Origin of the sequence: Lysinibacillus sp. LK3, assembly GCF_001043675.1 — a bacterium.
GTDB lineage: Bacteria > Bacillota > Bacilli > Bacillales_A > Planococcaceae > Lysinibacillus > Lysinibacillus capsici.
In genome coordinates, this window is the sequence record NZ_LDUJ01000018.1 from 57,672 (window position 1) to 115,342 (window position 57,671).

Annotated in this window: 58 protein-coding genes, 1 riboswitch and 1 other annotated feature (2 of these 60 cut by a window edge); of the genes, 48 read left to right on the forward strand and 10 right to left on the reverse strand. The window is 37.6% G+C overall.

The genetic code is table 11. From position 1 onward, the window contains the following. Positions 1–41, forward strand: the final stretch of a protein-coding gene (locus VK91_RS13665; RefSeq protein ID WP_048393527.1) for a sensor domain-containing diguanylate cyclase. It extends 1,843 nt beyond the left edge of the window; only the last 41 of its 1,884 coding nucleotides appear in the window; its start codon lies off the left edge, out of view; the stop codon is at positions 39–41. An 88-nt stretch (positions 42–129) separates the two neighbouring features. Here VK91_RS13665 and VK91_RS13670 read toward each other — a convergent pair whose 3' ends face one another. Together VK91_RS13670 and hisJ are read right to left on the reverse strand one after the other, a co-directional pair. After that, complete coding sequence (locus VK91_RS13670; RefSeq protein ID WP_048393529.1) at positions 130–609, reverse strand: GAF domain-containing protein; 480 nt, start codon at positions 607–609, stop codon at positions 130–132. Between the two features lie 25 nt (positions 610–634). Next, positions 635–1,429: a histidinol-phosphatase HisJ gene (gene hisJ, locus VK91_RS13675; protein WP_048393531.1), complete on the reverse strand. Its 795-nt coding sequence runs from the start codon at positions 1,427–1,429 to the stop codon at positions 635–637. Positions 1,430–1,592: 163 nt separating this feature from the next. On the opposite strand from hisJ, the gene ezrA reads away from it, so the two are divergent. The 5 genes from ezrA to VK91_RS13700 all read left to right on the forward strand — a co-directional run bounded on the left by ezrA (position 1,593) and on the right by VK91_RS13700 (position 6,681). Then, entirely contained in the window at positions 1,593–3,293 is a 1,701-nt protein-coding gene (gene ezrA / locus VK91_RS13680; RefSeq protein WP_048393532.1) for a septation ring formation regulator EzrA, read from the forward strand. A gap of 89 nt (positions 3,294–3,382) precedes the next feature. Next, complete coding sequence (locus tag VK91_RS13685) at positions 3,383–3,850, forward strand: GNAT family N-acetyltransferase (protein WP_048393534.1); 468 nt, start codon at positions 3,383–3,385, stop codon at positions 3,848–3,850. 106 nt (positions 3,851–3,956) lie between these two features. Next, on the forward strand, positions 3,957–5,108 hold the full coding sequence (locus tag VK91_RS13690; protein WP_048393536.1) for a cysteine desulfurase family protein: 1,152 nt from the start codon (positions 3,957–3,959) through the stop codon (positions 5,106–5,108). Then, complete coding sequence (gene thiI / locus VK91_RS13695; RefSeq protein ID WP_048393538.1) at positions 5,109–6,317, forward strand: tRNA uracil 4-sulfurtransferase ThiI; 1,209 nt, start codon at positions 5,109–5,111, stop codon at positions 6,315–6,317. It abuts the gene before it with no gap. 145 nt (positions 6,318–6,462) lie between these two features. Further along, the gene (locus VK91_RS13700; protein ID WP_004226165.1) at positions 6,463–6,681 is read left to right on the forward strand and encodes an alpha/beta-type small acid-soluble spore protein; all 219 of its coding nucleotides are present in this window, start codon (positions 6,463–6,465) and stop codon (positions 6,679–6,681) included. Between the two features lie 70 nt (positions 6,682–6,751). On the opposite strand, the gene thiE is transcribed toward VK91_RS13700, so the two are convergent. From thiE to thiM, 3 genes are read right to left on the reverse strand one after another with little or no spacing between them, the layout of a single operon-like run. Next, positions 6,752–7,396, reverse strand: a complete 645-nt coding sequence (gene thiE / locus VK91_RS13705; protein ID WP_048393540.1) for a thiamine phosphate synthase — start codon at positions 7,394–7,396, stop codon at positions 6,752–6,754. Continuing rightward, positions 7,386–8,210 (reverse strand): bifunctional hydroxymethylpyrimidine kinase/phosphomethylpyrimidine kinase, encoded by an 825-nt coding sequence (thiD, locus tag VK91_RS13710; RefSeq protein ID WP_048393542.1) that lies wholly within the window; start codon positions 8,208–8,210, stop codon positions 7,386–7,388. Before thiD ends, thiE begins: the two co-directional genes overlap by 11 nt. Then, on the reverse strand, positions 8,198–8,965 hold the full coding sequence (thiM, locus tag VK91_RS13715) for a hydroxyethylthiazole kinase (protein WP_048393544.1): 768 nt from the start codon (positions 8,963–8,965) through the stop codon (positions 8,198–8,200). The genes thiD and thiM overlap by 13 nt, the downstream gene beginning before the upstream one ends. A gap of 83 nt (positions 8,966–9,048) precedes the next feature. After that, positions 9,049–9,146, reverse strand: a riboswitch (TPP riboswitch). 190 nt (positions 9,147–9,336) lie between these two features. On the opposite strand from thiM, the gene mbcS reads away from it, so the two are divergent. From mbcS to VK91_RS13745, 5 genes are all read left to right on the forward strand, one after another. Beyond that, positions 9,337–10,920: an acyl-CoA synthetase MbcS gene (gene mbcS, locus VK91_RS13725; protein ID WP_048393547.1), complete on the forward strand. Its 1,584-nt coding sequence runs from the start codon at positions 9,337–9,339 to the stop codon at positions 10,918–10,920. A gap of 186 nt (positions 10,921–11,106) precedes the next feature. After that, a complete protein-coding gene (gene sppA, locus VK91_RS13730) occupies positions 11,107–12,120 on the forward strand; it encodes a signal peptide peptidase SppA (RefSeq protein ID WP_048393549.1) in 1,014 nt (337 codons plus the stop codon). Positions 12,121–12,132: 12 nt separating this feature from the next. After that, positions 12,133–12,759, forward strand: a complete 627-nt coding sequence (locus tag VK91_RS13735; RefSeq protein ID WP_048393550.1) for an RDD family protein — start codon at positions 12,133–12,135, stop codon at positions 12,757–12,759. A 124-nt stretch (positions 12,760–12,883) separates the two neighbouring features. Continuing rightward, positions 12,884–13,387: a thiol peroxidase gene (gene tpx / locus VK91_RS13740; protein ID WP_048393553.1), complete on the forward strand. Its 504-nt coding sequence runs from the start codon at positions 12,884–12,886 to the stop codon at positions 13,385–13,387. A gap of 89 nt (positions 13,388–13,476) precedes the next feature. Next, positions 13,477–14,406, forward strand: a complete 930-nt coding sequence (locus VK91_RS13745; protein ID WP_048393555.1) for a class I SAM-dependent methyltransferase — start codon at positions 13,477–13,479, stop codon at positions 14,404–14,406. A 61-nt stretch (positions 14,407–14,467) separates the two neighbouring features. Here VK91_RS13745 and VK91_RS13750 read toward each other — a convergent pair whose 3' ends face one another. After that, the gene (locus VK91_RS13750) at positions 14,468–14,917 is read right to left on the reverse strand and encodes a universal stress protein (protein WP_004226191.1); all 450 of its coding nucleotides are present in this window, start codon (positions 14,915–14,917) and stop codon (positions 14,468–14,470) included. A 421-nt stretch (positions 14,918–15,338) separates the two neighbouring features. Between VK91_RS13750 and ald the strand changes: the two genes are divergently transcribed. After that, positions 15,339–16,454 carry an alanine dehydrogenase gene (ald, locus tag VK91_RS13755; protein WP_004226195.1) on the forward strand — a complete coding sequence of 372 codons (1,116 nt, stop codon included), beginning with the start codon at positions 15,339–15,341 and terminating at the stop codon, positions 16,452–16,454. Between the two features lie 51 nt (positions 16,455–16,505). Here ald and VK91_RS13760 read toward each other — a convergent pair whose 3' ends face one another. Next, positions 16,506–17,594: a Xaa-Pro peptidase family protein gene (locus VK91_RS13760; protein WP_004226198.1), complete on the reverse strand. Its 1,089-nt coding sequence runs from the start codon at positions 17,592–17,594 to the stop codon at positions 16,506–16,508. A gap of 235 nt (positions 17,595–17,829) precedes the next feature. Here VK91_RS13760 and VK91_RS13765 point away from each other — a divergent pair, with 235 nt between their 5' ends. Both VK91_RS13765 and VK91_RS13770 read left to right on the forward strand, forming a co-directional pair. Continuing rightward, positions 17,830–18,513, forward strand: a complete 684-nt coding sequence (locus tag VK91_RS13765; protein ID WP_016994815.1) for a metal-dependent hydrolase — start codon at positions 17,830–17,832, stop codon at positions 18,511–18,513. Positions 18,514–18,665: 152 nt separating this feature from the next. Then, on the forward strand, positions 18,666–19,973 hold the full coding sequence (locus VK91_RS13770) for a DRTGG domain-containing protein (protein ID WP_004226205.1): 1,308 nt from the start codon (positions 18,666–18,668) through the stop codon (positions 19,971–19,973). A 55-nt stretch (positions 19,974–20,028) separates the two neighbouring features. Here VK91_RS13770 and VK91_RS13775 read toward each other — a convergent pair whose 3' ends face one another. Then, positions 20,029–20,334, reverse strand: coding sequence for a YtpI family protein (locus VK91_RS13775; protein WP_048393558.1), 306 nt, complete (start codon positions 20,332–20,334; stop codon positions 20,029–20,031). A gap of 90 nt (positions 20,335–20,424) precedes the next feature. On the opposite strand from VK91_RS13775, the gene VK91_RS13780 reads away from it, so the two are divergent. The 8 genes from VK91_RS13780 to VK91_RS13815 all read left to right on the forward strand — a co-directional run bounded on the left by VK91_RS13780 (position 20,425) and on the right by VK91_RS13815 (position 30,740). Then, positions 20,425–21,369 (forward strand): bifunctional oligoribonuclease/PAP phosphatase NrnA, encoded by a 945-nt coding sequence (locus tag VK91_RS13780; RefSeq protein ID WP_082148153.1) that lies wholly within the window; start codon positions 20,425–20,427, stop codon positions 21,367–21,369. 22 nt (positions 21,370–21,391) lie between these two features. Then, positions 21,392–24,475 (forward strand): DNA polymerase III subunit alpha, encoded by a 3,084-nt coding sequence (dnaE, locus tag VK91_RS13785; RefSeq protein WP_048393562.1) that lies wholly within the window; start codon positions 21,392–21,394, stop codon positions 24,473–24,475. 132 nt (positions 24,476–24,607) lie between these two features. Next, positions 24,608–25,249, forward strand: coding sequence for a FadR/GntR family transcriptional regulator (locus VK91_RS13790; RefSeq protein ID WP_048393566.1), 642 nt, complete (start codon positions 24,608–24,610; stop codon positions 25,247–25,249). A 24-nt stretch (positions 25,250–25,273) separates the two neighbouring features. Next, positions 25,274–26,131, forward strand: coding sequence for an acetyl-CoA carboxylase, carboxyltransferase subunit beta (gene accD / locus VK91_RS13795; protein WP_048393568.1), 858 nt, complete (start codon positions 25,274–25,276; stop codon positions 26,129–26,131). Continuing rightward, positions 26,124–27,080: an acetyl-CoA carboxylase carboxyltransferase subunit alpha gene (locus VK91_RS13800; RefSeq protein WP_048393571.1), complete on the forward strand. Its 957-nt coding sequence runs from the start codon at positions 26,124–26,126 to the stop codon at positions 27,078–27,080. Before accD ends, VK91_RS13800 begins: the two co-directional genes overlap by 8 nt. 321 nt (positions 27,081–27,401) lie before the next feature. Continuing rightward, positions 27,402–28,361 carry a 6-phosphofructokinase gene (pfkA, locus tag VK91_RS13805; RefSeq protein WP_048393573.1) on the forward strand — a complete coding sequence of 320 codons (960 nt, stop codon included), beginning with the start codon at positions 27,402–27,404 and terminating at the stop codon, positions 28,359–28,361. Positions 28,362–28,387: 26 nt separating this feature from the next. Beyond that, positions 28,388–30,148, forward strand: coding sequence for a pyruvate kinase (gene pyk, locus VK91_RS13810; RefSeq protein ID WP_048393575.1), 1,761 nt, complete (start codon positions 28,388–28,390; stop codon positions 30,146–30,148). 202 nt (positions 30,149–30,350) lie between these two features. Next, positions 30,351–30,740, forward strand: coding sequence for an FxsA family protein (locus tag VK91_RS13815; RefSeq protein WP_048393577.1), 390 nt, complete (start codon positions 30,351–30,353; stop codon positions 30,738–30,740). On the opposite strand, the gene VK91_RS13820 is transcribed toward VK91_RS13815, so the two are convergent. After that, the gene (locus VK91_RS13820) at positions 30,724–31,689 is read right to left on the reverse strand and encodes an AI-2E family transporter (protein WP_048393721.1); all 966 of its coding nucleotides are present in this window, start codon (positions 31,687–31,689) and stop codon (positions 30,724–30,726) included. The genes VK91_RS13815 and VK91_RS13820 overlap by 17 nt on opposite strands. A 250-nt stretch (positions 31,690–31,939) precedes the next feature. On the opposite strand from VK91_RS13820, the gene citZ reads away from it, so the two are divergent. From citZ to VK91_RS13940, 24 genes are all read left to right on the forward strand, one after another. After that, positions 31,940–33,055: a citrate synthase gene (citZ, locus tag VK91_RS13825; RefSeq protein WP_048393579.1), complete on the forward strand. Its 1,116-nt coding sequence runs from the start codon at positions 31,940–31,942 to the stop codon at positions 33,053–33,055. A gap of 79 nt (positions 33,056–33,134) precedes the next feature. Further along, positions 33,135–34,397, forward strand: a complete 1,263-nt coding sequence (gene icd / locus VK91_RS13830) for an NADP-dependent isocitrate dehydrogenase (RefSeq protein ID WP_048393581.1) — start codon at positions 33,135–33,137, stop codon at positions 34,395–34,397. A gap of 178 nt (positions 34,398–34,575) precedes the next feature. After that, entirely contained in the window at positions 34,576–35,514 is a 939-nt protein-coding gene (gene mdh / locus VK91_RS13835; protein ID WP_048393582.1) for a malate dehydrogenase, read from the forward strand. 158 nt (positions 35,515–35,672) lie between these two features. Beyond that, positions 35,673–36,113: a MaoC/PaaZ C-terminal domain-containing protein gene (locus VK91_RS13840; RefSeq protein ID WP_004226245.1), complete on the forward strand. Its 441-nt coding sequence runs from the start codon at positions 35,673–35,675 to the stop codon at positions 36,111–36,113. 52 nt (positions 36,114–36,165) lie between these two features. Beyond that, a complete protein-coding gene (locus VK91_RS13845; RefSeq protein ID WP_016993215.1) occupies positions 36,166–36,882 on the forward strand; it encodes a response regulator transcription factor in 717 nt (238 codons plus the stop codon). Next, positions 36,879–38,414 (forward strand): two-component system histidine kinase PnpS, encoded by a 1,536-nt coding sequence (pnpS, locus tag VK91_RS13850; protein ID WP_048393584.1) that lies wholly within the window; start codon positions 36,879–36,881, stop codon positions 38,412–38,414. The genes VK91_RS13845 and pnpS overlap by 4 nt, the downstream gene beginning before the upstream one ends. 351 nt (positions 38,415–38,765) lie before the next feature. After that, positions 38,766–39,134, forward strand: coding sequence for a CidA/LrgA family holin-like protein (locus VK91_RS13855; protein WP_048393586.1), 369 nt, complete (start codon positions 38,766–38,768; stop codon positions 39,132–39,134). Next, positions 39,131–39,844, forward strand: coding sequence for an LrgB family protein (locus VK91_RS13860; protein ID WP_048393589.1), 714 nt, complete (start codon positions 39,131–39,133; stop codon positions 39,842–39,844). The genes VK91_RS13855 and VK91_RS13860 overlap by 4 nt, the downstream gene beginning before the upstream one ends. Before the next feature lie 149 nt (positions 39,845–39,993). Next, positions 39,994–40,965 (forward strand): FtsH protease activity modulator HflK, encoded by a 972-nt coding sequence (gene hflK / locus VK91_RS13865; RefSeq protein WP_048393591.1) that lies wholly within the window; start codon positions 39,994–39,996, stop codon positions 40,963–40,965. Further along, positions 40,965–41,975: a protease modulator HflC gene (gene hflC / locus VK91_RS13870; RefSeq protein WP_048393593.1), complete on the forward strand. Its 1,011-nt coding sequence runs from the start codon at positions 40,965–40,967 to the stop codon at positions 41,973–41,975. Before hflK ends, hflC begins: the two co-directional genes overlap by 1 nt. Positions 41,976–42,158: 183 nt before the next feature. Further along, complete coding sequence (locus VK91_RS13875; RefSeq protein WP_048393595.1) at positions 42,159–42,575, forward strand: hypothetical protein; 417 nt, start codon at positions 42,159–42,161, stop codon at positions 42,573–42,575. Positions 42,576–42,855: 280 nt separating this feature from the next. Further along, a complete protein-coding gene (locus tag VK91_RS13880; RefSeq protein ID WP_048393597.1) occupies positions 42,856–43,215 on the forward strand; it encodes a hypothetical protein in 360 nt (119 codons plus the stop codon). A 209-nt stretch (positions 43,216–43,424) separates the two neighbouring features. Further along, positions 43,425–46,052, forward strand: coding sequence for a DNA polymerase I (gene polA, locus VK91_RS13885; RefSeq protein WP_048393600.1), 2,628 nt, complete (start codon positions 43,425–43,427; stop codon positions 46,050–46,052). 12 nt (positions 46,053–46,064) lie between these two features. Further along, positions 46,065–46,937 carry a bifunctional DNA-formamidopyrimidine glycosylase/DNA-(apurinic or apyrimidinic site) lyase gene (gene mutM, locus VK91_RS13890; protein ID WP_048393602.1) on the forward strand — a complete coding sequence of 291 codons (873 nt, stop codon included), beginning with the start codon at positions 46,065–46,067 and terminating at the stop codon, positions 46,935–46,937. Between the two features lie 13 nt (positions 46,938–46,950). Further along, positions 46,951–47,547: a dephospho-CoA kinase gene (gene coaE / locus VK91_RS13895; protein WP_048393604.1), complete on the forward strand. Its 597-nt coding sequence runs from the start codon at positions 46,951–46,953 to the stop codon at positions 47,545–47,547. Between the two features lie 203 nt (positions 47,548–47,750). Beyond that, a complete protein-coding gene (locus VK91_RS13900) occupies positions 47,751–48,773 on the forward strand; it encodes a glyceraldehyde-3-phosphate dehydrogenase (protein WP_004226274.1) in 1,023 nt (340 codons plus the stop codon). 187 nt (positions 48,774–48,960) lie between these two features. Further along, positions 48,961–49,431 carry a transcriptional regulator NrdR gene (gene nrdR / locus VK91_RS13905; protein ID WP_004226277.1) on the forward strand — a complete coding sequence of 157 codons (471 nt, stop codon included), beginning with the start codon at positions 48,961–48,963 and terminating at the stop codon, positions 49,429–49,431. A gap of 16 nt (positions 49,432–49,447) precedes the next feature. Beyond that, on the forward strand, positions 49,448–50,812 hold the full coding sequence (locus tag VK91_RS13910) for a replication initiation and membrane attachment family protein (protein WP_048393607.1): 1,365 nt from the start codon (positions 49,448–49,450) through the stop codon (positions 50,810–50,812). Between the two features lie 27 nt (positions 50,813–50,839). Then, positions 50,840–51,769, forward strand: coding sequence for a primosomal protein DnaI (dnaI, locus tag VK91_RS13915; RefSeq protein ID WP_255349866.1), 930 nt, complete (start codon positions 50,840–50,842; stop codon positions 51,767–51,769). Between the two features lie 554 nt (positions 51,770–52,323). Further along, a complete protein-coding gene (thrS, locus tag VK91_RS13920; RefSeq protein ID WP_048393612.1) occupies positions 52,324–54,255 on the forward strand; it encodes a threonine--tRNA ligase in 1,932 nt (643 codons plus the stop codon). A 171-nt stretch (positions 54,256–54,426) separates the two neighbouring features. Then, positions 54,427–54,575: a sequence feature (ribosomal protein L20 leader region), on the forward strand. Positions 54,576–54,670: 95 nt separating this feature from the next. Then, entirely contained in the window at positions 54,671–55,174 is a 504-nt protein-coding gene (gene infC, locus VK91_RS13925; RefSeq protein ID WP_016994853.1) for a translation initiation factor IF-3, read from the forward strand. A gap of 31 nt (positions 55,175–55,205) precedes the next feature. Continuing rightward, the gene (gene rpmI / locus VK91_RS13930) at positions 55,206–55,406 is read left to right on the forward strand and encodes a 50S ribosomal protein L35 (protein ID WP_004226312.1); all 201 of its coding nucleotides are present in this window, start codon (positions 55,206–55,208) and stop codon (positions 55,404–55,406) included. Positions 55,407–55,463: 57 nt separating this feature from the next. After that, the gene (gene rplT, locus VK91_RS13935; RefSeq protein ID WP_004226314.1) at positions 55,464–55,823 is read left to right on the forward strand and encodes a 50S ribosomal protein L20; all 360 of its coding nucleotides are present in this window, start codon (positions 55,464–55,466) and stop codon (positions 55,821–55,823) included. A gap of 146 nt (positions 55,824–55,969) precedes the next feature. After that, a complete protein-coding gene (locus VK91_RS13940; RefSeq protein WP_048393614.1) occupies positions 55,970–56,233 on the forward strand; it encodes a DUF1294 domain-containing protein in 264 nt (87 codons plus the stop codon). A 23-nt stretch (positions 56,234–56,256) separates the two neighbouring features. Here the strand turns inward: VK91_RS13940 and VK91_RS13945 are convergent, their stop codons facing one another. Further along, positions 56,257–56,652, reverse strand: a complete 396-nt coding sequence (locus VK91_RS13945) for a hypothetical protein (protein WP_016994855.1) — start codon at positions 56,650–56,652, stop codon at positions 56,257–56,259. Positions 56,653–56,757: 105 nt separating this feature from the next. Between VK91_RS13945 and VK91_RS13950 the strand changes: the two genes are divergently transcribed. After that, on the forward strand, positions 56,758–57,243 hold the full coding sequence (locus VK91_RS13950) for a dUTP diphosphatase (RefSeq protein WP_048393617.1): 486 nt from the start codon (positions 56,758–56,760) through the stop codon (positions 57,241–57,243). Between the two features lie 94 nt (positions 57,244–57,337). Then, a protein-coding gene (locus VK91_RS13955) for a M42 family metallopeptidase (RefSeq protein ID WP_016994857.1) crosses the window boundary here: on the forward strand, positions 57,338–57,671 show its 5' portion. The gene runs 755 nt beyond the window's last position; only the first 334 of its 1,089 coding nucleotides appear in the window; its start codon is at positions 57,338–57,340; its stop codon lies beyond the right edge, outside the window.

Genomic DNA, 57,671 nt, shown 5'->3' on the forward strand with positions numbered 1-57,671 from the left:
GCTTTTGTACTCACAATGGATCGTTCCAAACGAATTCATAGGATTATAAAGCAAAACGTAAATGGTTGTTTAAATAAATCGCCCTGAAATGACAATATAAAACATTTCAGGGCAATTTTTAATATTATATTATAAATGGTTAAGAAGTGTTTTAACAAATTCCTCTAGGCCATTACGATCTTCCTCTGAAAAGCGATTCACGATAGGACTATCGATATCTAACACACCAATAATTTCACCTTGCTTCATTAGCGGTATAACAATTTCAGACTGCGATGCAGCATCACAGGCAATATGCCCTGGAAAATCATGTACATCTTTTACAACAACTGTTTCTCTTGTTGCCACAGCTGTACCACAAACACCACGCCCAATAGGAATTCTAACACAGGCAGGAAGACCCTGGAATGGTCCTAACACAAGCTCATTATCCTGCAAGAGATAAAAACCAACCCAGTTAATGTTCGTTAAAAATTGATTTAACAGAGCAGAGGCATTACTTAAATTGGCGATTTGATTGGTTTCGCCAGTTAATAGTGCATCTAATTGTTTTGATAATGTCAGATACTGGTCAGCAATTGATCCTTCGTAATTAATTTGTGTAAACATACTAAGCACCTCGTTTAAAAGTTATTTATATTGGTAATATAACATTATAGTGTTGATGTAAATCTTCTGCGCAATGTGCATCTGAACCAAATACATATGGTAGTTTAATAGTTTGACTATAATTGATAAGGGCAAATGGTGGATAAGGCTCCTGACAATATTGTTTACTTAAACCAGCACTATTTAAATCTAATTCATAGCCCGCGAATTTCATGCTGTCTAATACTTCTTTGATACGTGGGGTGTCATTGATTTTTTCGTTGTGCGCTAGTTGGAATTTATGAATAAGTGATGGATGCCCAATCCGTTTCGGTTTGTATGGTCCAAGATCTGCTCTAATCGATTGTAGGACAGTATCATAATATAAATCATATAGCAGTTCAACAGAGCCAACTTTTTTTGAAAAATCAATAAAGCATTCAGAAGAAAAGTCGATACATACAAAGGTATCTTGCCATTTTAAAAAATGGACTGATAAAATAGCGTCATCTAAAAGATGTCCATAGGTATCAAGGAATTGACGAGTTTCTTGTTCGTAGCCTTGGATGTAGTCAACTTCTAGTCCGATGCGGATACGAATATCTTGTGCATACTGTTGTTGTAGATGTTGCAATTCTTCAATGTAAGACATGAGATCATCAGGATTCATGCCACTATCTTGTTGCGGGGTTGGATCGACAAAACTTTTGGGCAATGGGGCGTGTTCTGTAAATGTTATATCTGTGAAATGTTGAGAAATTGCTTTTTCAATATATTGCTTGAATGAGTCCGTAGTGCCATGTGGACAAAAAGGACTATGTATATGCCCATCACGTTTCATAATTTACCACTCCTTTAGCTCTATAGATACGCTATTTAAATATTTCACAATAGCGAAAATACAGTTTTCTGAAAAACACTTAAATTTTAGTACAAAAGGCGAAAACATAGTATATAATAAATACAACTAGCCAATTCGTTTATTGTAGAATAGGAGGCTTACGATGGAGTATATCATCATTCCGATTATCCTACTATTAATTTTAGCCATAGTAGGATTTATGATGCGAAGAAAACATGTTGCAATTATTGCAAAACTAGAAAATGAAAAATTACAAATACAACATAATCCTATAAATGAAGAAATTTCAAAAGTAAAATCTTTAAACATGAACGGTGAAACGGAAGAAATGTTTGAACGATGGCGCAATACTTGGGATGAAGTCATCGACGTACATATGACTAAAATCGATTCTCTTCTATTTGATGCTGAGGATCAAATTAATCGACTTCGTTTTAAAAGGGCAACTTTAATAGAACGTGAAATTGAAGATTACATTGAGAAATGCGACCAAGATAAAAATAAAATTTTAGAAGAACTGAATGAATTAATTGGCAGCGAAGAAAAAAATCGAATTGAAATCGAACAATTAAAAGAATACTATCGCTCTGCAAGAAAGACATTGCTGGCTCATCAACATTCATTCGGTGTAGCATTACCTGCATTAGAGAAGAAGCTAGAGACATTTGTTCAAAAATTTGAAGAGTTCGATGTCCTAACAAATGAAGGTAATTATTTGCAAGCGCGAGAAATTGTCATTAGCTTAAATCAAGAATCGCAGCAGACATTCGAATATATTAATGATGTTCCAACCATCTTAACGGAAATTCAAGTAAAGCTACCAGGTGCGGTTCAGGAATTGCGTAATGGTCAGCGTGAAATGGAAGACCAATCTTACTATTTACAGCATTTAGAATTGACAGATGCACTTAATAAATATGAAAAAGAATTTGAGGCATTAAAACTCGAACTTGCAGAGCTGAATTTAAAAGTTGTTAAACCGCGTGTGACAGAAATAAATGAAGAAATCGACCATTTTTATGATTTACTTGAAAAAGAGGTTATTGCTAAAAATTATGTAGATCAAAATTGTGATCGTTTATTAAGTTCTATTACCAATGTCATTTCTTCAACAAAATTAGTGAATGACGAGGCAACGTATGTACAGCAAAGTTATCATTTAAATGAAAAAGATGCCGAAATTCCAAAAGCCGCTTTAAAACAATTGGAAGCACTGCAACGTCGCTATGATCTATTAGCTATGCGAGTAAGGGAAGAAAAATCAGCTTATTCTAGCTTACAGGAAGAGTTAATCGAAATTAGTGAAGAGCTTGAACGAATTCACGAAGAACAAGGTCATCTATCGAATACAATGAAGAAACTTCGAATAGATGAAAATAAGGCACGCGCTCAAGTCGAAAACTTAAAGAAAATATTACAGGATACTGATCGTTTATTGAACAAGGCAAATATTCCAGGAATTCCTGAGGAGATGGATGCACGGCTTGATGAGGCAGCAGAGCACATCTATGTTGTCATGCAAAGCTTGCAAGAAGTACCACTTAATATGGGTACTGTTCATAATAATCTAAATGCAGCAACACTCTGTGTAGAGGATGTTAAAGTAAAGGCACATGAGTTAATAGAAAATGTGATGCTCATTGAGCGTATTATTCAGTACGGTAATCGCCATCGCGCATCGAACCCAAAATTGAACGGACGTTTAAGAGAAGCAGAAGAGGCTTTCCATCAATTCCGTTATGCAAAGGCTTTAGAAGAAGCCGGTACAGCAGTGGAAGAAATGGAGCCAGGTGCCTTAAAGCGTATTCAAGAAATGGTTGCCGAAGAATTAATAGCAAAATAATTCAAATAACATTTTGAGCTGTCTAAAAAGTATAGCGATTACTTTTTAGACAGCTTTCTATTTATGCTTAGATTAGGATGTGATTCAGTATGAAATTGTCAATCAAAGAAATGAATGAACATTTCGCAAGTGAAATTTTACAATGGCAATATGTAGCACCTTACGATTTTTACAATAATGAATTATCGGGTGAAAATGTACAAGAAATGCTTGATAATCCTTACTTTGCGATCTTTAATAATCATAGTGAATTAATTGGCTATTATTGTACAGGTAAAGCAGCCCAAGTGCCAAAAGGGCAAGGTTTTGGGGCGTATGAAGAGTACTGTATAGATATTGGAATTGGGTTGAAGCCAAATCTAACGGGTCAAGGATTAGGAACGGCATTTTTTTCGTTTATTGTTCAAACAGTTCAAGAAGAATATCAGCTGCCATTACGTTTAACAGTTGCACTATTTAATAAGAGAGCAATCCATCTTTATGAAAAATTTGGTTTTCTTAAAGCAATTGAATTTAGTACACCAACAGAGTTTGTCACGATGGTGAAAAAAATGTAGGATATCAATTAAAATTTAAATAATTGTTAAAGTTAGTGGTCAATCGCCAAAGATTGCGTTATGATAAATACCGTTAAATCAACGTTTTGAAAGTGTGTGAAAAGTTATGGTTAATACAATTTATTTGGATAATAGTGCAACAACGAAGCCTTTAAAAGAGGTTATGCAGGCTTTTATGGTTGTAAATGAGCAGTATTATGCCAACCCTGCTTCCATCCATGCTATGGGTGTTGAAGCAAATGATTTATTAATACGTGCGCGTGAGCAAGTAGCAGATATTTTGCAGACAGAGGCAAAAAATGTGCTATTTACTTCAGGTGGTACAGAATCAAATAATGCAGCTATTTTTGGCATAGCACGTAGTAATACGCATATAGGAAAGCATATTTTAACGACTGAAATTGAACATCCATCAGTGCTAGAAACAATGAAACAACTTGAAAAAGAGGGCTTTGATGTTGAATATCTTCGTGTCGATCGAAGAGGTGTGATTTCTCTAGATGAGCTTCGTACTAAAATACGAAAAGAAACAATTTTAGTTAGCATCATGCATGTGAATAATGAAATGGGTGCAATTCAGCCTATTAAGGAAGCAGCAAAAATGATTCATGAAATGAGTCGTGCTGCCTTTCATGTTGATGCTGTGCAAAGCTTTGGGAAATTAGCAATATCCTTTAAAGAAGAAGGACCTGACATAATTTCTATCTCTGGTCATAAAATTCATGGCTTTAAAGGCTCAGGAGTGTTAGCATTCCGTAAACCCGTAAGATGGCAGCCCTTTGCTCTTGGTGGAGGTCAGGAATTTGGTATGCGTAGTGGTACTGTAGCAGTTCCGCAAGCTGTTGCTTTAGCGAAAGCGGCTCGACTTGCTGTTGAAACAATGAACGAACGCTCAAATAAATATCGTCAATGGCACGATGAAATCCGAACTCAGCTAGAAAGTTATGGCGAAGCAGTCCATGTTTTATCAACGCCACAGGGAGCTGCGCATATTGTGTCATTTAGTGTTCGTGATTTAAAAGGGGAAGTCATTATTAATGCTATGCAAAAACGTGGTGTCATTGTGTCGACATCAAGTGCATGTTCTTCCAAGCAAACGAAAACAAGTCATGTCGTCGAGGCGCTTCACCTTGATGAGCATTATAAAAAAGGCGTGATTCGCCTTAGCTTTGGCGCACATAACACAATAGAAGATATAGAAAACTTTAAACAAGTACTAGCAGAAGTAATGTTGGAACTCAAAGGAGAAAAAAAGTAAATGATTTGGAAAGAAATTTTAATTAGATATGGTGAGCTTTCTACAAAAGGTCGCAACAAAATGGATTTTATCCGCCGTTTACGTGAAAATATTCGTCATGCCTTTGCAGATTTAGGACAACTGCATATTCGCACAGAACGTGACCGTATGTTTATTGCCATAGAAGACGAAGCACAAATGCAAATGCTAATTACAGGTTTACCTAAAATTTTTGGTATTCAATCATTTAGCCCTGTCGCTGCATGCGAAAAAGATATGGACAGTATGAAAAAGCTCGCTATCACTATTATGGAGACATTTAAAGATGAGCCACATACATTTAAAGTAGAGGTAAAACGTACTGATAAAACATTTCCTTTAGAATCTCATGCCATCCAACGTGAGATCGGTGGCTATGTTTTACCACAATTTCAAAATTTATCTGTTAAAGTGAAGCAGCCTGATATTGAGCTACGTGTAGAAGTTCGTCATGATGCAACTTATATGATGGCACAAGTCATTCCTGGTGCAGGTGGAATGCCTGTAGGATCAAATGGCAAGTCTTTATTAATGCTATCTGGCGGTATTGATAGCCCTGTCGCAGGTTATTTAATGATGAAGCGTGGTGTGCGATTAGAGGCAATTCACTTCTTTAGTCCACCTTATACAAGCCAAAATTCATTGGAAAAAGTTAAAGTGCTTGCCAATGAATTAACAAAATTTGGTGCTAGTATTCGTTTGCATGTCATTCCTTTTACTGAAATACAAGTTCTTATTAAAGAAAAAGTACCTTCTAATGTATCGATGACGACAACACGCCGAATGATGTTGAAGGTTGCTGATCAGGTGCGTGAGGAAATTGGTGCACTTGCTATTGTAACGGGCGAAAGTCTTGGACAAGTGGCGAGTCAAACGCTTGAAAGTTTAACAGCAATAAACGCAGTAACAAATACACCTATCCTTCGTCCGCTGATTTCAACTGATAAATTAGAGATTATTGATATTGCAGAAAAAATCGGCACATACGAAACATCTATTCAGCCATTTGAAGATTGCTGCACGATTTTTACACCAGCAAGTCCAAAAACAAAACCGAAGCTTGAAAAGGTTGAGCATTATGAAAGCTTCTCTGACTTTGATGAATTGATCGAGCGAGCAGTGAAGAATCGCGAGGTCTATATTTTCCCTAAGAAAGAAGAACAACAAGATAAATTTGCAGATCTACTATAAGGATTCAAAAGCCGTCTCAAAGCCCATTTTGAGACGGCTTTTTTGTATGGATATTGTTATTCCAATAGAGGTACAATTTACCTCTAAATTTTTTGTATTAAAAATCTAATATCGCACATTCTATATTCACAAGGAGGTGAGAAACATGGCTTCAAACAACAACCGTAGTTCAAACCAGCTTGCAGTACCTGGTGTACAACAAGCACTAGATCAAATGAAATACGAAATTGCACAAGAATTTGGTGTTCAATTAGGAGCTGAAGCTTCAGCTCGTGCCAACGGTTCCGTTGGTGGTGAAATCACTAAACGTCTTGTACAAATGGCAGAATCTCAATTAAAAGGTATGCCAAACAACAACCAATAAATGCTGATTAAGCATTTATAAACTTAAAACCAGTGACCGTAAAAGGCACTGGTTTTAGTTTGTTTATTGATCATTTATTTATACGAGATAGGGATCTAAATGTAGCTACTGTATGATCAACATCTTTGCTTTGACAAATAGCTGAAATAACAGCAACACCATCAACCCCCGTTTGAAATACAGAATGTGCATTTGTGAAATTAATTCCACCGATTGCTACAATTGGTAATTCAGGATGTAATGAATGAGCCTCCTGTAAAAAAGATGTACCACATGGTGGTTGTGCATCACTTTTAGAGGATGTTGGAAAGATTGGACCGATACCAACATAATCAGCTTGATGGTTAATAGCTATTTGCAATTCTTCCTCGCAATGGACAGATACACCAAGAATCATGTTCCCGATTCTTTTACGTGCTACACTTACAGGTAAATCATCTTGTCCGATATGAACACCATCAGCTCCTAGTCGTATCGCTAGATCAACATCGTCATTAATGATAAAGGGCACATGATAGTGATGACATAGTTTTTGGCATTGGCGTGCAAATTGTTCATAGGCAAGTCCAGTTAACGCGTGAGGACCTTTTTCACGAAATTGAAACATTGTAATGCCTGCTTGCAAGGCTTTTTCTAGGATATAGATAGGTTGTTCTTGAGGAGGAACATTGCTCGTACCCATAATAAAATAAAGCTCCAAATCCTCACGTTTCATGAATAATCACCTCACAGCCTTCCTTATACTGTTGATAAGCAAAATGATTAGTGGGTCCATGACCATTTCCAATCGATAAATTAAACATAATAGCTAATTGGATATATTTTTTAGCTTCCATAATGGCATTTTCCAGAGCAAATCCTTGTCCAAGAAAAGCAGTAAGTGCTGCGGAAAATGTACATCCAGTACCATGCGTATTTTTTGTTTGGATTCGTGGAGACTGCAAAGAAAAAGAACGTCCATTTTTGCAAAATACATAATCAATGGCATAAAGTGGATCTGCTAAATGACCACCTTTAATGATGACACATTGTACACCTAGCTGTAACAAGCTTTGAGCTACTTCTTTCATATCTTCAAAATGATGAATAGATCTCCCAGTAAGTGTCTCTGCCTCGGGTATATTGGGCGTAACAACCGTAGCAAGTGGTAATAAAGTTGAGCGTAAGGCATCGATAGCTTCTTGCTGTAATAGGCTTTCCCCACCTTTTGCAATCATCACCGGATCAACAATCAGTGGAATGTTTAGCTCCCTGATCTGGTGTGCAATTGCTTTGATAATTTCTGAGGAATAAAGCATTCCTGTTTTAATCGCAGCGATTGGAAAATCTTCTACTAAGGCCTCTAATTGTTTTTTTATAAAGGAAACGTCAATAGGGCAAACACCTGTTACACCCAAAGTATTTTGAGCAGTTAGAGCAGTAATAACAGAAGTACCGAACACTTCTAATTCCTGAAATGTTTTTAAATCAGCCTGTATACCCGCGCCTCCACCACTATCTGAGCCAGCGATTGTTGTTACAATATGCATGAAGCTGCACCATCCTTTGATAAGCGATGTATAGCATTGAGTAAGGCTATTTGAAAATCACCAATGTCTGCAGTAAATGCGGATGCCAGTACACCTGCTTTTTTATAGTAAGTAAGTGTTTCTGTTAATTGTTGGTAAGGATTATGGCTTACACTATAGGCTGCGCCACAAATTGCGCTAAGTAAACAACCTGTACCCGTTACTTCCGTCATTTGGGGATGACCACCAGCGATCCATTGGCTATGCTTGCCATCAGTTATAAAATCGCGTTCTCCTGTGACAATAACAATGCATTGATAGCGTTGAGCCAATGATGTGGCTTCTAATTCCATAGCGATAGTGCCATGACCACTATCGACACCCTTTTGTTGCCAATTTACACCAACTATTGCTGCTAGCTCGCCGAGATTACAGCGAATCACGGCAAAGTGTATGTTTTCCAGTAAGTATCTTACGGTTTCCTTACGATAAGTTGTGGCTCCAACTCCGACAGGATCTAAAATAACAGGAATACCAAGTTTATTGGCTTTTTCACCTGCTAATAACATGGCACTTTTTGTGCGATCATTAAGTGTTCCAATATTAATTAATAATGCTTGAGCAATGGCCACCATCTCCTCTACCTCTTGGTAGTCATCGGCCATTACTGGTGAAGCACCTATCGCTAATAAACCATTTGCTTGAAAATTTGCCACTACATAATTGGTTATACAATGGATAAGTGGTTGCTGTTGACGAATTGTTTGAAAAATCATTGTAGTCCTCCTTTAGGGATGGACGTAAGCATGCAAAAAAGGCTCTTTTTGTGTAAAAATGCACGAAAAGAGCCTTTCATCTGAAAACGATGTTTATTGCTCCCTACGTCAGTATTAACTAACAGGTTCAAAGGGTCAGGTTTTACCTTCTCAACTCTTACGAGTCCCCCTGCAATCTTGCTTTTAGTTGACCAAAATGTACCATACTTTTCATTTGTATTCAATAGCAAGTTTTCCTATAGATAAAATGTGACCGATGCCATATAGGAGGGTATGATAGTTGTCATGACTTTACCGAAATTAAGCACAAACCATTGAAAATGCTGAAAAAAGAGTTTTATAATGTGTCATAACAAAAGGGGGCAATTGCCATGAAAAGACAAGATTTAGTTGCACCAGAATGGTATAACATAGTAGAGGAAATTGAAAAATATGCTCAGGATGCAGCCAAAAATGCTTTAATCATTTATGAAGAAAACCAAGACATCCAATGTATTACATATGCACATTTATTGGAAAAAGCGAATCAAGCAGCACATGTATTCACCAAGCAAGGTTTAAAGAAAGGTGATGTCATTTTAGTAATGGTACCACGTTCGGTTGAAGCATATATTGTGTATATTGCTGCATTGAAAGCGGGTTTAACTATTATTCCAAGTTCTGAGATGTTAAGAACAAAGGATATTGAGTATCGAATTCATCATGCAAATGCTAAAGCAGTTATTGCATTTGAACCCTATATTGAACAGTTCGATAAAGTGGGAAATTTACAAGACATACTGCAATTTGTCATAGGGAATGCACATGAACCTTGGCAGAACATACTTGAAAAAATGAATAATCAACCTACAACCTACATAAATCCTATCCCAACAAAAAGCACAGACAATGCATTTTTAGCCTATACAAGCGGAACAACAGGAAATCCAAAAGCAGCAGTGCATACGCATAGTTGGGGCTATGCTCATTTACGAACAACAGCACCACATTGGTTGGGTGTACAAGAAAATGATATTGTTTGGGCGACTGCAGCACCAGGGTGGCAAAAATGGATTTGGAGTCCATTTCTAGCTACTTTAGGCAGTGGTGCTACTGCATTTGTCTACAAAGGTAAATTTGAAGCAGCTTCTTATTTAGCATTGCTTGAGAGATTCAAAATCAATGTACTATGCTGTACACCAACTGAATATCGTTTTATGGCAGCGCTTGAAAATTTACATGAATATGATTTAAGTGCAATTCGCCAAGCTGTATCAGCTGGTGAGCCATTAAATAGTGAGGTTATTAGAGTATTCTTGGAAACATTCAAATTACAAGTGCGAGATGGCTATGGACAAACGGAAAATACATTATTGGTAGGCACAATGGTAGGGATGGAAGCGAGAGTTGGCTCTATGGGAAAACCTACTCCTGGCAACACTGTTGAAATTATTAATGATTTGGGCAAACCTGTTACAATCGGAGAAGTTGGTGATATTGCTGTTCATCGCGAAACGCCAGCACTCTTTAAAAAATATTTAAATGATCCTGAACGTACAAATTTACAATTTCGTGGGGATTGGTATATTACAGGAGATCGTGCCTATAAAGATGAAGATGGCTACTTTTGGTTTGACGGACGAGGAGACGATGTTATTATATCCTCAGGCTATACAATTGGCCCTTTTGAAGTAGAGGATGCTTTAATGAAACATCCAACTGTAAAAGAGGCTGCTGTTATAGCGAGCCCTGATAAAGTAAGAGGAAATATTGTCAAAGCATTTATTGTTCTGCGCAATGGTGAAAAAGGTGATGGAGCGCTTATTCAAACACTCCAAAGTCATGTTAAATCATTGACCGCTCCTTATAAATATCCACGTGCTATTGAATTTGTAGAGGAACTACCAAAAACATCTTCTGGGAAAATTAGACGTGTCGAATTACGGCAACAAGAAATCAAACACCTCCAATTATAATCATTTCCTAGGAAATAATGTCGAAAATCAAAGTTCATCAAAGGTATGGACTTTGATTTTTTTATTTTTTTTAGGTAAGGTAATATGAGGAAATACATAGCTTAAAGCTTTTTGTGTTTAATTATTGCAAAAAAATGAAACAAATTGGCAAGTCATACGTATTACGTGTTGAGGAGGCGGAAAGACATGAATGTAAAAAGGTGGGTTGCTTTAGTAGTGGCTGGTGTTCTTTTACTATTTTCGTTAGGAATTAATACCATTTTTGCGCTATTTAAAGCAGATTTCCTAGGTAATTTTGATAGCTTAATGGCAGGTAATAGCTTAGATGTATATGAAAATGTCATTGAAGGGGAGAATTTTGATAAGCGAATTGCTTATTTAAAGGTAGATGGAACGATTCAAGATATCGGCTCAAGTACATTGTGGCAACCAGTTGCCTATGATCATCAATTTTTCTTAGAACAATTGGATAATATTTTATATGATGAGTCCATACAGGGGGTTGTTTTAAGCGTTAATTCACCAGGTGGTGGTGTAAAGGAATCTGCAGATATCTATAAAAAGCTACTAAAAATAAAAGAAGAACGACAAATTCCAATTTATGTATCAATGGATTCTATGGCAGCTTCAGGTGGTTATTATATTTCTGCACCAGCAGATAAAATATTTGCCCATCGTGATACAATAACAGGCTCTATTGGTGTCATCATGCAATCAATTAACTATCAAGAGCTGGCTGAAAAAGTAGGAGTCAAATTTGAAACGTTTAAATCGGGAGAGCATAAAGATATGCTAAGTCCAATGCGTGAAGTGACAGCAGAGGAACGTGCAATGATGCAAGATATGATTAATGAAACGTACGAAGAATTTGTAGATATTGTAGAGCAGGGACGTAATATGTCTGAAGCAGAAGTGAAGAAGGTTGCAGATGGTCGTATTCTTGGCGGTACAAAAGCACTTGAAGCAGGGTTAATTGATGAAATTGGTGATGAAGAAGCGGCCATTGCAGCTCTTCGTGAGGATTATGGACTTGAAGATGCGGCTTTATTTGAGTATTCATACGATATGGGTGGCTGGCAATCATACGTAGGTATGAAAATTGGCTCCATGTTCGGTCCCTCTGCCGAAGAAAAAATGCTAATGAAAATCATGACGGACTATAGCGCTCCGAAAATGATGTATCTATATGGGGAATACTAAGGGGGGAGCACAATGACAAACAATGAAATTGTTATGCAAGGTTCACCCTCATTGGAAAATGGCTTCTATATAAACACTTCAGGAGAATCAGCACATGAAAAAAACTATGCATTAAAAACTGCTGGTTTTTGGGTACGATTTTGGGCATTTTTATTAGACGGATTCATCATTTCTGCTGTAGGTGGAATACTCGTCAATCCTATCTTCTATTTAATGGATTGGTCCTTATCTGATTCGGTTTGGTATGCGCCAATTTCTATTATTACAGCAATTTTCTACTATAGCTATTTTGTGCTGATGACCAAGTTCTTTGGGCAAACACTAGGGAAAATGGTGTTCGGATTACGTGTAATTTCATTAAAGCACGATCAGCTAACTTGGTCAGATGTGTTATTCCGTGATTGGATTGGTCGTATCATCAATAATATTTTTATGCCACTGTATATTTTGGTAGTGATTTTGCCAGAAAATCAAGGCTTACATGATTATTTTGCCGATACAACAGTGGTGCACGAAAAAATCTTTATTGAAAAGGCTTCAACACAGACTACTTTACCAAAACAAGAAGAACATATAGAAATTACTGTGCAAGAAGAAAAAATAGACTTAGCCAAGCTAGAGGAAAAAAATGAACAATAAACATAAGACTGTCTCAAATTAGGAGACAGTCTTATCTATTTCTATGTATGTAAGCTATCATAGTTGCAATTAATTCCCTTCATTTAGTAATATTATGTACATATGATGATTAGGAGGCGTTTAGATGGCACAAGTAACATTTAAAAATGGTCCAGTGACACTAGTAGGAAATGAAGTAAAGGTGGGCGATCAAGCTCCAGATTTTACGGTATTAGCGAATGACCTATCACCTGTAACATTAAATGATTCACAAGGAAAAATTCGTTTATTTAGTGTTGTACCATCATTAGATACTGGTGTATGTGATGCGCAAACACGTCGATTCAATGAGGAAGCAGCGAACTTAGGTGATAATGTAGTCATTTATACAGTATCTGTGGATCTTCCATTCGCTCAAAAGCGTTGGTGTGGTGCAGCAGGTATAGATGCTGTCCAAACTGTATCAGATCACCGCGACCTTTCATTTGGTGAGGCATATGGCGTATACATTCAAGAATTACGTCTTCTGACACGTGCAGTATTCGTTGTGGATGCAAACAATAAAGTAACATATGTTGAATATGTACCTGAAGCTACAGATCATCCAAACTATGAAGCGGCCATTGCAGCTGTCAAAGCACTAGCATAATAAGCTGCTTTTAGGCTAAGATAATACTAGACAAAGGGGCTGTGACAAGTGTTTGTCACGGCTCTTTTCTGCGTGAAAGGAAGTTAGATATGGAAAATATCGAAAAGTTATTTGGTTTGCTAAATGAGCATGCCGAAAAAATCGAAAAAGAACACAATATAACGTTACTAGAAGGATTATTAGATGGGTTAGAGGCATGGCTTGATGGCGAAGTTGATTTTTCTCAAAAAGATGCAACAAAAGAGGATATTCGTAAAGCTATTCAAATTGCTATTTTAAAAGGGATGCGCAAAGGCTCACAGCCGAATCATCAAATGACTCCTGACACGTTAGGGCTATTAGTGGGCTACTTTGTGGAGCAGATTTTTGCAGAGCGTCTTGAAAATGAAAAGATCTCGATCATGGACCCAGCAGTAGGCACGGGCAATTTATTACTGACGGTTATGAATTTATTAGATGGAAAAGTGGAAGCAACAGGTGTAGAGGTGGATGAGCTACTTATTCGTCTTGCTGCGGCAACTGCTGACTTAACAGAACAACCTATTTCTTTATACCGTCAAGATGCCTTAGAAGATTTATTGGTCAATCCAGTGGATGCCGTTGTTTGTGATCTACCTGTAGGTTATTATCCAAATGAAGAAGTGGCGCTCGATTATGAATTATGTCCAGTGGAGGGGATGAGTTATGCCCATCATTTATTCATCGAGCAATCAATGAATTATACAAAGGATGGCGGCTATTTATTTTTCCTTGCACCATCTCATCTGTTTGAGTCAGAGCAGTCTAAGCAATTACACAAATACATTCAAAAACATGCGTGGATTCAAGCGATTATTCAATTACCTGACTCGATGTTTGCAAATAAATCATTAGAGAAGAGCATTGTGATTTTACAAAAACAATCGAAGGAATTGAAAGCACCTAAAGAAGTCCTATTAGCTAAAGTACCAAATATGCAGAATAAGCAGGCACTTGCGCTATTCTTTGAAAAAGTGAAGATGTGGAAAGAGGGCAAGTAATTGCTCTTGAGTGCAAGTAAAAAGGTATCCTATACAAGGATACCTTTTTATGTATTACAAATTAGTTTTCAGGCGTACGGATAACTAGTACGTCACATTTAGCTGAACGTACAATAGCCTCAGATACAGAACCGATTAGGAAGCGTTCTACTGCATTTAGACCAGTTGCACCACAAATGATTAAATCTGCGTCTACGATGTTAGAAAGCTCTTTTGTTATGATATTTTTTGGAGAGCCATACTCGATGATAAGATTAACATTCGTTAAACCTTCATCTTCAGCTTGCTTTTTGTAACCATTTAATAGTTCTTCAGAAAATGCTTGAGCACGCTCTGCAATGGAACGGTCATATGCTTCGATAGCAGCAAATGAACGAGTATCGATTACATTTACTAGATTTAACACTGCACCTTCGTTTCGTTTTGCAACATCAATTGATTTACGAAACGCGTATTCAGCTTCTTTTGAACCGTCTACTGCAACAACAATGCTTTTATAATGATTAGCCATTTGAAAAACCTCCCTGATTTGTATATGTTGATTATACCAAATGATTTTCTAAAGGAAATACTTTCCGCAAGAAAAATTATGAAAATGTGAAGGCATTTCATGTAGAAATGTTAATTAATTATAAATATCTAATTCCCACTATTTGCAGTGTGTAAACGTCTTTTGATTGGTTTCAACTACACATGAATCAGCTCCATTAACTGCTACCTATACTCCTTTTTAGTTTTTAAATATAGTAATTTATAATGATATACAACGTTTGAATATTTGTTATTTTGGAAATCTTATAAATTTTATCTGTATTTGCATTAGTTAAAGCTTTTTTTGCAATTGTTTGGTAATATGGAAGTGCAAGGGGTGCATCAAGTTTAGTTACATAAATGATGCTTATTTCTTACGTTATGGAAGGGGATAGGAAACAATGAAGATTGGTATTCCAAAGGAAATTAAAAACAATGAAAACCGTGTAGCAATGACACCAGCAGGAGTTGTCACTTTAACACATGCAGGGCATGAAGTGTACATTGAAACAGGAGCGGGGCTAGGTTCAAGCTTTACGGATGCTGATTACATTGCAGCAGGTGCTCATATTGTTCAAACAGCTAAAGAAGCTTGGTCCCAAGAAATGATTATGAAGGTAAAAGAACCTGTAGCTTCTGAGTATGATTACTTCTACGAGGGTCAAATTTTATTCACTTATTTACACTTAGCGCCAGAGGTTGAATTAACTCAGGCACTTTTAAATAAAAAAGTTGTAGGAATTGCCTACGAAACAGTACAATTAGCAAATGGTTCATTACCTTTGTTAACACCAATGAGTGAAGTCGCTGGTAAAATGGCTACACAAATTGGTGCACAGTTCTTAGAGAGAAACCATGCTGGTAAAGGTATTTTACTAGGTGGTGTATCGGGTGTACAACGTGGAAAAGTGACAGTAATTGGCGGTGGTATTGCGGGTACAAATGCTGCAAAAATTGCTGTTGGCATGGGTGCTGATGTGACAGTTATCGATTTAAGCCCAGAACGTTTACGTCAATTAGAAGATATGTTTGGACGCGATGTTCAAACATTAATGTCTAATCCATATAATATTGCAGAATCAGTGAAAGATTCAGATTTAGTTATTGGTGCTGTATTAATTCCAGGCGCAAAAGCACCGAAACTTGTATCGGAAGAAATGATTCAATCAATGCAAGCCGGCTCTGTTGTAGTTGATATTGCAATTGACCAAGGTGGTATTTTTGCAACATCTGATCGTGTGACAACACATGATGATCCAACATATGTGAAGCATGGCGTTGTACACTATGCAGTTGCAAATATGCCTGGTGCGGTACCACGTACTTCTACAATTGCTTTAACAAATAATACAATTCCATATGCACTTCAAATTGCCAACAAAGGCTACAAACAAGCTTGCCTTGATAATGCAGCACTGAAAAAAGGTGTGAATACATTAGATGGACAACTTGTTTATAAAGCAGTGGCAGATTCGCAAGGACTACCATTTGTCAATGTGGATGAGTTAATTCAATAAACTTTGCTAGACAGAGAAAAAGGAAGCACACTAGTTGCTTCCTTCTTTGCATTATAGAATGATTAAATCTTTCGGGAATTTTGTTAATACTTCAACGCCATCTTTTGTAACGACAACATCATCCTCAATACGTACGCCTGTTACATCTGATTTATAAATGCCAGGCTCAATCGTAAAGACCATACCTTCTTCCATCGTCATCTCATTGGCACCTGTAACAGATGGGAATTCATGCACAGAAATACCAAGACCATGTCCAAGGCGGTGCGTGAAATATTCACCATAACCAGCCTCTGTAATTGTATCACGCGCAATTTTGTCTAAGTCCATCGCACGAACACCTGGTTTTACTGCTGCGACAGCATTTGTATTGGCAGCTAAAACAGTTTGATAAATTTCTTTTTGTGCTTCACTAGGCTCCCCAAAAGCTACAGTACGTGTAATATCTGAGCAATAGCCATCGTAAATAACGCCAAGGTCAAATAGTACCATATCACCTTTTTCAATTTTACGTGCACCTGGCTTCCCGTGAGGAGAGGCAGTTTTTGGACCACTCAATACCATTGTTTCAAAAGACATTTTACAGCCTTTATCTTGAATGGCACTTTCGATTGCTGTTAGGATTTCCATTTCTGTTTTACCTTCAGCAATTTCCTTGCAACCGATTTCAATTGCATAATCGGCCAATTCAGCAGCTTTACGTAATTTTTCTAATTCACTTTCATCTTTGATTACGCGCATCGCATTAATTTTTTCGTCAAGACGCACAAAGCTAGCTTGAGGGAAAGATTGCTGTAAAGCTTCCAAGCGCTCAACAATGAGTTGTGCTTTTTCAATAGCAAATGTAGCTGGGGTGATTTGGCGTGCTACAATCGCTTGAGCAAGAACTTCCATCGAATTTTCTGTATCTTGATGACCAATTACCTCATAAGACCAACCAGCAGCCTTTGCATCTGGAATCTCCATTTGTGGACAAATTAGAAAAGGCTCTGCATCTTTAAAAATCATGACTCCTAGTAATCTTTCATGTGGATTACTTTTAAAGCCTGAAACGTAAAAAACATTGTCAGGTGTTGTTACGAATGCTGCATCGATATGATTTTGCTGCAAGTAACGTTGGATTTCTTCAACCTTTGACATCAATATGTCCTCCTTTTAGTGCATGGAAAATTTTTTACGTAAGAAAGCTTCGACTGCCGAAAAAAGTAGCGAGGTTTCTTATCGAGTACTGAATAATTATGCTCTAACAGGGTATAAAGCTGTTAGAGAATACTACCATTATTCTCTGTACAAGCATATCAAAAAAAGGGAAAAAGCGCATGGGTAGCGAATTAAAATGTTGGACTGTACTTTGTTAATCGAGGAGGATGTTAAGATGAAAATAAGTTATCATGGACATTCAGTTGTCAAAATTCAAACAAATGGAAAAACGATATTAATTGACCCTTTTATTAATGGCAATGGGCAAACAGACTTAAAAGTGGCTGACGAAGCGCCAGATATTATTTTACTTACACATGGCCATAATGATCATGTTGGAGATACAGTAGAATTAGCGAAGAAAAAAGATGCGCTAGTCATTGCGCCAAATGAACTGGCTAATTGGATTTCTTGGCAAGGTGTAAAAACACACCCAATGCATATAGGTGGTGCAAAGGAATTTGACTTCGGTAAAGTAAAGTTTACACAAGCCTTTCATGGCTCTTCTTATGTAACAGAAAATAACGAAATAATTTATATGGGCATGCCTGCTGGAATTTTATTATTTATTGAAGGATTAACAATTTATCATGCGGGCGATACAGCTCTTTTTGGTGATATGAAACTAATTGGTGAACGACATCCAATTGATATTGCATTCTTACCAATTGGTGATAATTTTACAATGGGGCCAGAGGATGCAGCGTGTGCAGTTTCGTTTTTAAAGCCGAAAATTGTCGTACCGATTCATTACAATACATTCCCACCAATCGAGCAAGATCCACAGATTTTTGCAGATTTAGTACAAAATACAGAAGTTCAAATTTTGAAAGCTGGCGAAAAAGTAAACTGTTTCTAATCGTTGGTAATGCTGTACTATATGAATTGACACCACGCTGGTAGTTGAAATGATGGGGAAAGTTAAACAATTTCATCACTTTATATTAAATATTTTAATAAAAAATATGGTACACTAAGAGCAGAATTGAAGCTTAGGAAATAGGTGATATTTTGTCTACAAAACATGAGAAAATTTTACAATACATCGAATCACTACCCGTGGGCGATAAAATTTCAGTACGGCAAATAGCAAAGGAAATGCAAGTGAGTGAAGGAACAGCTTACCGTGCAATTAAGGAAGCTGAAAATCGTCGCTTAGTAAGTTCTATTGAACGTGTTGGAACAATTCGTATTGAGAAAAAAAAGAAAGAAAATATTGAGCGCTTAACTTTTGCAGAAATTGTTAATATTGTAGATGGCCAAGTTTTAGGTGGTAAATCAGGTCTACATAAAACACTAACAAAATTTGTTATTGGAGCTATGCAATTAGAGGACATGATGCGTTACACTGATGCAGGTAGCTTATTAATTGTTGGTAACCGTATTAAAGCACATGAGAATGCCCTTCGAGCGGGGGCAGCTGTTTTAATCACCGGCGGTTTCGATACTACGGAAGATAATAAGTTGCTTGCAGATTCATTAGATTTACCAATTATTTCAACAAGCTACGATACGTTTACAGTAGCAACAATGATTAACCGGGCAATCTATGACCAATTGATTAAAAAAGATATTCTTTTTATCGAAGACATTTATGTACCGATGACTGACACTGCAGCATTAAAAAATGATGAAACAATTCATCATTTCCAGAAGCTGAATGAACGTACAACCCATGGTGCATTTCCTGTAGTTACCCACCAAAATAAATTGGTCGGTATGATTACCGTAAAAGACGTCATTGGTCGTGAAGAAAACGAGCTTATTGAAAAAGTAATGACGAAAAACCCAATTGCAGGCTCCATGAAAATGAGTGTCGCTTCGGCAGGGCATCGAATGATTTGGGAGGGGATTGATCTCTTACCAATTGTAGATGACGACAATATTTTACAGGGTGTTATTAGCCGTCAAGATGTACTGAAGGCGTTGCAATTAGCACAAAGACAGCCACAGCATGGTGAAACGATTGATGATTTAGTGAAAAATGAAATGAAGGTATTAGGTGATGAAGAACTCATCGTTGAATTTAAAGTCACACCACAAATGACTAATCAATATGGAGCAATTTCATACGGTGCTTTTACAACTTTACTAGCTGAGGTCGGTTCATTCGCATTAAAACGACGTAAACGTGGAGATGCAGTGGCAGAGAATATGACTATTTACTTTATTAAACCAGTCCAAATGGAAAGTACGCTAACTGTTAAGCCTCGGATTTTAGATATGAGTCGTAAGTTTGTGAAGATGGATTTTGAAGTGTATAATCAACAAATGCTTGTTGGTAAGGCAATGATGATGTTCCAACTATTAGAACGTTAAGTATTGAAAAGGGATGGCCTAGCGCAATTGCTTGGTCATCCCTTTGTTACATATATTATTGATTAATGCGGAATTCTTCCTCAACAAATTGTCCATAATGACGTGCTTTTTTTATATTTTCTACAATAACTAAGATGCCGAGCGCGGCAAGAATTGCTACAATAATAAATGTAAATAAGCTCGGGAATAAATAAGCTTGATTTAAAGCAAATGACAATATTAAGGAACCTAAGCCGATGTTCGCTTTGCTTTTATACCAGTTTTTAGCAATAGGTAATGGAGAACGGAATTGTTTTGTTTTAAAATAAAAATAAAAAACAAAAGATATGATAATCGCAAACACAAATATTAAATTGAGCATAGTAAACCTCCTAGCATAACTAGACATTATTGTAACGATAATTATGTAAAAATGCTAACGGTTCTTACTATCATTTTGGGGGAAATTATTGTGAAAAGACAAATCATCGACACAATTGAGGCCAATGAAACCATTATTATCCATCGTCATGTACGTCCTGATCCTGATGCTTATGGCTCACAGCAAGGCTTAAAAGAGATTATTTTAGCCAATTATCCTGAGAAAAAGGTTTTTGCTGTAGGGGAACATGATGCTTCTTTATCTTTTATGGCACAGCCTGATGAAATAGCGGATGAAGTGTATGAAAATGCTTTAGTTATTGTCACTGACACGGCTAATACAGAACGTGTTGACGACCAACGCTACACAAAAGGAAAAATGGTGATAAAAATTGATCATCATCCAAATGATGATGCTTATGGTGATCTTTTATGGGTGGACACGACAGCAAGCTCTTGTAGTGAAATGATCTATGAATTATATGAAGAAGGCAAGGAAGTAGCAAACTGGAAACTTTCAGATGCTGCTGCACGCTTATTATTTGCAGGAATAGTGGGCGATACAGGCAGATTCCAATTCCCAAGTACAACAGCTAAAACATTTAAAGTTGCTGCGGATCTGATTACATATGATTTTGATCGAAACCAACTATTTGATGGCATGTACGAAATGGAGCAAAAATTACTTAATTTACAGGGATATATTTATCAAAACTTTACAATGGATGAGCATGGAGCTGCCTATGTGAAGCTAACAAAAGAATTACTGGCAGAGCATGACACTGTGCCATCTGAGGCTTCTTTATTAGTAGGCTGCCTAGGCAGTGTTAAAGATATATGCTCATGGGTTGTTTTCATTGAAGAAGGGGATCAGATCCGTGTACGATTACGTTCGAAGGGTCCCGTTATCAATACATTAGCAAAAGAGTTTAACGGTGGCGGACATCCGCTTGCATCTGGTGCTACTGCCTATTCATGGGAAGAAGCAGACCTCGTTATTGCAAGATTAAAAGAGATTTGTAAAGCGTATCATTAACAGAGAAAAGGAAGGGATTCATTTGACACATGTATATACAAAGATGCATACGAGCGCGGATTTATTGAAAAGCACAATTCGGCTTGAGCAATTGATTCCTTTTTTACAAGAACAAAAGACACAAGCCTGTGCAATCGTTAATACGAAATTGTACGGGCTTTTGCCTTTTTGTAAAGCATTGCAGCAAGTAAATATCCATGCGGTTATAGGGCTTTCGGTTAACGTTCAGTGGCATGATAAAACGCTTCCCCTCGTCCTGTATGCGCAGACACAGGAGGGCTATCAGCATTTATTAAAGATTAGTAGTGCGATTTCAATTAGACAAGATGATATGCTGCCTTGGAAATGGCTTGAGGGATATTCAGCAGGTTGTATAGCGCTACTTTCTTCAGACGATTTAACAGATGTAGATGACTGGCAGGCAATGGTTTCTGCTTTGGTCCAACTGTTTAACCATCACCTCTATATGGGGATTGCTAGACCTGGAGGGATAAAAGCTGAACAAGAAGATGATTTCGTTTCTTGGTGTGAAGAACATGCTATTGCACTTGTAGCCTCTCAAAGCTGTTATTTCTTGCGTCCAGAAGATCATTTTGCTTATGAAGTAGCAAGAGCAATTGATACAGGAGAAAAGCTTGGTAATACTATGCAAACAGCTGATGTACAGGGCTATTTTGCCCCAACAGCATTCGAATGGCAAAATTGGTTTGCGGATCGTCCAGATTGGCTTGATGCCAGTACGAAAATGCTTGCTTGCTGTAAAGCTGATTTACCAAAAATGCCTGTGCAAATGCCTAAATTTCCTGTACCTGAAGGTGAAACAGCTGAAAGCTTGCTTGTTAAAGAAGCATTTACTGGATTAGAAGAGCGATTCAAGCAACTGGCAATACCCGGTGCTTACCATGAACGATTACAGTATGAACTAGAAATTATTTGCTCTATGGGCTTTGCTGACTATTTTTTGGTTGTGGCGGATTTTATGCGATATGCAAAAGAAAATCGAATTTTGACGGGACCTGGACGTGGTTCCTCAGCAGGTTCGCTTGTGGCATATAGTCTTTCGATTACCCAAGTAGATCCACTTGCCTATGGTTTATTATTCGAACGTTTTTTAAATCCTGAAAGAATTACCTTACCTGATATTGATATCGATTTTGTTGATAGTAAAAGGCATCAAGTCATTCAGTATGTTGCCCAAAAGTATGGCAAAGCAAATGTCGCACAAATTATTACATTTGGTACATTGTCTGCAAAAGCAGTTGCCAGGGATGTTGCACGGGTATTTGGCTTTGATGCGGAAATGCTAGAAAAAATTTCGAAGATGATTCCAAATAAGCCGGGAATTACATTACAAAGAGCTGTAGCAGAGTCACAGGACTTTCAAGGCTGGTTAGCGGAGAATGATAAGCATTTGCGTTGGTACGAGGTGGCGTTAAAATTGGAGGGCCTACCAAGAAACTCGTCTATACATGCAGCTGGTATTGTCATCGCTCCATCGCCTTTAGTGAATACTGTACCGATTGAAGAAGGGCATGATGGTATTTATAGTACGCAATGGCCAATGGGAGATATTGAAGCATGTGGTCTCGTCAAAATGGATTTTTTAGGCTTGCGCAATCTCACTATTTTAGAGCAAATACGTTGGTCAATTTATAAAGCTGGTGGTCCTTGGATAGAATTTGAGCGAATCCCACTGCATGATGACAAGACGTTTCAACTATTACAAAGAGGGGATACGCTGGGGATTTTTCAATTAGAATCAGACGGTATGAAGCAAGCCTTGCGTGATATCTGCCCTACAACCTTTTTAGATATTGTGGCTGTAAATGCACTTTATCGCCCAGGTCCAATGGATTTTATTCCTGTCTATGCAAAACGGAAGGCTGGCAGAGAAATGGTAACGATGCCACATCCAGTGCTAGAGCCTATTTTACAAGAGACCTTTGGTGTGATCGTTTATCAAGAACAAATTATTAAAATTGCATCAGTACTGGCCGGCTTTACAATGGGACAGGCAGATTTGCTTCGCCGAGCAGTGAGTAAAAAAAATCGACAAGTTTTAGAGGAGCAACGCACAGCATTTGTTCAGGGGGCGCTACGCCAAGGCTTTGATCAGCGTTTAGCTGAAGAAGTATACGAACTGATTGTACGCTTTGCGGATTATGGTTTCCCTAAAAGTCATGCTGTGGCCTATAGTGTTATTTCCTATCAAATGGCTTATTTAAAGGCGCATTTCCCTCAAAACTTTTATGCAGCGTTATTATCAAATGCCACGGGAAATGTAGAAAAGATTCAACAATTTGTCCATGAGGCAAAAGATAAGGGCATCCCATTTTATCCACCTTCATTAAAAAGTAGTACGAAATATTTTACGGTGGAAAAGGAAGGCATTCGCTACAGCTTATCAGGAATTAAAGGTGTGCCTCATACATTTATAGAAAAAATACATGGACTCCGTCAAACAAATCCAGAGGTATTAAATAACCTATTTGATCTAGCTGTTGCCTTAAGTGCGCAGCATTTTAAGCCAAAAGTGTTGGAATCATTGATATATGCTGGGGCGCTTGATTATCTAGAAAAAGATAGAGCCGTCCTCATCATGACAGTTGAGGCAGCTTTGAAACACGCAGAACTTTTAAGGCCAACTGAAGATATTGATTTAGCATCAGCAATGGCATTTAGTTTTGGTAAACCAAAATATATGCAGGCAGAAGCAATGTCCCAGAAGGAAAAATTGATGCATGAAAAAGAGAGCTTGGGCTTTTATATTTCTACCCATCCAGTTGCACAGGAAAGACTCTTCTGGGCGGATATCAATAGTACCTGTCGAGAGTTGAAGCAGAAGCGTGATGGTACCTCCATAAAAATGATTGGTCTGATTGAAGAAGTGAAGAAAATCCGTACGAAAAAAGGTGAGCAAATGGCTTTTGTTCAGCTACAGGATGAGTTTGGAACAGTTTCCACTACATTTTTTCCACAAACCTTTCAGTTGGTCCAAGACCTGCTAGTAGAGGAGGAAATGTTATGGATTGAAGGTGTTTTAGAAAGACGTTTTGGCAAGCCGCAAATCAAAGTAAAACATGCGCAAACGACGAAAAAGATATAAAATGAAACAAGAAATTAGAAACTGCATTAAATTTTATGCAGTTTTTTCTTTACTTTTGCACAGTTATTTTGTAAGCTAGAGTCAACGTTAAAAAGTGGTCAGACCACTTTTTTGATAAGGGGAGTTAGTCGTATGGATAAAAAAACCGAACAAAAAAAAGTGTTTTTAGAAATCGTCCAACAACTACGTCAACTCATTAAAATGGAAAAAATTCAAGCAGGTGAGAAGCTACCTTCCGAACGAGTTCTATCAGAGCGTCTAGGTGTCGGGCGATCCTCTGTGAGAGAGGCTTTGCGAAGCTTAGAGTTGCTAGGGCTTATTGAAACGAGACATGGTGGTGGTACTTTTCTTGCGTCCACACATAAGCATCAGCTCGTAGAAATACTGTCGATGTTTATATTAGAAGATGAAAAATCAAAAAAAGATGTCGAATTAACGCGACAAATTCATGAAATGGAAGCAATCCGCGTAATAAGTTGTACAGAGATTCTTCGCACACTACCTGTGTGGGATAGTTTTTTTGTGAAACTAGAAATAGAAGGTACAATTAATTGTCGAGATATTTTAAGAGAACTATTAATTACGACAGGTAATCGTCTTTCATTAAAAATCTGGTTTCAATTAGCAGCTTATGATGGCGACCGTTTAAATCGAAACTCAACAGAAGATGAAAAATTAATCATTCAAACGATGTTGAAATCGATGCAGCTGGGTTACGAAAAAGAAGCATTAAAAGCTTATGAGCAGTGGATGAGTACTGTACAGAGCATTTAGACAACAACAAAGGGGGAGTCGAACATGGCAATACGTAGCTTATTTAGTGGTAATCGAAAAAAGAAAGAGGACGGGCAAGAAAAGGCATTTCCAGAAGGGTTAATGACAAAATGTCCTGAATGTCGTCACATTCAATTAACAAAAGAATTAGAAAAAAATCATAAAGTATGTACAAAATGTAGTCATCATTTCAAAATGACTGCTCAAGAACGTGTGGACTATTTCTTAGATGAAGGCTCATTCGAATCCATGGATGATCATTTACAAACAAGTAATCCCCTTAATTTCCCAGCGTATGTTGAAAAAATTGCAGCAGACCAAGAGAAAACAGGCTTGAATGAGGCTGTCCTAACAGGCGTTGGTACAATAGATGGGGAAGAAATTGTCGTAGCGATTATGGATTCGCACTTCCGTATGGGGTCAATGGGCTCTGTAGTCGGTGAAAAAATTACGCGAGCAGTAGAGAAGGCAACTGAACTAGGTGTACCATTTATTATCTTTACCGCTAGTGGTGGTGCTCGTATGCAAGAGGGCGTATTATCATTAATGCAAATGGCGAAAACTAGTGTCGCATTAAAACGCCACAGTGATCAAGGCTTATTGTTCATCTCCATCTTAACGCATCCAACAACAGGCGGAGTTTCAGCAAGCTTTGCTTCTGTTGGTGATATAAATATTGCAGAGCCACAGGCATTGATTGGCTTTGCAGGGCGACGTGTAATTGAAGAAACTGTACGAGAAAAACTACCAAGTGATTTCCAAACAGCAGAATTTTTATTAGAGCATGGTCAGCTTGATGCCATTTTCCATCGCAAAGATTTACGTAAACAAGTTTCTTTACTTGTAAAAATGCATACGAAAGGCGGCGTACAACATGTCTAAAAATTTAGCATTTGAAGAACCAGTCGTACAATTACGTGAGAAAATTGATGAATTAAAAACAATTGCTGCTGAAGCAGAAGTTGATATGTCTGGTGAAATCGAGAAGCTTGAAACACGTTTATCACAATTAGAGCAATCGATTTATGCCAATATGAAGCCGTGGGATCGTGTGCAAGTAGCAAGGCATCCAGAAAGACCTACAACGCTTCAATATATTGAAGCAATGTGTGAAAATTTTATTGAATTACATGGTGATCGTACATTTGGTGATGATGCAGCCATTCTTGGTGGGATTGCCATTTTCGAAGGGCAACCAGTAACAATAATTGGACATCAACGTGGTAAGTCTACTAAGGAAAATATCCGTCGTAATTTTGGTATGCCTCATCCAGAGGGGTATCGAAAAGCACTACGCTTGATGAAGCAAGCTGAAAAATTCAAACGACCAATTATTTGTTTTATTGATACAAAAGGTGCTTACCCAGGGAAAGCTGCTGAAGAACGTGGTCAAAGTGAAGCAATCGCTAGAAACCTTGTAGAAATGGCTGGCTTAACTGTGCCTGTAATTAGTATCGTTATTGGTGAAGGAGGAAGTGGTGGTGCATTAGCATTAGGTGTAGGAAACCGTGTCTTTATGCTTGAGAACTCGACTTACTCTGTTATTTCGCCAGAGGGAGCGGCATCTATTTTATGGCGTGATGGTAGTCTGGCTAAGCAGGCAGCAGAAGCCATGCGTATCACAGCACCTGATTTGAAAGAACTTGGTGTAATTGATGGCATTATTCCTGAAATTATTGGTGGAGCACATCGCAATGTAGCAAAACAGGCCCTTTCTATTAAAGAATGCATTAGTGACACACTTCATGCATTAAATTCTTTAAATGGAGAACAATTAGTTGAAGATCGCTATGAAAAATTTAAAAAAATTGGACAGTATACAGAAGTGTAAATCTGTTTGTAAAAAGACGAATGTTGTTTACTTTAATAGGATATAAAATTTAAAAGTTATATATTTGCTCGTTAAGAGACAAAATTTGTTTCTTAACATATTAAAAAGCTATAAAAATTAAAGAAGATAATAGCGCATAATAAACGCCAGACTTCTTGAAAAAATGTTAGATTTAGGATGTTTTTAGGTGGAAAGAGTGTGTGAAAGCGCATTCTTTTCATTTTTTATGTAAAAGTTATGTTTTTGTATCCCCAGAACCCTTACATAGTTTGTTTTTTCATGTTAATGTGAATAATAATAGTAACTGCAGGAGGTTCGACAATGAAAAAAATTGCTGTATTAACTAGTGGTGGAGATGCGCCTGGAATGAACGCTGCTATTCGAGCGGTCGTTCGTAAGGCAGCATTTCATGGAATTGATGTTGTCGGAATTAAGCATGGTTATGAAGGCTTAGTAAAAGGATTTATGGAAGAACTTGATTTAGGTGCAGTTGGTGGTATTATTCAACGTGGTGGAACGCATTTGAATTCGGCAAGATGCCCAGAATTTAAAGAAGATGCTGTTCAGCAACGAGGTATTGAGAATTTACGAGCTGCTGGTATTGAAGGACTTGTTGTCATTGGTGGTGATGGATCTTATCGAGGTGCCATGGATTTGGTGAAAAAAGGCTTCCCAGTTGTAGGGGTACCTGGAACAATTGACAATGATATTCCTGGAACTGAATATACGATTGGCTTTGATACAGCCCTAAATACAGTAGTAGAATCCATTGATAAAATCCGAGATACTGCTACATCTCATGAAAATTCTTTCATTGTAGAGGTAATGGGACGTGATGCAGGAGATATCGCTTTATGGGCAGGTCTTGCTGCTGGTGCTGAAACAGTTTTAATTCCAGAAGAAGATTATAATTTAGATGATATTGTCGCACGCTTAGATCGTGGTGCAGCACGTGGTAAAAAGCATAGTATTATTATTGTGGCAGAGGGTGTTATGTCAGGAAGTGAGCTGGCAAAACTGTTAAAAGAAAAAACAGGAAAAGAAACACGTGTTTCAGTATTAGGTCATATCCAACGTGGTGGATCACCTACAGCAAGAGATCGCGTATTAGCGAGTCAGTTTGGCGCACATGCAGTTGAATTACTTATGGAAGGCAAGGCTGGTCGAGCAGTAGGTATTCGCAATCATCAAGTCATTGATTATGATATGCCAGAGGCTTTTGAAAAGAATCATGAGGCTGATGTAAGCCTATATACACTAATGAAAGAACTATCAATATAATTTGTTATAAAACGGAGTGGGCAAAAATGAGAAAAACAAAAATCGTATGTACAATTGGACCTGCAAGTGAGTCACCAGAAATTTTAGAAAAATTAATCGAAGCAGGTATGAATGTAGCCCGCTTGAATTTTTCACACGGATCACATGAGGAACATGCAGGGCGTATTCATTTAATTCGTGAAGTGGCACAAAAATTAAATAAACCAGTGGGAATTTTACTTGATACAAAGGGACCAGAAATTCGTACACATAACATGAAAAATGGCGAGCTTCATTTGTCAGCAGGTCAAGTAATTGATATTTCAATGACAGAAGTAGAAGGTACTGAGACGAGCTTTTCTGTCACATATGAGCGCTTAATTGAAGACGTTGAGCAAAATTCAATTATTTTACTTGATGATGGACTAATTCAACTACGTGTATTAGCAACGGATATGGAAAAAGGATTAATTCATACAATTGTTGAAAATGCTGGCGTACTAAAAAATAAAAAGGGTGTTAACGTACCAGGTGTTTCTGTACAACTACCAGGTATCACAGAAAAAGACGCACAAGATATTTTATTTGGTATCGAACAAGGTGTTGATTTTATTGCTGCTTCATTTGTTCGTCGTGCAAAAGATGTTCTTGAAATTCGTGAATTACTTGAACAAAATGGTGGTAGTCATATTCAAATCATCCCAAAAATTGAAAACCAAGAGGGTGTCGATAACATCGATGAAATCATCCTAGTATCTGACGGTTTAATGGTTGCTCGTGGAGATCTTGGTGTTGAAATTCCTGCAGAAGAAGTACCACTTGTACAAAAGAAATTAATTTTAAAATGTAATCAAGTTGGTAAACCGGTAATTACGGCAACTCAAATGTTAGATTCCATGCAGCGTAACCCACGACCAACACGTGCAGAAGCAAGTGATGTAGCCAACGCAATTATTGATGGAACAGATGCTATCATGTTATCTGGTGAAACTGCCGCAGGTCTTTATCCAGTTGAATCGGTACAAACGATGAATAAAATTGCACAACGTACTGAAAATTCATTAGATTATCGATCAATTGTTTCTACACGTAGTCGTGAGAAAGAAGCAAATATGACAGAGGCAATTTCACAAGCTGTAGCTTATACTTCTATCAATTTAGGGGTGAAAGCCGTATTGGCTCCAACTGAAAGTGGTAATACAGCGAGAATGATTGCGAAATATCGACCAGGAGTGCCAATTGTTGCCGTAACAGGCTCTACAAATACAGCTCATACATTAACACTAGTATGGGGCGTATACCCAATAGTGTGTCAACGTGTGACAACAACAGATGAAATTTTAGAACTAGCTGTGGATGAAAGCTTGAAGCATGGTTTTGTTACACATGGAGACGCAGTTGTCATTACAGCAGGTGTACCTGTAGGTGAAGCGGGTACAACAAACTTAATGAAAGTTCACATTATTGGAGATTTACTTGCACGCGGACAAGGGATCGGAAAAGCATCAGTTGTTGGTAAAACAGTGGTTGCTAAAAATGCTGCTGAGGCACTTGCCTACGATACAGACGGCTGCATTCTTGTTACAGTCGGTTCAGATCGTGATATGATGCCTGCTTTAGAAAATTGTATTGGCCTAATTACTGAAGAAGGTGGACTTACTAGCCATGCAGCAGTTGTAGGGTTAAGCCTAGGTATTCCAGTAATCGTTGGTGTAAAGGAAGCAACTACATTAATCCGTCATGGTCAAGAAATTACAATGGACGCTGAAACAGGTGTGATTTACAAAGGACATGCAAGTGTTCTTTAATAATTAACAAAAAGCTCTAGTGCGGTTTGTTGTACTAGAGCTTTTCCATAAAGGTTGTACACACACTTTATGGAAACTATTAATTCCTTCCTTTAACAGAAGTTGCTTTCTCATAGAATAGGTCTATTCATTTTTTTATGAAACTAAACGGGCTATAATAACGTATAAAAGGTATAGCTTTTCAAGTAGAAAGGAGAAAAATATGCGAAAAATTTTTCTTGGTTTCATTGTCTACACATTAGCCGAATTGACGTTATTAATAGTCATTGGACAAAATATTGGTGTTTTAAGTACATTATTGCTCATTATTGCTACGAGTGTGATTGGGATTTATGTCATGAAAAATAAAGGTATGAACTCTGTTCAAAATGTGAAAAATACATTGGCACGCGGAGAAGCGCCAGGAGCTGCATTAGTGGATACTTTCTTAACTTTTGGTGGTGGTTTGCTTTTAGCGTTACCTGGATTTTTAACAGATATCCTAGGTTTATTCCTACTCATGCCATTTTCTCGAAAAATGTTCCAACCCATTGTCTATTACTGGATGCGTAAAAAAATGAAAAAAGGTCAATTCATCATCGTTCAAAGATAGAGTTTTCTTTCAGTTTTACAGCTAGAAATAAAAAGATAGGGCTCAGTAATATACCATAAAAGCCAAATAATAGAATAGAGGCAGCGCTGATAAAGAATGTATGGAATGTGCGTAGCTGAAGCGTATTGGACCAAAGCATCGAATCGGCTAGCTGCCTTGTTAATTGTACAAATAAATAGAGTAGTAAAATGGCCACACATAAAAAGGTATTGCCATTGAAATAAAAATAAATGCTCATTGGCACAAGAAAAACGCCAATTCCGAAAAACGGTAGTACATCTGCAAATGCTACAATAAATGCTTTAATAATGGCTTGTTCAAATTGAAGGATCATAAAGCCAGCACAAAGAATGAGTAGGGTAATCGTAAATAATTGAAACTCTACAAATAAGAAATAATGAAAAAGTTGCATGATTTTTGCAAAATGAGATTGCCACTCTTGACGATATTTTTTAGGCACATATTGAAAGAACCAATAGCGTGATTTACGTGTTTCTAGAAGCGCAAAGTAATAAGCGACTAAAAAGATGAAAACCTCAATGACATGCTTCATTAATAATTGGAAAAGATCTGCTGTATATACGATGATGGAATCGAAAATGGACAGTGATTTTTCTTTTAAAACTTGTACAAACATGGATTCATATTCACTGAAAAGCGGGAAATTTTGTAAAGTCTCTCGAATTTCTGGGAAAATGACGATAATACTGTTAATAGATATGACAACTAGTAGAAAAATACAGGTTAATATTAATACTTCCACAATAATTGCTGCAATCCAATACGCAATCCTACAATATTTGTGTAAAAAATTTATGATAGGATACGTCGAAAATGATAAAAAAATTGCGAGTGACACAGGTAATACAAACCAAAGTATGACTAAATAAAAAATAAATAGCAAAACGCTCGTAGTTCTTTCGTATGAAAAATACTTTAAATTCCTCATTTTTACAAATTCACCCCAAACCAATTGATAAATTAATGTCAAAATATACAAAAAAATCTCTTTAGGACAATTATATAGTCGTTCGGACGTCTTTTTCTTTATTTGGAGGATTTTCATTCACAAAGCTGTCAAAAATGATTATAATAGCAATGTAAGCGATTTACTTAATGGTTCATATGAGCAAAATTCGTAAATGCAACATAAAAAACGCATTTGCAACAAAAAAATAAGTATGAGGGAGCGATAATTTATGTCAGCAACTAAAGGTTTAGAAGGTATCGTAGCAGCGGAATCTAAAATCAGTTCAATTATCGATGACACACTTACATATGTTGGTTACAACATTGATGATTTAGCAGAAAATGCGTCATTCGAAGAGGTAATTTACCTGTTATGGCATACTCGTTTACCAAAAGAGGACGAGCTAGCTGAATTAAAACAACAATTGGCAGACAACATGTCAATTCCGCAAGCGATTGTCGACCAATTTAAAACATACCCACTTTCAACTGTACATCCAATGGCTGCATTGCGTACTGCAGTATCTTTACTTGGTGTATTCGATGAAGAAGCGGATGTTATGGATCCAGAAGCAAACTACCGTAAAGCAATTCGTCTTCAAGCTAAAATTGCTACAGTAGTAACTGCTTTTGCACGTGTTCGTAAAGGTTTAGAACCAGTTTCACCAAAACCTGAACTAGGATATGCGGCAAACTTCTTATACATGCTTAAAGGCGAAGAGCCAGCAGATATTGAAATTGAAGCATTCGACAAAGCATTAGTATTACATGCTGACCATGAGTTAAATGCATCTACATTCACTGCACGTGTATGTGTAGCTACATTATCTGACGTTTATTCAGGTGTAACTGCAGCGATCGGTGCATTAAAAGGACCACTTCACGGTGGAGCAAATGAGCAAGTTATGAAAATGTTAACTGAAATTGGCTCACTTGAAAATGTTGAATCTTATATTCAAAATAAATTAGACAACAAAGAAAAAATCATGGGCTTCGGTCACCGTGTATATCGTAAAGGCGACCCTCGTGCTCCGCATTTACGCGTAATGTCTAAAAAATTAACTGAGCTAACTGGTAAACCAGAGCTTTACGAAATGTCAGTTAAAATCCATGACATGATCGTAGAACAAAAGAAATTACCTGCAAACGTAGATTTCTTCTCTGCGTCAGTGTATGATTCTTTAGGTATTGATCATGACCTGTTCACACCAATTTTCGCAGTATCACGTACTTCAGGTTGGGTGGCACATATCCTTGAGCAATATGCTAATAACCGCCTAATCCGTCCACGTGCTGAGTATGTTGGACCAGGCATGCAAAAATATGTTCCAATCAGCGAGCGCTAATTTGGAAAATATGCTAGAATGTTTGGGACTGTGTTATCACTAACACAGTCCTATGATTATGAATTTAGGAGGCAACAGAATGTCAAACAAAATTGTAGTTGAAAATGGCGTACTTAATGTACCAAACAATCCAGTAATTCCTTTCATCGAAGGTGATGGAATTGGTCCAGATATCTGGGCAGCAGCATCACGCGTAATTGACGCAGCAGTAGAAAAAGCTTATAACGGTGAAAAGAAAATTGAATGGTTAGAAGTTTTAGCTGGTGAAAAAGCATTTAACCAAACTGGTGAATGGTTACCACAAGAAACTTTAGACAAAATTAATGAATACTTAATTGCAATCAAAGGTCCTCTTACTACACCAATCGGTGGTGGTATCCGCTCTCTTAACGTAGCATTACGTCAACAACTTGACTTATATGTATGCTTACGCCCAGTACGTCACTTTGATGGAGTGCCTTCTCCAGTTAAACGCCCAGAAGACGTTGATATGGTTATCTTCCGTGAGAACACAGAAGACATCTACGCTGGTATTGAATTCGAATCTGGTTCAGAACAAGCTCAAAAAATCATCAACTTCCTACAATCTGAATTTGGTGTAAATCAAATCCGCTTCCCAGAAACTTCTGGTATCGGTGTTAAACCTGTATCTAAAGAAGGTACTGAACGTTTAGTACGTTCTGCTATCGAATACGCAATTAAACATAAACGCCCATCTGTTACTTTAGTTCATAAAGGTAACATCATGAAATTCACTGAAGGTGGATTCAAAAAATGGGGTTATGAATTAGCAGAAAAAGAATTTGCTGATCAAACTTTCACTTGGAACCAATACGATGCTATCAAAGCTGAACAAGGTGAAGAAGCAGCAAACAAAGCTCAATCTGATGCTTTAGCAGCTGGCAAAATCTTAGTGAAAGATTCTATCGCTGATATCTTCTTACAACAAATCTTAACTCGTCCAACTGAGTTCGATGTAGTAGCTACAATGAACTTAAATGGTGACTATATTTCTGATGCTTTAGCTGCACAAGTTGGTGGTATCGGTATCGCTCCAGGAGCTAACATTAACTATGTTACTGGCCATGCGATCTTCGAAGCTACTCACGGTACAGCTCCAAAATATGCTGGTTTAGATAAAGTAAACCCATCTTCAGTATTACTTTCAGGTGTATTAATGCTTGAGCACTTAGGATGGCAAGAAGCTGCTGACATGATCACTCAATCTGTTGAGAAAACAATTTCTTCTAAAGTTGTTACTTATGACTTCGCACGTTTAATGGACGGCGCTACAGAAGTGAAATGTTCAGAATTCGCTAATGAGTTAATCAAAAACCTATAATTTTCTATTCTACAATAGAATTTATCGCTAAAGCGGATGCTTTTTTCTGCCGATATAATTAGGGTGACAGTAAATTTTAATTGAATATTTACGATAAACTTGTTTAATTGAGGGAGTGAGATGGAAGTCTCCTCCCTCTTTTAAAATATATAACCTAATTTTAAAGGAGCGTATTCAAATGTCTCTGAAACGAAAAAAAATCTCAGTTATCGGTGGCGGTTTTACAGGCGCTACTGCAGCATTTTTAGCAGCTCAGAAAGAACTTGGTGACGTCGTATTAGTGGATATTCCACAAGCAGAAAACCCAACAAAGGGTAAGGCGCTAGATATGTGGGAGGCAGCACCAATACAAGGGTTTGACTCTTATGTGCAAGGTACTTCCAATTATGCAGATACGGCGAATTCTGACGTAGTGATCATTACCGCTGGTGTTGCACGTAAACCAGGTATGAGCCGTGATGACCTTGTTCAAATCAATCAGAGTGTTATGAAAACTGTTTCAAAAGAGATTGCTACGCATTCACCAAATGCTACAATCCTTGTACTGACAAACCCAGTTGATGCCATGACATACACAGTATACAAAGAAACTGGCTTCCCTAAAAACCGTGTAATTGGTCAATCAGGTGTTCTTGATACGGCTCGTTTCTGTGCATTTGTGGCAGAAGAACTTAAGATTTCAGTGAAAGATATTACTGGTTTTGTATTAGGTGGTCACGGTGACACAATGGTACCGTTAACACGTTATTCATTTGCTGGTGGTATTCCGTTAGAATCACTTATTTCTGCTGAACGTTTAGAAGAAATTGTTGACCGAACGCGTAATGGTGGAGCAGAAATTGTCAACTTACTTGGTAACGGCTCTGCCTATTATGCGCCTGCTGCGGCACTAATAGAGATGGCTGAAGCTATTGTAAAAGACCAAAAACGTATTTTACCATCTATTGCTTATTTAGAAGGCGAGTACGGCTATCATGATTTATACTTAGGTGTTCCTACATTACTTGGCGAAAACGGTATTGAAAAAATCTTTGAGCTAGAATTAACGGACAAAGAAAAAGCAGCTTTAGATCAATCAGCAGAAGCAGTTCGTAATGTGATGAAAATTTTAGTGTAGAATATCAGTCTAAGTCTTAAAACGAGTAGGGAATGTTCCTGCTCGTTTTTTTATGTTTCCAGGGTTGAGAAAGGTAAGGTTCTTCTGCTTTTCATTGTACTTTTAGCATAAAATTGATACTATGAATGTAGTATGATAGAAAAGGGGTTGGCGTATCTTTGCTTCAAAAAAATAGTAAACTTGGTCTCACAATCGATGAAATTACAGTTGGCGAGAAAATCCATATCACTGAAAAAATTGAAGATAGGGATCTATTGCTTTATTTAGGCCTTACAAACGATAGTAACCCGCTTTATATTCAACATGATTATGCAGCTATGACACCTTTTCAAAAGCCAATTGTGCCGACAATTATGTTAAATGGTATTATTACATCAGCTGTGTCAAAGTATATTCCAGGACCAGGTGCACGAATTATTGAGCAACATTTGAAATATTTAGGACCTCTCTATCATTATGAATTGTTCGATACGCTATTAGAGGTTACAGCAATCAATAAATATGACAATACCATCACTGTATCTGTCCACTCATATAATGAGCAGAAGCAGCTTGTAATTGAAGGTTTATTGCTTGTGACTCCACCACTTGCGCTATAGACGTCTTGAGATTTGAAATGGGGGTTTCAAATCACTAACGGAGGCATTAGACATGACAAAAACGATTTTAGTAATTGAAGATGAATTTTCGATTGCAACATTATTGAAATATAATTTAGAACAGGCAGGCTATGTAGTGGAAACGGCTGCTGATGGTCAGGAAGGGCTTGAAAAAGCAATCGACTTACAGCCAAATTTAATTCTTTTAGATTTGATGCTTCCAAAACTAGATGGCATGGAGGTCTGTAAACAAATACGACAACAACGTATGAATACGCCAATTATTATGCTAACTGCTAAAGATGACGAATTTGATAAAGTTCTTGGTCTTGAGTTGGGAGCAGATGATTACATGACAAAGCCTTTTAGTCCTCGTGAAGTTTTAGCGCGTGTCAAGGCTGTATTAAGACGTTTCACGCAAAATGTTGTCGCAGATGATAAGGATGAGGCGCAGGAAAAAATGTATGAGTTTGGACAATTGCGAGTGTACCCAGAGCGATTTGAAGTATTTTTACAGGATGAGGCACTGGAATTTACACCAAAAGAGTTTGAGCTACTCATCTATTTACTTGAAAATAAAAATCGTGTATTAACACGTGATCAGCTATTAAGTGCTGTATGGAAATATGATTTTGCTGGCGATACTCGAATTGTGGATGTACACATTAGCCACCTTCGCGATAAAATTGAAGAAAATAGCCGTAAGCCGATGTTTATAAAAACAATTAGAGGTCTTGGTTATAAATTTGAGGAGCCGAAAACGACATGAAATCGATGAGCAACCGCTTATTCTTGACATTCATGCTTTTACTTGGAACGATACTAGCTGTCCTAATGATTGTTATAGGTCAGCTTTTTCCTGTTTATATCGAGCAATATAACGAGCAAGCAACCACTGAGATACGGACATCAATGGACCAAGTAATCGATGAACGCAAAATGGATTTAACGAAGGAAGATCAGGAAGCTTTGTACGCAGCTCAGGCTATGGAACGAGACGAATCCTTATTGAACTATGTGCGTGCTCGCCTTTACGGAGTACTGGCTATTCTCTTTACCATCACGTTGATATTAATAGCAATTATAAGTCGTTATATGATACGTAACTTTACTGCACCGATTGATAATGTGACAGACACTGCCCTTGAGCTTGCAAAGGGTAACTATCGTGCACGTGCTCAAGAAAATGAGCATGAACGGATGATACCACTGAGTCATTCCATAAACATATTGGCACGGAATTTGCAAGATATTACAACGATACGTGAAGTAGAGGAAGAAAGACTGAAAACCTTAATTGAAAATATGGGGAGCTCCCTTATGATGATTGGTCGTGAGGGGAATATTTCCATTGTAAATCGAGTATTTCTGGAGCGCTTTGGAATGCAGCTTGATGATGTACAAGGAAAGGTTTTTCGTACAATAGGCTTACCTAAATCATTAGAACAATTTATCGATCATGTTTTTCTGACAGAAATGCCTTATCGACAACAAATTAAAATGGAAGTACAGCAAGAACTTTATAACAAAGAAGTTTATGGGGCACCGGTCATCGGGGACCACGGACGATGGCTAGGCGTTGTTATCGTTATGCATGATATAACGGAACTAGTTCGATTAGAACAAATTCGGAAAGACTTTGTTGCGAATGTATCACATGAATTACGCACACCTATTACATCTATTAAAGGCTTTTCAGAAACTTTATTGGATGGGGCCTATAAAGACGAAAAAATGCTGATTTCCTTTTTGGAGATTATATATAAAGAAAGTAATCGACTTCAAATGCTGATTCAAGATTTACTAGAGCTCTCAAAGATCGAGCAGCATGGTTTTACTGTCAATATTATGCCGATGGGCTTACAGGATGTTCTAATTCGTGGAGCAGAATTGACAGCTCCGCGATTGGATGAAAAAAATATGAGCTTCCAGGTGGATATCGAACGAGATGTCCAGGTTATGGGGGATGCCAATCGTATCATTCAGATTGTGACGAATTTAATTACCAATGCGATTACATATTCACCTGAAAACACGACTGTTTCTATTCGATTAAAGGAAAATGAAACACATGGCATTATCGAAATAGAGGATCAAGGAATTGGTATTGAAAAACATGAAATAGCGCGCGTTTTTGAAAGATTTTATCGGGTGGATCGAGCGAGAAGTCGTAATTCTGGTGGAACAGGCTTAGGCTTAGCGATTGTTAAGCATTTAGTCGAGGCGCATCATGGCCGAATTCAAGTAGAGAGTGAAGTCGGCATAGGAACTAAAATGATTGTCATGATTCCGAAAAATTAACAAATCCTTTACATGAACAACATGTTACATTCATATTTGGGCACTATACTTATTTCTAGAAACCCCCAATATGATTGTTAAGACGATGACCATAAAAATCTAATAGAAGATTTTTAACTGCTTTATATTCCCCACAGAAAGAATTTAGTGTTTTTTAGACACTAGGTTCTTTTTCTGTTTTACAGGGAACGTAAATAGGTGTAAAGTATAGTAGCATAAAGTTTAACAACCATCTTACCCGCGATTGTCTGTTAGACGAACGCTTTGACAGTCAGTGAATCAACCTTCTTATCATTCGAATCGTGTTTTCCTGACTGTTGAGGCAGAGAAAAAAATGAGAGAAGGATGACCATGAAAATCGTCAAAAGTATCGTGCAAATCGGCTATCTTTATATCCTATTATTAATCGGAAATACTATTGCACGCCTACTTCACTTGCCGATTCCAGGGAGTATAATAGGACTTGTCCTATTATTTTTGCTGTTACAGTTTCATATAATCAAGCTTGAATGGATTGAATTAGGAGCAGCCGTACTATTAAGTGAACTCTTATTATTCTTTATTCCATCTGCCATCGGCGTTATTGATTATCATGCCTTATTCGGTGTGCAGGGAATGAAGGTTGTGCTGGTCATTGTCGTGAGTGCCATTGTGGTAATGTTTGTAACGGGGTATACAGCACAATGGCTAGAGCAGCGAAAGAAGGGTGATGCGATATGACTTTATTAATCGCCATTGTCAGCTTACTTGGGACGGTTGCTATTTTTTATATTTGTAAAATGTTTTATAAAAAATATAAAAAAGAATGGCTGACACCTATGCTGATTACACCTTTAGTCATTATAGGTATTTTACTACTGACAGGTGTATCTTATAATTCCTACAATTCTGGAGCGAGTGTCTTAACAAATTTACTAGGACCAGCAACCGTTGCGTTTGCCGTTCCTATATATAAAAATGTCAACCTATTAAAAAAACACGCATTTGAAATTTTCATCAGCATTGCTGTTGGTTCAGCGGTTGCTATTGTGTCATCCTTTATGATGGCTCTATTGGTGGGCTTAAATGATGAGTTGGTGCATAGTTTAGTGCCACGTTCTGTAACAACACCTATTGCGATGGATATTTCTAATATGATTGGTGGTTCTCCTACGCTTACAGCTGTTTTCGTTATGACGACTGGTATTTTAGGAAGCTTGTTAGCACCAATCGTTATCAAAGTATGTCGTTTTCACAGACCTTCATCTAGAGGATTAATGCTTGGTATGGGTGCTCATGGAACGGGTACATCAAAAGCATTTGAATTTGGAGAGCTAGAAGGCACATTTGCTAGTCTAGCGATGATCGTTGCTGCATTAATTAGTATTGTATTATCCACTACCATTTTCCCAGTATTTGAACATCTGGTTATCAATATCCTGTTGCCCTAAAGGTAACAGGATTTTTTTGCATTGATAAGCTTTTGTTAAGAGTGAGATACAGAGGATTCTGTCCTTTACAATCATTATATGAAAATATTTTGAAACTTTTTATAAGGGTTCACCGTAAACAATAGTACTAAGCAAAAGGAGGAACAGACATGAGTGTGAAAAGGACACTAATGATTGTTGGACTTGGAATATTTGGAATTATTGCACTTATTACAGTTTTTACTTCATGGTACACGGTAGATGAATCAGAGCAAGCTGTGGTTATTACATTTGGTCGTGCCGATGATACAGTAACAAATCCAGGTCTTCATTTTAAATTACCTTGGCCCGTCCAATCCGTAGAAATTTTGTCAAAAGAAACGTTTAGTCTGCAATTTGGTTATAAGCAAAATAAAGCAGGTGAGTTAGAGGCATACGATGCCGAAACAAAAATGATTACGGGGGATGAAAATATTGTCTTAACAGACCTTGTTGTTCAATGGAAAATTACAGAGCCTAATAAGTTTTTATTTAATTCGCAGGATCCAGAAAGAATATTACATAGCGCGACATCGAGTGCCATTCGTTCTATAATCGGAAGCTCTTCTATCGATGCAGCGTTAACAGAAGGTAAAGCTGACATCGAAGCAAATACTCGCCAATTATTAGTTTCTCTTATTGAAAAATACGATATTGGAATAAGCGTTTTAGGTGTGAAATTGCAAGATGTAGAATTGCCAAATAAAGATGTGCGTGCAGCATTCACTGCTGTAACAGATGCACGTGAAATGAAAAATACAAAAATAAATGAAGCTGAAAAATATGAAAACCAACGCATTAGTGAAGCTGAAGGCGAACGTGATGCTATTATGTCGAAAGCAAAAGGAACTAAAACAGCCCGTATCGAGCAAGCACAAGGGGATGTAGCGGTCTTTAATAAAATGTATGAGCAATACAAGGGCAATCAGCAAATTACACGAGAGCGGTTAATTATAGAGACGCTTGAAAATGTCCTACCGAAAGCACAAATTTACATTATGAATGATGATGGTAGTACGATGAAGTATTTACCACTTCAGCAACTACAGCCTCAACAGTCGCAACAGACACAAACAGAGAAAAAAGAGGGGAGCGGTAACTAATGGACCAAAAAAATAAGGATCTAGAAAAATTCCTCAATTTCTTATCTGGCAAAAGTAAAAAAGCTGCTCCTTCAGAAGGTGATTCGGGAGACAATGTAGTTAAAATGTCGAAGAAAGGACCGAAGAATCCTAAAAAATATATCTCTCTAGCTGTAACCTTAACGGTCATATTCGCTCTAGTGATTACTTTATTAACGAATATTTATATAGTTAAAGAATCAGAGTATGCTGTTGTTCGGCAGTTTGGAGAGGTTGTTAAGTTTGAGCGTGAACCAGGTTTAAATATGAAAATTCCTTTTATTCAAAGTGTTACAAAGTTACCAAAAAACCAAATGACATATGAGATTTCGGAAGAAGAGATTAATACAAAGGATAAAAAACGAATTATTATTGATAATTATGCTGTATGGCGTATTACGGATCCTAAGCTATTGATTTCGAATGCTGGTACGATAGAAAAAGTTGAATCACGTATGGAAGAGTTCATTTATTCTGTTATTCGATCTGAACTTGGCCGAATTAACTATACGGAGATTATAAATGATGAGGATTCTTCTCGAGGCAGCATAAACGATCAAGTAACTGAACGTGTTAATGAACTTCTTTCCAACGATAACTATGGTATTGAAGTAGTAGATGTACGTATACGTCGCATTGATTTACCAACTGAAAATGAACAATCCGTTTTTACGAATATGATTTCAGATCGTGAATCAATTGCACAAAAGTATCTTTCAGAGGGAGATGCACAGAAACGTCGTATTGAGGCACAAACGGATCAACACGTACAAGAAATGCTTGCTAAAGCAAGTAAAGAAGCTGCTTTAATTCAAGCTGAAGGAGAAGCAGAGGCTGCAAAGATTTACAATAAATCTTTCTCTCAAGATCCTGAATTTTATTCTTTATACCGCACATTAGAATCCTATAAGAAAACGGTTGGGGAAGATACGGTTATTATCTTGCCAGCTACTTCACCATATGCCAACATCTTGTCTGGTTATATTAAATAAGCGCAGTTTAAAGTCGTCTCTGTCTTGAAGGAGACGACTTTTTTGTTGGACGAATTATAATTATCCGTGAAATCGAATTATTATAGTATGAAAATAATAGAAATTTATAAGTTTGTATTCCCGAATCAGCTATAATTTGATAGAATGATAATGTTTAAAAAAGAATAGTTGGGGGTAAGGGCTTTGAAATTACAAATTAGCAAATGGCTCCAAAATTTAGGGATTGCTTGTAGTATAGCTTCGATATTAACACTTTTCTACCGTCTATCCGATTTTTCGTGGGTGACGAAAAGTGTTTATCATATACCAGTATTTTTTGTTTGTATCTTTTTAATCAGTATCATTATTGCAGATGATGTAAGAAACCTTTTTAAGAAATTATTTTGGTATGAAAAAAGAAAGGTCAAGCGTCCTATTTGGCAAGTTGGAATTGGCTTAATCTTCTTTTTGGCACAAATTAGTACAGTAATGGTATTTAATCAAGAGCTAACATATCCACAATTAGGCGGCATGCCGTTATTTCTTGTGTTTGCTTTTATGAATGCATTTATATTAACTGTCATCTATGAAGAAGTTTTTTATCGTACTTCAAATCAATAACAACTATTAAGAACTTTCATTTACAGGAGACTTGTCCTTGAATGAAAGTTTTTGCTTTTTAGTAATGGATGTAATACGTCTTATGCCTTGTTAATACGAAAATTATTAACATTTGTCAGTATTGCCCTTATTTAATCTGTAGTACAGTCAAGTTATTGAGAATAGTCAATGACTAAACTTGATAGGCAGATGCATACATACCATATTATATTTTTTAACCTAGTTTTAACCTTTAGTATGTATGATAAGCAAAGATTCATTTTAATAGGAGGTAATAAAGATGAAAAAGGTCGTGTTTGGAAGTGCTTTAGCAGTCGGATTATTATTTAGTGGGGCAGGGCAATCCTCTGCTAATAGCCTAATTCAACCAATTGATATTCAAGGCATGGATCTAGAATCAGCATTACAGGCAGTCCAATCACAGCGAGCACAGCTGTTAGAAAATCAGCTTAAGGATCAACTAGAGGATGTTCAACAACGAAATCAACAGCTAGCTGATTTGAATGCACAGCAAGGTCAAATGGATATGCTCCGTTTACAAAGCATGAATAGTAAACGAAATGAGGCTTTTGATGTAATGACTAATTTTGTAAAAAAAATGCAGGATAGTCGTTCATCTATTATAGGTAATATGCGTTAAGGAGTTAAAATATTTTAAACAAGTCAACCGCTGCGCGCGGTTGGCTTTTTTGAATGAATAGGAATGCTAAAGTAGCGGATAAAGTCTAAAAGTGGTGGATAAACCATTAAAAATAATGGATAACCTTGAGGATGGACGCCTGCTTTTTTTACTTGAAATGTATTGTTATGATAAAGTAGAAGAAGAAGACAACGCAGGAGGATAAAATCATGACCAAGGAAAAATTACTATTATTGGACGGTAATAGTTTAGCGTATCGCGCGTTTTTTGCGTTGCCATTGCTAACGAATGATAGTGGCATTCATACTAATGCTGTATACGGCTTTACAACAATGCTACAAAGAATATTAGAGGAAGAACAGCCAACCAAAATATTGGTTGCTTTTGATGCTGGGAAAACAACATTCCGCCATGAAACCTTTACAGAATATAAAGGAGGACGTCAAAAGACACCACCAGAATTATCAGAGCAATTTCCTTATTTACGAAAGCTCATTGATGCGTATGGTATTAAGCAATATGAGCAGGAGTTATATGAAGCGGATGATATTATCGGAACGCTTGCTAAAGAGGCTTCGTCGCAGGATATGGATGTTATCATCGTTTCTGGAGACCGTGATTTAACTCAGCTGGCGACAGAGCAAGTAACCGTTTATATAACGAAAAAAGGTATTACGGAAATAGAGAAAAATACACCAGCCTTTATTGCGGAAAAGTATGGGTTAACGCCGCTCCAAATTATTGATATGAAAGGCTTGATGGGGGATTCCTCCGATAATATTCCTGGTGTACCAGGCGTCGGGGAAAAAACGGCTGTAAAATTATTAAAAGAGCATGGCTCCGTTGAAGCACTTTATGAAGCAATGGATACATTGAAAGCTTCTAAAATGAAGGAAAAGCTTGTAGCTAATGAAGAGCAAGCCATCATGAGTAAGAAGCTGGCAACGATTTATACGGATGCTCCAATCACCATTTCACTGGCTGATCTTGCATATAATGGGCCAAAAGAAGATGAATTAATCAATGTGTGGCGTGAGCTTGGCTTTAAATCGCTGCTTGATAAAAGTGACTTTACAGTGCAAGAAGAAGAACAGGCGCCTCTCGATTATGACCTTGTCCAGGAAGTTCGACCTGAGGATTTAAAAGACGTGATGGCTGTGCATGTAGAGCTTGAAAACGAGCACTATCATACTTGTCAGCAGCTGGGAATTGCCTTATCAGATGGCGTAAAGACGCAATATATTCCATTTGATAAAGCAGCAAAATCAGATATTCTCCGTCGTTGGCTAGAAGATGCCACAAAAATAAAATATATATCCGATTCTAAGGCAGCTCAAGCATCATTAAAGCGAGCTGGGATTCAATTAGCTGGCGTTGACTTTGATTTGCTACTTGCCTCTTATATTAATAATCCAGCATTAAGTGGCGATGATATCGCAACACTTGCAAGGGAATTAGGCTACTATGATGTCCAAGCAGATGAAGCGGTATATGGAAAAGGTGCCAAGCGTGCAATACCTGATTTGGACCAACTTGCACAGCATGTTAGCCGTAAAGCTTTTGCAGTATGGTCATTACAGCCAAAACTGGAAGCCTTATTAAAGGAAAATGAACAATTCGATCTTTATAAAAACCTAGAGCTACCATTGGCAGGAATTTTAGGTGAAATGGAAAGCGAAGGGATTACGGTTAACCGCGCTACGTTAGAGAAAATGGGGCAAGAGCTTAATGATAAACTTGTAGTAATTGAGCAAGAAATTTATGCAGAAGCTGGAGAAACCTTTAATATTAATTCACCAAAACAATTAGGTGTGATTCTATTCGATAAGCTAGGGCTACCTGTGATTAAAAAGACTAAGACAGGCTATTCAACTGCTGCAGATGTCCTAGAAAAATTACAGTCAGAGCATGCTATCATCGAACATATTCTGTTGTATCGCCAACTTGGAAAATTACAATCCACATATATTGAAGGCTTACTAAAGGAGATTCATGTATCAGATAGTAAAGTGCATACGCGCTTCCAGCAAGCTTTAACTGCAACAGGGCGTTTAAGCTCAACAGATCCGAATTTACAAAACATCCCAATTCGTTTGGAGGAGGGCCGCAAAATTCGTCAAGCCTTTGTACCTTCAAAAGAGGATTGGATATTATTTTCTGCTGACTATTCGCAAATTGAATTACGTGTGCTTGCACATATGTCAGAAGATAAAAACCTTGTTGAGGCTTTCCGTGAAGGAATGGACGTTCATACACGTACAGCTATGGATGTATTTCATGTGTCAGAAGATGAGGTTGATAGTAATATGCGTCGCGCAGCGAAAGCTGTTAACTTTGGAATAGTCTACGGTATTAGTGATTATGGTCTATCACAAAACTTAGATATTACACGTAAGGAAGCGGCTAATTTTATTGAAAAGTATTTCGCAAGTTTCCCTGGTGTAAAACAGTACATGGATGACATTGTACAAAATGCGAAATTTAATGGTTATGTGACAACGATATTAAATAGACGCCGTTATTTACCGGATATAACAAGCTCAAACTTTAATTTAAGAAGCTTTGCTGAGCGTACGGCGATGAATACGCCAATTCAAGGTAGTGCAGCTGATATCATTAAAAAGGCAATGATTGATATGGATGCTCGATTGAAAAAAGAAAAGATGCAGGCAAAACTGCTACTTCAAGTGCACGATGAGCTAATCTTTGAGGCACCAAAGGAAGAGATTGCCTTACTCGAAAAAATTGTACCTGAAGTCATGGAAAACGCTATTGAGCTTGCTGTACCGCTTAAAGTAGATTTTAACCATGGCTCAACTTGGTACGAGGCAAAATAAGGAGGGATTCAAATGCCTGAATTACCAGAGGTAGAGGGTGTCGTCCAGGCATTGAAGCCAACAGTTGAAGGACGTACCATTCAACAGGTTCAGCTTTCTGAACGAGTACATTTCTCTTTTAGTGAGGGTAAACAATGTATTGTCAAACAAGCAGCGCCTGATGCATTTGAAAGTACTTTGTCCCAGATGACCATTACCAAAATTGAACGAAGAGCAAAATATATTTTCTTTCATTTGCTGAAGGATGATGTTCCATATGTTCTTGTTAGTCACTTAGGGATGACAGGTGCTTGGTTTGTTGTGAATTCACCCGAAGAAATCAATGAGGCGAAATTTCAAAAGCATATCCATGCGACATTTGAAATGGCAGATGGGGGATACTTGATTTATTCAGATATTCGTCGATTCGGTGAACTTCGTTTTCTGACAAAAATTGAAGATCATGCACCATTGACAAAAATGGCACCAGAGCCATTTGATGAGCATGCATGTGATTTTTTTATAACAAAATCTAAGCTACCGAAATATGAAAATAAAGCCGTAAAAGAAGTAATTATGGATGGGCAAGTCATTTCGGGCTGTGGCAATATTTATGCAACAGAGGCATTGTTTGCTCAGAAAATTCACCCTGCACGCAAAATGAGCCGCATTAGTGAAAAGCGGAAGCGAGCATTATTTGAGGAGATTGTTGCTGTCCTACGTCAAAGCATTGAAGCGGGTGGTTCAACTATTTCTGATTATCGGAATATTAATGGGGAAGCAGGGAGTATGCAGAATCGATTAAAAATGTATGGGAAAAAGGTATGTCCAGCATGTGAAACGGCAACAAGTCAAATGACAATTGGAGGGCGTACCTCTGTCTATTGCCCAAATTGTCAACATTAAAGGGGATTTAGCAATGATTATCGGACTAACAGGAAGTATTGCAAGTGGAAAAAGTACAGTAGCTAAAATGATGAGCGAACTGGGTTTACCGATTGTTGATGCAGATGTTGTAGCACGAGATGTCGTAGAACCTGGAACTGAAACATTAGCATTGATTGCTGAAAGCTTCGGACAAGCTATCTTGCTTGAGGACGGCAATTTAAATCGAACTATGCTGGGAGATATCATATTTCATGAGCCTGCCAAACGCAAAACGTTAAATGATATCATACATCCAGCAATCAGAAAAGAAATGTTACGTCAGCGTGATGCTTATTTAGAAGCAGGACATGAACATGTTGTGATGGACATTCCTTTGTTATTTGAGAGTAAGCTTCAACATTTTGTGGAACGTATCATTGTGGTATCGGTCAGTGAAGAAGTTCAGCTTCGACGTTTAATGGAACGAAATAATTTATCTAAAGAAGATGCATTGGCACGTATGCACTCTCAACTGCCGATGTCTGTCAAAGAAAAGGGTGCACATGCGGTCATTTATAATAATGAAAATATAGAAAGTACAGAAGAACAATTAAAAAAAATCCTGCATTATTGGGATGTTATTTCATGAGTTCTTTTATAATGCGTAGCAAGCCGACCTTGCTACGCATTTTTTTATGGGGAAACGCCATAATAAAGAATAATTTTTCAGAAAATAAGAACTTTTATATTCTCAATATATAATGTTCATCTTTTTTAAAATTGTGTTATACTAATCACCATAAAGTATATAATTAATTAATCTGAGTATGTACTCACAGGAGGATATTATAAATGACAGTATCAATTGCTATTAATGGTTTCGGGCGTATCGGACGTATGGTTTTCCGCCAGGCTATCGTACAACAAGATTTAAACATCGTTGCAATTAACGCTAGCTATCCTGCAGAAACGTTAGCACATTTGATTAAGTATGACACAAATCACGGAACATTTGAAGGTACGGTAGAACCAGCAGGCGATGCTTTAGTTGTAAATGGTAAACGAGTTCAAATTATTAGTGAACGTGATCCTTTAAAATTACCTTGGTCTACAATGGGTGTAGATATCGTTATTGAAGCTACAGGAAAATTTAATGAGCGTGATAAAGCAGCGATGCACTTAGCAGCTGGCGCGAAAAAAGTAATTTTAACAGCACCAGGTAAAAACGAGGATGTCACAATTGTTTTAGGTGTAAATGATGACAAATTGGATATTGCGAAACATGATGTTATTTCAAATGCTTCTTGTACAACAAACTGCTTAGCGCCAGTAGCAAAAGTATTGAATGACACGTTTGGTATTGAGAATGGTTTAATGACAACAGTTCATGCTTATACAAATGACCAAAAGAACTTAGACAATCCGCATAAAGATCTACGTCGTGCACGTGGATGCGCCCAATCCATTATCCCAACATCTACAGGTGCAGCGAAAGCATTAAAATTAGTGTTACCTGAATTAGAAGGTAAAATTCATGGTATGGCACTTCGTGTTCCAACACCAAACGTATCTTTAGTTGACCTTGTAGTAGATTTAAATACAGATGTAACAGTTGATGCAGTTAATGCAGCATTTGTAAAAGCGGCAACAGAAGGTCCAATGAAGGGTATCCTTAATTTCTCTGTTGAGCCATTAGTATCTTCTGATTACAATACAACAACTTATTCTTCAACAGTTGATGGACTTTCTACAATGGTGTTAGGCAACCGCAAAGTAAAAGTACTTGCTTGGTATGATAACGAGTGGGGCTACTCTGCACGCGTTGTTGACCTTGTGAAAAAAGTGGCAAATGCTTTAGAAACGGTAAACGCGTAATAATTTCTATAGATAGCACATTGAAATCGAAAAGGTTTCAATGTGCTCTTTTTTTACAGAAACTTTTCTTGTACTTCAGGTGCTTTAGATTTATCATGAGGCCACAAACGTGAATGCACTTTTCTTACATGTAGGAAATTTGTTATAATAGATATATTAAATTGTTGTAAACCAGGAGAGTAAATATATGAGATGTCCATCTTGCCAATTTAACGGAACGCGTGTTGTGGATTCGAGGCCAGTAGATGATAATAAAGAAATTCGTAGACGTCGTGAATGTGAGTCATGTGGCTTCCGTTTTACAACGTTTGAAAAAATTGAAGAGACGCCATTAGTCGTTGTGAAAAAGGAAGGTTCACGAGAAGAGTTTAGCCGTGAGAAGGTACTTCGTGGGCTTATTCGTGCTTGTGAAAAACGTCCAGTGGCACTTGATGTGCTGGAGGAACTTGTTCTGTCCATTGAAAAAGATCTTCGTCGTATTGGAAATTCGGAAGTACGCTCAGAAGATGTTGGCGAAATGGTCATGGACCGCTTAGCCAAAATTGATGAGGTTGCCTATGTGCGTTTTGCGTCGGTCTACCGTCAGTTTAAAGATATCAATGTCTTTATTGAAGAAATAAAGGACATTATTCAACGTCAAACGGAGAAGAAATCATAGCAAACAGAGAGGATGAATGACGTTGATTCATTTATATAAGGAATTGCAGCCTGGCGATCCTTTCGACATTCGTCTACCTCATGCATTTTCTACACAAGAGCGTCAATTAGTTACATTATTTTATCAACCATTAACGGGATCAGAGCCAGTTAGCCTCTATTTAACATTATGGGCAGAAGCAGAGCAAATGCCAAAGCAGCAAATGACACATTATTATTTAATGAATGTGCTAGGGCTACCAATTGGTAAAGTGTTTGAGGCTCGTATTGCTTTAGAAGCTATTGGTTTGCTGCGTACATGGAAAAAAGAAAATGCTGGTGAGCGTAGTTTTTTATATGAGCTACAGCGCCCATTAGATGCAGATAGCTTTATGAAAGACCCGCTGCTGTCGATGTTTTTGTTTAGTAAAATTGGAGAGCAGGCTTATCGCAACTTACGTCAGCGCTTTATGTCACCTGTAAAGGACTCGGCGTTTAAGGATGTATCTCGTGCTTTTATTGATGTCTATAAGCCTGTTCATGCCAATATCCCATCAGATTTACAAGTGGATACGAGTCATAAGGATAAACAACAAAAAGTATATCCTTTTTATTTGGAGCAATTCGATTTTGATTTATTGCAAGCAGGTTTGTCTGAGCAATTGGTACCTTCCAATTTGTTGACATTTGAAGTGCGTGAAGCTATAGCCAAGTTGGCATTTTTATATCATTTAACAGCCCTTGATATGCAAAAAGTAGTCATACTTGCTTTAGATGATGATTTAGGAATTTCTCAGGAACGTTTACGAAAGGCTGCTGCTGATTTTTATAAATTAACCGTATCCAAGGAGCCGCCAAAACTTGCCCGTGTCACCGATCCTCTACCAGTAGCAGAAGCGGGACAAAAAACCAAGGATCAGGAACTTCAACACTATTTAGAAACAACGGCACCTGTCCAAGTTTTAAGAGATATAAATAATGGTAAAGAACCATTACAAACCTCAGTCCAACTTGCAGAAAATTTAATCGTTCAACATGGCATGCCAATTGGAGTGGTTAATGCATTGTTAGAATACGTTATGCTAACAACAGATATGAAGCTCCCTAAAAAATATGTGGAAACGATTGCTGATCATTGGGTACGAAAAAATGTCCAGACCGCTAAGGAAGCAATGGAACTTGCACGTCAAGAGCATGATAAATATACAGCTTGGAAAAACAAGCCGCAAACGTCCAATAAAACGAGTCAACAGACTAAAGGACGTTCAAGATATCAACGTGAAGAAAAAGTGCCTGAATGGTTCTATAAACGAAATGACAATCAAGAGGAATCTACCTCTAGTACTATAGATTTTGAAAAAGAGCGACAAAAAATATTAGAGATGCTAGGAAAAAGCGAATAGTAAAGAAGGTGAGCAGTAATCGAACCTATAAATGGACCACTAAAGCGAGCAATTAATGTACCCTCGTTCCAAGAACGCTATGAAGCCATGCGACGTGAAATTTTAGAGCACCCGCATGTGCAGGAATTTTTAGCGCAGCATGCAGATGAATTAAACTATGACAATGTTGAGCGAAATTTACCTAAACTGCATGAGTTTATTAGTCAATCTACTGAGTGCTGTGGGTGTGATAATACCGAACATTGTACAAACTATTTAAAAGGATTCATCCCGACATTAAGGGTTGTTCGGAATTCTATTGAAATGGACTATGTGCGCTGTGAGCAAAAGATTAGGGAAGAAGAACGCCGAGATGTTGCGAATATGATTGCAAGTATGCATATGCCAAAAGATGTGCTACAAGCAACAATTCATGATTTAAGTATTGATGATGAATCACGTGTGGCGATTGCACAAAAAGCAGCTCAATTTGTTAAAATAACAAAAGAAACTGGTCAATTACCTGCAAAAGGTTTTTACCTATATGGTAAATTTGGTGTAGGGAAATCCTTTGTACTTGGTGCATTGGCCAATGAATTAGCATCTATTAAAATCCGCTCTGTGGTAGTTTTCGTTCCAGAATTTTTACGAGAAATGAAAAATGCCATTGGCGATAATACATTGAATGAGAAAATAGATTATATTAAAAAGGCTCCTGTCTTAATGCTAGATGATTTAGGTGCGGAGACAATGACTGCCTGGACACGTGATGAAATATTGGGGACTATTTTCCATTATCGGATGGCAGAGCAATTGCCAACTTTTATTACGTCTAATTTTAACTATGAAGAATTAGAGCATCACTTAGCTCAGTCACAAAAAGGTGATATTGAGGTTGTCAAAGCGGGACGAATTATGGAGCGAATTAAAGCCCTAACAGTGCCAATCGAAATGCGAGGCAAAAATCGTCGGATGTAACATTGATAGTTGCATTTTTCGACAATCGAGCGTATACTGACTCATATACTTAATATCAATATGCATTGATGAGGACATGAATTTTGTGTATCAGCTTTTAGAGAGGGAAGTCATCGGCTGAAAACTTCCTAGTATGGGCACATTATTTACTACCTACTGAGCAGCGAAAGGGATAATCTTTCGCCGGTCCCTAGCCCGTTAGCTAGCCTTGAGCTTCGTCTGACTTTATGTAAGTCGGAAGGAAGAAGGGTGGAACCACGAGCATACGCTTCGTCCCTTTTGTGAGGGACGGAGCTTTTTTTATTTTTCTCAGATTTCATTGAAATAGTGGTGGATCCGCTCATATAGGGAGATAAGTCGCTCGCGAAAGTGGTAAATTCGCTCATAGAGAGTAAGAAACCGCTCAGAAACATGAAGATGCCGCTCCGATTGAACAGAGAAATGCTTAAAAAAGCAATGACTCCGCTCAAACCAAGCCGTAGAGTCACACAAACATTGCTCCAGCCAATCATCAAGCATTATGTATTTATCAAAAACAAAGGAGTGCAAAGAATATGTCAGAAATGATTAAATTAACTTTCCCAGATGGCGCTGTAAAGGAATTTGCAAAAGGCACATCAACTGATGACGTAGCATTATCTATTAGCCCTGGCTTACGGAAAAAAGCGTATGCAGGTAAAATTAATGGTGTGTTAGTGGATTTAAAAACACCAATTGAAGAGGATGCAACAATTGCAATCATTACACAAGATGATGAGGCAGCACTTGAAATTTTACGTCACTCAACTGCCCATTTAACAGCGCAAGCTATTAAACGTCTATTCCCAGATGTAAAGCTTGGTATTGGTCCAGTAATTGAAGGTGGTTTCTACTATGATATTGACTCACCAACACCAATCACTGCTGAAGATCTACCAGCCATTGAAAAAGAAATGAAGAAAATTATTGCTGAAAACCTTGAGGTAGAACGCAAAAATGTAAGCCGTGCAGAAGCACAAGCCCTTTATGAAGAAATTGGCGATGAGTATAAATTAGAATTACTTGAAGCCATTCCTGCTGATGAGCAAGTATCTATTTATTATCAAGGCGAGTTTTTTGATCTTTGCCGTGGTATCCACGTACCATCTACGGGTAAACTTCGTGAATTCAAGCTTTTATCATTAGCGGGTGCTTACTGGAGAGGGAACTCTGATAACAAAATGTTACAACGTATTTATGGTACAGCGTTCTTCAAAAAAGAGGAATTAAAACACCACCTTCAAATGCTAGAAGAAGCAAAAGAACGTGATCACCGTAAAATCGGAAAAGAATTAGAACTGTTTACAACTTCCCAAAAAGTTGGCCAAGGTTTACCACTTTGGTTACCAAATGGTGCAACAATTCGTCGTGTTATTGAACGTTATATTGTCGATAAAGAATTATCACTTGGCTATAAGCACGTTTATACACCAGTATTAGGTTCTAAAGAGCTTTATCAAACTTCTGGTCACTGGGATCATTATCAAGATTCAATTTTCCCACCAATGGAAATGGATAATGAAACATTAATTATGCGTCCAATGAACTGTCCTCACCATATGATGGTGTACAAAAACAGCATGCATTCATATCGTAACCTACCATTGCGTATTGCAGAGCTTGGCACTATGCACCGTTACGAAATGTCAGGGGCTGTTTCAGGCTTACAACGTGTTCGTGGGATGACATTAAATGATGCCCATATTTTTGTTCGCCCAGATCAAATTAAAGCGGAATTCCAAAAAGTAGTACAGTTAATTTTAGAGGTTTATAAAGATTTCGATCTTAATGATTACTCATTCCGTTTATCTTATCGCGACCCAGCAGATACTGAGAAATACTTCGATGATGATGCAATGTGGGAAAAAGCACAAAGTATGCTAAAAGAAGCAATGGATGAACTTGGCTTAGACTACTTTGAAGCGGAAGGTGAGGCTGCATTCTATGGTCCTAAACTTGACGTTCAAGTAAAAACAGCGATTGGTAAAGAAGAGACTTTATCTACAGTTCAATTAGACTTCTTATTACCAGAACGCTTCGACCTAACTTATGTTGGGGAAGATGGTAAGCCTCATCGTCCAGTTGTTATCCACCGTGGTGTTGTATCAACAATGGAACGTTTTGTTGCCTTCTTAATTGAAGAATACAAAGGAGCATTCCCAACTTGGTTAGCACCGGTACAAGTTGAAGTTATTCCAGTATCGAATGAAGCTCACTTCGACTATGCAAAGCAAATTGAAGAGCAACTTACAGCGGCTGGTTTACGTGTGGAAATGGATGATCGTGAAGAGAAATTAGGCTATAAAATCCGTGAGGCACAAATGAAAAAGATTCCTTATATGCTTGTTATCGGGGATAAAGAGGTTGAGGCAAATGGCGTAAATGTTCGACGTTATGGCTCGAAAGATTCCGAAACAATTAGCTTTGAGGATTTCCTAGCAGCTATAAAAACAGAAATTACAAAATAAGCTTTAACTAGAAACCCTCGCTTGCCAAAGTGAGGGTTTCTGTATAAAATAAATCTTGCATTTGTATAGAATAGCTTCATTTTGGTTATGTTAGCACAGATAAGAAAATAAATATTTGACAGCTTATCATATACATGCTAATATAATTAAGGTTAATGAATACAAAGTTTGTGGTTGAAGTAGAGGCTGCCCGCTTCTCACCTGATACAACGCTTTAAAGGCTGTGAACAGGTATGACACGTTGAATTGTTTTGCGTAGACTTGCGCATGCACATATAGCGGGCGGACATCTTCAAAAATGTCCGTCCTTTTTTTATGGACATGACGAGAGGATGTACCGTTCAACCGGGCAAGGCTTTGCCCAAACCATGTATTCGCGACAACTACTTGGAGGTGGATTACTATTAGCAAAGACATGTATGTAAACGAAGGCATTCGCGCACGTGAACTTCGATTAATCGATCACAATGGTGACCAGCTTGGTGTAAAGACACGTAATGAAGCGCTAGAAATCGCCGCTCGTGTAAACTTGGATCTTGTCCTTGTGGCCCCTCAAGCCAAGCCGCCAGTCGCTCGTATCATGGACTATGGTAAATTTAAGTTTGAACAGCAAAAGAAAGACCGTGAAATTCGTAAAAATCAAAAGGTCATCGTAATGAAAGAGGTTCGTTTGAGCCCAACAATCGATGAGCATGATTTCCAAACGAAGTTACGTAATGCGATTAAATTCCTTGAAAAAGGCGATAAAGTAAAATGTAGCCTACGTTTCAAAGGTCGTGCGATCACACACAAAGAGATTGGTCAACGTGTGTTAGATCGTTTTGCTGAAGCTTGTGCTGAAGTATCAACGGTAGAACAAAAACCGAAGATGGAAGGCCGAAGCATGTTCTTAGTTCTTCAACCAAAGAACGAGAAATAATATTAGACGAACAGTTTAGGAGGAATTCGACATGCCAAAAATGAAAACTCACCGTGGAGCTGCGAAACGTTTCAAAAAAACGGGTTCAGGTAAATTAAAATACGACCGTGCTTATGGAAGCCACTTATTCGCAAACAAATCTACGAAACAAAAACGTCACCTACGTAAAGCGAACATCGTATCATCTGGTGACTTCAAACGCATCAAATCTTTACTTGTTTACATGAAATAATTGACTACAAAAAAATACTAACATTCATTTTTTAATGAAAAGCAGGAGGTAATTCATATGCCACGCGTAAAAGGCGGAACAGTGACGCGCAAACGTCGTAAAAAAGTATTGAAATTAGCTAAAGGTTACTATGGTTCAAAACATACATTATACAAAGTTGCTAACCAAGCAGTAATGAAATCAGGTCAATATGCATACCGTGACCGTCGTCAGAAAAAACGTGATTTCCGTAAATTATGGATCACTCGTATCAACGCAGCTGCTCGTATGAACGGTCTTTCTTATAGCCGTTTAATGCACGGTTTAAAAGTTGCTGGTATTGAAGTTAACCGTAAAATGTTAGCTGACCTTGCAGTAACTGATGCTGCAGCATTCACTCAATTAGCAGACGCTGCTAAAAAAGCAGTAGCTAAATAATAGCTGACAACATTCACTATTATTTCTGCACCGAAAGCTTAGCTACAGGTGTGAAATATCATAAGTGCAATAAAAAGACTGATGGGTTTTTCCATCAGTCTTTTTTGTGTTAGATTAATAGTATCACGGTTTTAAAGGAGTAAGAAATGGGACAAGCATTATTAGCTTATATGAGCATTGTATCAATTGTATTGCTCATTTTAATGGGGATGGATAAATCACGCGCAAAGAATCATGAATGGCGTATAGCAGAGCGTACATTATTTACACTAGCCATAGCAGGAGGGGCAGCTGGGGGTGTATTGGGTATGTATTTATTCCGCCACAAAACACGTCATAATCGTTTTGCATTTGGTTTTCCCCTACTTGCAGCCATACAAATTTTTATCATTGTGCAACTCTGGACATAAATGAGAATAATTAAAACACATCCTCATGATGAGGATGTGTTTCGCATAAGCTGTTCAATGGGCTGCTTCCAATTGATTTTGGCGCTTGGATAGTTCAATAATATTTCTTGCTGCAAATATTCAAAGTCGCTTTTGCTGAAGCCTTGTAATGTGGCAGCATCACGCGCACCGACGAAAATGGTTACAACCTCAAATGCATCCTCTGTTGTGCCTAGGTATTTTTCACCTTCAAAAAGAGCACCCTTATAGGAAATAAAGAAATTTTTTCGGACATTTTTAACGTCATCATAGAAATAATACTGGCCTTTTTCATAGGCTTCATCAAGTTTGCGTTTAGGATCGGTTATATAACGAATCGCTTTGTAAAATACATAAATAATAAGCGCTATTACAGCAAGTCGAATTAGTAACGGCAACATGTTTAAATTTCCCCCTTGAAGAAAGGTTATTCTTTCCTATACGGTTAGAAGGGTCAAATAGTTTCACTTTTTATAAAAAATTTTTTAGAAATTTAGGAGAAAAAAATGAATTTACAACAATTGTTTACCATGCAAAAAGAGCTTGATGATTTTATCGAGCAAACACAAAATATTCAGCAAGATGTGTTTCAGGAAAAGGGCTTAGCCTTACTAGTGGAACTAGCTGAGCTTGCTAATGAAACACGTTGCTTTAAATTTTGGAGCACAAAGGGACCATCAGCACGTGAAGTCATTTTAGAAGAATATGTAGATTCGATTCATTTTATCTTATCTCTTGGCTTATTAAAGGGCTATACATCGATTGACATGTGGCCTTTCGTAGAAGAAAACAAAGATTTAACAGCTACTTTTTTAGAAACACAAAGTGTTATTTTAGCATTTATTCATCAACCTACAGAGGAGCGTTATTTAGCTATTTGGCAATACTATGGATTACTAGCGTATAATCTCGGTTTTACATTTGAGGATGTAGTTGGTGCTTATCTTGAAAAAAATCAAGAAAATTATCATCGGCAGCGTTCAGGTTATTAAATTAAGAAATACACCAATTTTCAGACGATTAAGCTAGGAATATTTCGGTAAACGAAGTATAATAAAATAGATACAAGAAGTAGGAGGCAAAAGGATGACACAACTAGATCCAACATTACAAATGTTTAAAGATTTAACAGATGCGAATGGTATCGCAGGTAATGAACGTGCACCGCGTGAGGTCATGAAAAAATACATTGCACCATATGCAGATACTGTAGAAACAGATAACTTAGGTAGTGTCATTGCTAAAAAAGTTGGCGATGAAAACGGTCCTAAAATTGTTGTAGCAGGACATTTAGATGAAGTAGGCTTCATGGTTACACAAATTGATGACAAAGGCTTTATCAAATTCCAAACAGTGGGTGGCTGGTGGAGCCAAGTTATGCTTGCACAGCGTGTAACGATTACTACACGTAAGGGCGATG

What these genes read in the sequence shown, in the direction of transcription:
- VK91_RS13670 (WP_048393529.1), bottom strand. Translation starts at nt 609, where the DNA reads ATGTTTACACAAATTAATTACGAAGGATCAATTGCTGACCAGTATCTG.
- hisJ (WP_048393531.1), bottom strand. Translation starts at nt 1,429, where the DNA reads ATGAAACGTGATGGGCATATACATAGTCCTTTTTGTCCACATGGCACT.
- ezrA (WP_048393532.1), top strand. Translation starts at nt 1,593, where the DNA reads ATGGAGTATATCATCATTCCGATTATCCTACTATTAATTTTAGCCATA.
- VK91_RS13685 (WP_048393534.1), top strand. Translation starts at nt 3,383, where the DNA reads ATGAAATTGTCAATCAAAGAAATGAATGAACATTTCGCAAGTGAAATT.
- VK91_RS13690 (WP_048393536.1), top strand. Translation starts at nt 3,957, where the DNA reads ATGGTTAATACAATTTATTTGGATAATAGTGCAACAACGAAGCCTTTA.
- thiI (WP_048393538.1), top strand. Translation starts at nt 5,109, where the DNA reads ATGATTTGGAAAGAAATTTTAATTAGATATGGTGAGCTTTCTACAAAA.
- VK91_RS13700 (WP_004226165.1), top strand. Translation starts at nt 6,463, where the DNA reads ATGGCTTCAAACAACAACCGTAGTTCAAACCAGCTTGCAGTACCTGGT.
- thiE (WP_048393540.1), bottom strand. Translation starts at nt 7,396, where the DNA reads ATGAAACGTGAGGATTTGGAGCTTTATTTTATTATGGGTACGAGCAAT.
- thiD (WP_048393542.1), bottom strand. Translation starts at nt 8,210, where the DNA reads ATGCATATTGTAACAACAATCGCTGGCTCAGATAGTGGTGGAGGCGCG.
- thiM (WP_048393544.1), bottom strand. Translation starts at nt 8,965, where the DNA reads ATGATTTTTCAAACAATTCGTCAACAGCAACCACTTATCCATTGTATA.
- mbcS (WP_048393547.1), top strand. Translation starts at nt 9,337, where the DNA reads ATGAAAAGACAAGATTTAGTTGCACCAGAATGGTATAACATAGTAGAG.
- sppA (WP_048393549.1), top strand. Translation starts at nt 11,107, where the DNA reads ATGAATGTAAAAAGGTGGGTTGCTTTAGTAGTGGCTGGTGTTCTTTTA.
- VK91_RS13735 (WP_048393550.1), top strand. Translation starts at nt 12,133, where the DNA reads ATGACAAACAATGAAATTGTTATGCAAGGTTCACCCTCATTGGAAAAT.
- tpx (WP_048393553.1), top strand. Translation starts at nt 12,884, where the DNA reads ATGGCACAAGTAACATTTAAAAATGGTCCAGTGACACTAGTAGGAAAT.
- VK91_RS13745 (WP_048393555.1), top strand. Translation starts at nt 13,477, where the DNA reads ATGGAAAATATCGAAAAGTTATTTGGTTTGCTAAATGAGCATGCCGAA.
- VK91_RS13750 (WP_004226191.1), bottom strand. Translation starts at nt 14,917, where the DNA reads ATGGCTAATCATTATAAAAGCATTGTTGTTGCAGTAGACGGTTCAAAA.
- ald (WP_004226195.1), top strand. Translation starts at nt 15,339, where the DNA reads ATGAAGATTGGTATTCCAAAGGAAATTAAAAACAATGAAAACCGTGTA.
- VK91_RS13760 (WP_004226198.1), bottom strand. Translation starts at nt 17,594, where the DNA reads ATGTCAAAGGTTGAAGAAATCCAACGTTACTTGCAGCAAAATCATATC.
- VK91_RS13765 (WP_016994815.1), top strand. Translation starts at nt 17,830, where the DNA reads ATGAAAATAAGTTATCATGGACATTCAGTTGTCAAAATTCAAACAAAT.
- VK91_RS13775 (WP_048393558.1), bottom strand. Translation starts at nt 20,334, where the DNA reads ATGCTCAATTTAATATTTGTGTTTGCGATTATCATATCTTTTGTTTTT.
- VK91_RS13790 (WP_048393566.1), top strand. Translation starts at nt 24,608, where the DNA reads ATGGATAAAAAAACCGAACAAAAAAAAGTGTTTTTAGAAATCGTCCAA.
- accD (WP_048393568.1), top strand. Translation starts at nt 25,274, where the DNA reads ATGGCAATACGTAGCTTATTTAGTGGTAATCGAAAAAAGAAAGAGGAC.
- VK91_RS13800 (WP_048393571.1), top strand. Translation starts at nt 26,124, where the DNA reads ATGTCTAAAAATTTAGCATTTGAAGAACCAGTCGTACAATTACGTGAG.
- pfkA (WP_048393573.1), top strand. Translation starts at nt 27,402, where the DNA reads ATGAAAAAAATTGCTGTATTAACTAGTGGTGGAGATGCGCCTGGAATG.
- pyk (WP_048393575.1), top strand. Translation starts at nt 28,388, where the DNA reads ATGAGAAAAACAAAAATCGTATGTACAATTGGACCTGCAAGTGAGTCA.
- VK91_RS13815 (WP_048393577.1), top strand. Translation starts at nt 30,351, where the DNA reads ATGCGAAAAATTTTTCTTGGTTTCATTGTCTACACATTAGCCGAATTG.
- VK91_RS13820 (WP_048393721.1), bottom strand. Translation starts at nt 31,689, where the DNA reads ATGAGGAATTTAAAGTATTTTTCATACGAAAGAACTACGAGCGTTTTG.
- citZ (WP_048393579.1), top strand. Translation starts at nt 31,940, where the DNA reads ATGTCAGCAACTAAAGGTTTAGAAGGTATCGTAGCAGCGGAATCTAAA.
- icd (WP_048393581.1), top strand. Translation starts at nt 33,135, where the DNA reads ATGTCAAACAAAATTGTAGTTGAAAATGGCGTACTTAATGTACCAAAC.
- mdh (WP_048393582.1), top strand. Translation starts at nt 34,576, where the DNA reads ATGTCTCTGAAACGAAAAAAAATCTCAGTTATCGGTGGCGGTTTTACA.
- VK91_RS13845 (WP_016993215.1), top strand. Translation starts at nt 36,166, where the DNA reads ATGACAAAAACGATTTTAGTAATTGAAGATGAATTTTCGATTGCAACA.
- pnpS (WP_048393584.1), top strand. Translation starts at nt 36,879, where the DNA reads ATGAAATCGATGAGCAACCGCTTATTCTTGACATTCATGCTTTTACTT.
- VK91_RS13855 (WP_048393586.1), top strand. Translation starts at nt 38,766, where the DNA reads ATGAAAATCGTCAAAAGTATCGTGCAAATCGGCTATCTTTATATCCTA.
- VK91_RS13860 (WP_048393589.1), top strand. Translation starts at nt 39,131, where the DNA reads ATGACTTTATTAATCGCCATTGTCAGCTTACTTGGGACGGTTGCTATT.
- hflK (WP_048393591.1), top strand. Translation starts at nt 39,994, where the DNA reads ATGAGTGTGAAAAGGACACTAATGATTGTTGGACTTGGAATATTTGGA.
- hflC (WP_048393593.1), top strand. Translation starts at nt 40,965, where the DNA reads ATGGACCAAAAAAATAAGGATCTAGAAAAATTCCTCAATTTCTTATCT.
- VK91_RS13880 (WP_048393597.1), top strand. Translation starts at nt 42,856, where the DNA reads ATGAAAAAGGTCGTGTTTGGAAGTGCTTTAGCAGTCGGATTATTATTT.
- polA (WP_048393600.1), top strand. Translation starts at nt 43,425, where the DNA reads ATGACCAAGGAAAAATTACTATTATTGGACGGTAATAGTTTAGCGTAT.
- mutM (WP_048393602.1), top strand. Translation starts at nt 46,065, where the DNA reads ATGCCTGAATTACCAGAGGTAGAGGGTGTCGTCCAGGCATTGAAGCCA.
- coaE (WP_048393604.1), top strand. Translation starts at nt 46,951, where the DNA reads ATGATTATCGGACTAACAGGAAGTATTGCAAGTGGAAAAAGTACAGTA.
- VK91_RS13900 (WP_004226274.1), top strand. Translation starts at nt 47,751, where the DNA reads ATGACAGTATCAATTGCTATTAATGGTTTCGGGCGTATCGGACGTATG.
- nrdR (WP_004226277.1), top strand. Translation starts at nt 48,961, where the DNA reads ATGAGATGTCCATCTTGCCAATTTAACGGAACGCGTGTTGTGGATTCG.
- VK91_RS13910 (WP_048393607.1), top strand. Translation starts at nt 49,448, where the DNA reads ATGACGTTGATTCATTTATATAAGGAATTGCAGCCTGGCGATCCTTTC.
- thrS (WP_048393612.1), top strand. Translation starts at nt 52,324, where the DNA reads ATGTCAGAAATGATTAAATTAACTTTCCCAGATGGCGCTGTAAAGGAA.
- infC (WP_016994853.1), top strand. Translation starts at nt 54,671, where the DNA reads ATGTATGTAAACGAAGGCATTCGCGCACGTGAACTTCGATTAATCGAT.
- rpmI (WP_004226312.1), top strand. Translation starts at nt 55,206, where the DNA reads ATGCCAAAAATGAAAACTCACCGTGGAGCTGCGAAACGTTTCAAAAAA.
- rplT (WP_004226314.1), top strand. Translation starts at nt 55,464, where the DNA reads ATGCCACGCGTAAAAGGCGGAACAGTGACGCGCAAACGTCGTAAAAAA.
- VK91_RS13940 (WP_048393614.1), top strand. Translation starts at nt 55,970, where the DNA reads ATGGGACAAGCATTATTAGCTTATATGAGCATTGTATCAATTGTATTG.
- VK91_RS13945 (WP_016994855.1), bottom strand. Translation starts at nt 56,652, where the DNA reads ATGTTGCCGTTACTAATTCGACTTGCTGTAATAGCGCTTATTATTTAT.
- VK91_RS13950 (WP_048393617.1), top strand. Translation starts at nt 56,758, where the DNA reads ATGAATTTACAACAATTGTTTACCATGCAAAAAGAGCTTGATGATTTT.